The 56453-nt window shown below is 73.5% G+C and carries 52 protein-coding genes and 1 pseudogene (2 of these 53 only partly in view); 28 read left to right on the forward strand and 25 right to left on the reverse strand.

The window, feature by feature from the left end; translation table 11 throughout:
• Nucleotides 1-216 carry the 5' end (the start) of a beta-1,3-glucanase family protein gene (locus ACZ7D7_RS09375; protein ID WP_470823372.1) on the reverse strand. Its footprint begins 984 nt before the window's first position, so the window shows 216 of its 1200 coding nt (coding positions 1-216); the start codon lies at nucleotides 214-216; its stop codon lies beyond the left edge, outside the window.
• Nucleotides 217-696: 480 nt separating this feature from the next.
• Here ACZ7D7_RS09375 and ACZ7D7_RS09380 point away from each other — a divergent pair, with 480 nt between their 5' ends.
• The 3 genes from ACZ7D7_RS09380 (at nucleotide 697) to ACZ7D7_RS09390 (ending at nucleotide 2792) form a co-directional block, all read left to right on the forward strand.
• Nucleotides 697-1596, forward strand: a complete 900-nt coding sequence (locus ACZ7D7_RS09380) for a GNAT family N-acetyltransferase (protein WP_470823373.1) — start codon at nucleotides 697-699, stop codon at nucleotides 1594-1596.
• 127 nt (nucleotides 1597-1723) lie between these two features.
• Nucleotides 1724-2062: a hypothetical protein gene (locus ACZ7D7_RS09385; RefSeq protein WP_470823374.1), complete on the forward strand. Its 339-nt coding sequence runs from the start codon at nucleotides 1724-1726 to the stop codon at nucleotides 2060-2062.
• A 148-nt stretch (nucleotides 2063-2210) separates the two neighbouring features.
• Nucleotides 2211-2792: a phosphotransferase gene (locus tag ACZ7D7_RS09390; RefSeq protein WP_470823375.1), complete on the forward strand. Its 582-nt coding sequence runs from the start codon at nucleotides 2211-2213 to the stop codon at nucleotides 2790-2792.
• A gap of 78 nt (nucleotides 2793-2870) precedes the next feature.
• Here ACZ7D7_RS09390 and ACZ7D7_RS09395 read toward each other — a convergent pair whose 3' ends face one another.
• The 3 genes from ACZ7D7_RS09395 to ACZ7D7_RS09405 form a co-directional block, all read right to left on the reverse strand.
• Nucleotides 2871-3008, reverse strand: a complete 138-nt coding sequence (locus tag ACZ7D7_RS09395) for a hypothetical protein (RefSeq protein WP_470823376.1) — start codon at nucleotides 3006-3008, stop codon at nucleotides 2871-2873.
• A 6-nt stretch (nucleotides 3009-3014) separates the two neighbouring features.
• Complete coding sequence (locus ACZ7D7_RS09400; RefSeq protein ID WP_470823377.1) at nucleotides 3015-3398, reverse strand: DUF1330 domain-containing protein; 384 nt, start codon at nucleotides 3396-3398, stop codon at nucleotides 3015-3017.
• Nucleotides 3399-3681: 283 nt separating this feature from the next.
• Nucleotides 3682-4071 (reverse strand): signal peptidase I, encoded by a 390-nt coding sequence (locus ACZ7D7_RS09405; protein WP_470823378.1) that lies wholly within the window; start codon nucleotides 4069-4071, stop codon nucleotides 3682-3684.
• Nucleotides 4072-4435: 364 nt separating this feature from the next.
• On the opposite strand from ACZ7D7_RS09405, the gene ACZ7D7_RS09410 reads away from it, so the two are divergent.
• Complete coding sequence (locus tag ACZ7D7_RS09410; RefSeq protein WP_470823379.1) at nucleotides 4436-4639, forward strand: hypothetical protein; 204 nt, start codon at nucleotides 4436-4438, stop codon at nucleotides 4637-4639.
• The gene (locus ACZ7D7_RS09415; protein WP_470823380.1) at nucleotides 4632-5726 is read left to right on the forward strand and encodes a response regulator; all 1095 of its coding nucleotides are present in this window, start codon (nucleotides 4632-4634) and stop codon (nucleotides 5724-5726) included. The genes ACZ7D7_RS09410 and ACZ7D7_RS09415 overlap by 8 nt, the downstream gene beginning before the upstream one ends.
• 109 nt (nucleotides 5727-5835) lie before the next feature.
• Here ACZ7D7_RS09415 and ACZ7D7_RS09420 read toward each other — a convergent pair whose 3' ends face one another.
• Together ACZ7D7_RS09420 and ACZ7D7_RS09425 are read right to left on the reverse strand one after the other, a co-directional pair.
• Nucleotides 5836-6741, reverse strand: coding sequence for a Gfo/Idh/MocA family protein (locus ACZ7D7_RS09420; RefSeq protein ID WP_470823381.1), 906 nt, complete (start codon nucleotides 6739-6741; stop codon nucleotides 5836-5838).
• A 165-nt stretch (nucleotides 6742-6906) separates the two neighbouring features.
• Nucleotides 6907-7932 (reverse strand): LacI family DNA-binding transcriptional regulator, encoded by a 1026-nt coding sequence (locus ACZ7D7_RS09425; protein WP_470823382.1) that lies wholly within the window; start codon nucleotides 7930-7932, stop codon nucleotides 6907-6909.
• A 236-nt stretch (nucleotides 7933-8168) separates the two neighbouring features.
• On the opposite strand from ACZ7D7_RS09425, the gene arfA reads away from it, so the two are divergent.
• From arfA to ACZ7D7_RS09490, 13 genes and pseudogenes are all read left to right on the forward strand, one after another.
• Complete coding sequence (gene arfA, locus ACZ7D7_RS09430; protein ID WP_470823383.1) at nucleotides 8169-9674, forward strand: arabinosylfuranosidase ArfA; 1506 nt, start codon at nucleotides 8169-8171, stop codon at nucleotides 9672-9674.
• Nucleotides 9675-9730: 56 nt separating this feature from the next.
• Nucleotides 9731-11083, forward strand: coding sequence for an ABC transporter substrate-binding protein (locus ACZ7D7_RS09435; protein WP_470823384.1), 1353 nt, complete (start codon nucleotides 9731-9733; stop codon nucleotides 11081-11083).
• A 10-nt stretch (nucleotides 11084-11093) separates the two neighbouring features.
• Nucleotides 11094-12059: a carbohydrate ABC transporter permease gene (locus tag ACZ7D7_RS09440; RefSeq protein WP_470823385.1), complete on the forward strand. Its 966-nt coding sequence runs from the start codon at nucleotides 11094-11096 to the stop codon at nucleotides 12057-12059.
• Complete coding sequence (locus ACZ7D7_RS09445) at nucleotides 12056-12934, forward strand: carbohydrate ABC transporter permease (RefSeq protein ID WP_470823386.1); 879 nt, start codon at nucleotides 12056-12058, stop codon at nucleotides 12932-12934. Before ACZ7D7_RS09440 ends, ACZ7D7_RS09445 begins: the two co-directional genes overlap by 4 nt.
• A 185-nt stretch (nucleotides 12935-13119) precedes the next feature.
• Nucleotides 13120-14055, forward strand: a complete 936-nt coding sequence (bdeA, locus tag ACZ7D7_RS09450; protein ID WP_470823387.1) for a bis(hydroxyethyl) terephthalate hydrolase — start codon at nucleotides 13120-13122, stop codon at nucleotides 14053-14055.
• A 2789-nt stretch (nucleotides 14056-16844) separates the two neighbouring features.
• Nucleotides 16845-18224: pseudogene (locus ACZ7D7_RS09455) on the forward strand (helix-turn-helix transcriptional regulator); the annotation flags it as partial.
• A gap of 139 nt (nucleotides 18225-18363) precedes the next feature.
• Nucleotides 18364-19626 carry a PucR family transcriptional regulator gene (locus ACZ7D7_RS09460; RefSeq protein ID WP_470823388.1) on the forward strand — a complete coding sequence of 421 codons (1263 nt, stop codon included), beginning with the start codon at nucleotides 18364-18366 and terminating at the stop codon, nucleotides 19624-19626.
• A gap of 505 nt (nucleotides 19627-20131) precedes the next feature.
• On the forward strand, nucleotides 20132-20914 hold the full coding sequence (locus ACZ7D7_RS09465) for an ABC transporter ATP-binding protein (protein ID WP_470823389.1): 783 nt from the start codon (nucleotides 20132-20134) through the stop codon (nucleotides 20912-20914).
• Nucleotides 20911-21711: an ABC transporter ATP-binding protein gene (locus tag ACZ7D7_RS09470; protein WP_470823390.1), complete on the forward strand. Its 801-nt coding sequence runs from the start codon at nucleotides 20911-20913 to the stop codon at nucleotides 21709-21711. Before ACZ7D7_RS09465 ends, ACZ7D7_RS09470 begins: the two co-directional genes overlap by 4 nt.
• Nucleotides 21708-22604 (forward strand): branched-chain amino acid ABC transporter permease, encoded by an 897-nt coding sequence (locus ACZ7D7_RS09475; RefSeq protein ID WP_470823391.1) that lies wholly within the window; start codon nucleotides 21708-21710, stop codon nucleotides 22602-22604. The genes ACZ7D7_RS09470 and ACZ7D7_RS09475 overlap by 4 nt, the downstream gene beginning before the upstream one ends.
• The gene (locus ACZ7D7_RS09480) at nucleotides 22597-23721 is read left to right on the forward strand and encodes a branched-chain amino acid ABC transporter permease (RefSeq protein WP_470823392.1); all 1125 of its coding nucleotides are present in this window, start codon (nucleotides 22597-22599) and stop codon (nucleotides 23719-23721) included. Before ACZ7D7_RS09475 ends, ACZ7D7_RS09480 begins: the two co-directional genes overlap by 8 nt.
• Nucleotides 23718-24992 (forward strand): ABC transporter substrate-binding protein, encoded by a 1275-nt coding sequence (locus tag ACZ7D7_RS09485; RefSeq protein ID WP_470823393.1) that lies wholly within the window; start codon nucleotides 23718-23720, stop codon nucleotides 24990-24992. Before ACZ7D7_RS09480 ends, ACZ7D7_RS09485 begins: the two co-directional genes overlap by 4 nt.
• Nucleotides 24993-25138: 146 nt before the next feature.
• The gene (locus tag ACZ7D7_RS09490) at nucleotides 25139-25957 is read left to right on the forward strand and encodes an SAM-dependent methyltransferase (RefSeq protein ID WP_470823394.1); all 819 of its coding nucleotides are present in this window, start codon (nucleotides 25139-25141) and stop codon (nucleotides 25955-25957) included.
• 78 nt (nucleotides 25958-26035) lie between these two features.
• On the opposite strand, the gene ACZ7D7_RS09495 is transcribed toward ACZ7D7_RS09490, so the two are convergent.
• Nucleotides 26036-26953, reverse strand: a complete 918-nt coding sequence (locus ACZ7D7_RS09495) for a helix-turn-helix domain-containing protein (protein ID WP_470823395.1) — start codon at nucleotides 26951-26953, stop codon at nucleotides 26036-26038.
• 179 nt (nucleotides 26954-27132) lie between these two features.
• Nucleotides 27133-27360, reverse strand: coding sequence for a DUF397 domain-containing protein (locus ACZ7D7_RS09500; RefSeq protein WP_470823396.1), 228 nt, complete (start codon nucleotides 27358-27360; stop codon nucleotides 27133-27135).
• 233 nt (nucleotides 27361-27593) lie between these two features.
• On the opposite strand from ACZ7D7_RS09500, the gene ACZ7D7_RS09505 reads away from it, so the two are divergent.
• The 3 genes from ACZ7D7_RS09505 (at nucleotide 27594) to ACZ7D7_RS09515 (ending at nucleotide 30638) form a co-directional block, all read left to right on the forward strand.
• On the forward strand, nucleotides 27594-28142 hold the full coding sequence (locus ACZ7D7_RS09505; RefSeq protein ID WP_470823397.1) for an ATP-binding protein: 549 nt from the start codon (nucleotides 27594-27596) through the stop codon (nucleotides 28140-28142).
• A 28-nt stretch (nucleotides 28143-28170) separates the two neighbouring features.
• A complete protein-coding gene (locus tag ACZ7D7_RS09510) occupies nucleotides 28171-28722 on the forward strand; it encodes a hypothetical protein (protein ID WP_470823398.1) in 552 nt (183 codons plus the stop codon).
• 146 nt (nucleotides 28723-28868) lie between these two features.
• Nucleotides 28869-30638, forward strand: a complete 1770-nt coding sequence (locus tag ACZ7D7_RS09515; protein WP_470823399.1) for an ABC transporter ATP-binding protein — start codon at nucleotides 28869-28871, stop codon at nucleotides 30636-30638.
• Nucleotides 30639-30689: 51 nt separating this feature from the next.
• On the opposite strand, the gene ACZ7D7_RS09520 is transcribed toward ACZ7D7_RS09515, so the two are convergent.
• Nucleotides 30690-31037 (reverse strand): hypothetical protein, encoded by a 348-nt coding sequence (locus ACZ7D7_RS09520; RefSeq protein ID WP_470823400.1) that lies wholly within the window; start codon nucleotides 31035-31037, stop codon nucleotides 30690-30692.
• Nucleotides 31038-31282: 245 nt separating this feature from the next.
• Here ACZ7D7_RS09520 and ACZ7D7_RS09525 point away from each other — a divergent pair, with 245 nt between their 5' ends.
• Entirely contained in the window at nucleotides 31283-31540 is a 258-nt protein-coding gene (locus ACZ7D7_RS09525; protein WP_470823402.1) for a DUF5133 domain-containing protein, read from the forward strand.
• On the opposite strand, the gene ACZ7D7_RS09530 is transcribed toward ACZ7D7_RS09525, so the two are convergent.
• Nucleotides 31526-32515 (reverse strand): GlxA family transcriptional regulator, encoded by a 990-nt coding sequence (locus ACZ7D7_RS09530; protein ID WP_470823404.1) that lies wholly within the window; start codon nucleotides 32513-32515, stop codon nucleotides 31526-31528. The two genes, ACZ7D7_RS09525 and ACZ7D7_RS09530, sit on opposite strands and share 15 nt — an antisense overlap.
• 202 nt (nucleotides 32516-32717) lie before the next feature.
• On the opposite strand from ACZ7D7_RS09530, the gene ACZ7D7_RS09535 reads away from it, so the two are divergent.
• Nucleotides 32718-33185 carry a hypothetical protein gene (locus ACZ7D7_RS09535; protein WP_470823405.1) on the forward strand — a complete coding sequence of 156 codons (468 nt, stop codon included), beginning with the start codon at nucleotides 32718-32720 and terminating at the stop codon, nucleotides 33183-33185.
• A gap of 130 nt (nucleotides 33186-33315) precedes the next feature.
• On the forward strand, nucleotides 33316-33528 hold the full coding sequence (locus tag ACZ7D7_RS09540; RefSeq protein ID WP_470823406.1) for a hypothetical protein: 213 nt from the start codon (nucleotides 33316-33318) through the stop codon (nucleotides 33526-33528).
• 19 nt (nucleotides 33529-33547) lie between these two features.
• On the opposite strand, the gene tgmB is transcribed toward ACZ7D7_RS09540, so the two are convergent.
• The 10 genes from tgmB to ACZ7D7_RS09590 form a co-directional block, all read right to left on the reverse strand.
• The gene (gene tgmB, locus ACZ7D7_RS09545) at nucleotides 33548-34525 is read right to left on the reverse strand and encodes an ATP-grasp ribosomal peptide maturase (RefSeq protein ID WP_470823407.1); all 978 of its coding nucleotides are present in this window, start codon (nucleotides 34523-34525) and stop codon (nucleotides 33548-33550) included.
• A gap of 17 nt (nucleotides 34526-34542) precedes the next feature.
• Nucleotides 34543-34734: a putative ATP-grasp-modified RiPP gene (gene tgmA / locus ACZ7D7_RS09550; protein ID WP_470823408.1), complete on the reverse strand. Its 192-nt coding sequence runs from the start codon at nucleotides 34732-34734 to the stop codon at nucleotides 34543-34545.
• Nucleotides 34735-34893: 159 nt separating this feature from the next.
• Entirely contained in the window at nucleotides 34894-35157 is a 264-nt protein-coding gene (locus tag ACZ7D7_RS09555) for a DUF1232 domain-containing protein (protein ID WP_470823409.1), read from the reverse strand.
• Between the two features lie 138 nt (nucleotides 35158-35295).
• A complete protein-coding gene (locus ACZ7D7_RS09560; protein WP_470823410.1) occupies nucleotides 35296-37458 on the reverse strand; it encodes a xanthine dehydrogenase family protein molybdopterin-binding subunit in 2163 nt (720 codons plus the stop codon).
• A 28-nt stretch (nucleotides 37459-37486) separates the two neighbouring features.
• Complete coding sequence (locus tag ACZ7D7_RS09565; RefSeq protein ID WP_470823411.1) at nucleotides 37487-38479, reverse strand: FAD binding domain-containing protein; 993 nt, start codon at nucleotides 38477-38479, stop codon at nucleotides 37487-37489.
• The gene (locus ACZ7D7_RS09570; protein ID WP_470823412.1) at nucleotides 38476-39048 is read right to left on the reverse strand and encodes a (2Fe-2S)-binding protein; all 573 of its coding nucleotides are present in this window, start codon (nucleotides 39046-39048) and stop codon (nucleotides 38476-38478) included. Before ACZ7D7_RS09570 ends, ACZ7D7_RS09565 begins: the two co-directional genes overlap by 4 nt.
• Nucleotides 39049-39252: 204 nt before the next feature.
• Complete coding sequence (locus ACZ7D7_RS09575; protein WP_470823413.1) at nucleotides 39253-40413, reverse strand: hypothetical protein; 1161 nt, start codon at nucleotides 40411-40413, stop codon at nucleotides 39253-39255.
• A 391-nt stretch (nucleotides 40414-40804) separates the two neighbouring features.
• On the reverse strand, nucleotides 40805-41308 hold the full coding sequence (locus ACZ7D7_RS09580; RefSeq protein WP_470823414.1) for a lamin tail domain-containing protein: 504 nt from the start codon (nucleotides 41306-41308) through the stop codon (nucleotides 40805-40807).
• 178 nt (nucleotides 41309-41486) lie between these two features.
• Complete coding sequence (locus tag ACZ7D7_RS09585) at nucleotides 41487-42851, reverse strand: FAD-dependent oxidoreductase (RefSeq protein ID WP_470823415.1); 1365 nt, start codon at nucleotides 42849-42851, stop codon at nucleotides 41487-41489.
• A gap of 104 nt (nucleotides 42852-42955) precedes the next feature.
• On the reverse strand, nucleotides 42956-45760 hold the full coding sequence (locus ACZ7D7_RS09590) for a SpoIIE family protein phosphatase (protein WP_470823417.1): 2805 nt from the start codon (nucleotides 45758-45760) through the stop codon (nucleotides 42956-42958).
• A 144-nt stretch (nucleotides 45761-45904) separates the two neighbouring features.
• Between ACZ7D7_RS09590 and ACZ7D7_RS09595 the strand changes: the two genes are divergently transcribed.
• A complete protein-coding gene (locus tag ACZ7D7_RS09595) occupies nucleotides 45905-46750 on the forward strand; it encodes a DUF72 domain-containing protein (protein WP_470823418.1) in 846 nt (281 codons plus the stop codon).
• Between the two features lie 61 nt (nucleotides 46751-46811).
• Here the strand turns inward: ACZ7D7_RS09595 and ACZ7D7_RS09600 are convergent, their stop codons facing one another.
• Both ACZ7D7_RS09600 and ACZ7D7_RS09605 read right to left on the reverse strand, forming a co-directional pair.
• Nucleotides 46812-47528 (reverse strand): lipoprotein, encoded by a 717-nt coding sequence (locus tag ACZ7D7_RS09600; protein ID WP_470823419.1) that lies wholly within the window; start codon nucleotides 47526-47528, stop codon nucleotides 46812-46814.
• Between the two features lie 306 nt (nucleotides 47529-47834).
• A complete protein-coding gene (locus tag ACZ7D7_RS09605; RefSeq protein ID WP_470823697.1) occupies nucleotides 47835-48896 on the reverse strand; it encodes an ABC-2 transporter permease in 1062 nt (353 codons plus the stop codon).
• A gap of 171 nt (nucleotides 48897-49067) precedes the next feature.
• Here ACZ7D7_RS09605 and ACZ7D7_RS09610 point away from each other — a divergent pair, with 171 nt between their 5' ends.
• Together ACZ7D7_RS09610 and ACZ7D7_RS09615 are read left to right on the forward strand one after the other, a co-directional pair.
• The gene (locus ACZ7D7_RS09610) at nucleotides 49068-51212 is read left to right on the forward strand and encodes a DUF1996 domain-containing protein (protein WP_470823420.1); all 2145 of its coding nucleotides are present in this window, start codon (nucleotides 49068-49070) and stop codon (nucleotides 51210-51212) included.
• An 82-nt stretch (nucleotides 51213-51294) separates the two neighbouring features.
• A complete protein-coding gene (locus ACZ7D7_RS09615; protein WP_470823421.1) occupies nucleotides 51295-51468 on the forward strand; it encodes a CsbD family protein in 174 nt (57 codons plus the stop codon).
• 292 nt (nucleotides 51469-51760) lie between these two features.
• On the opposite strand, the gene ACZ7D7_RS09620 is transcribed toward ACZ7D7_RS09615, so the two are convergent.
• From ACZ7D7_RS09620 to ACZ7D7_RS09630, 3 genes are all read right to left on the reverse strand, one after another.
• Nucleotides 51761-52918: a hypothetical protein gene (locus tag ACZ7D7_RS09620; protein WP_470823422.1), complete on the reverse strand. Its 1158-nt coding sequence runs from the start codon at nucleotides 52916-52918 to the stop codon at nucleotides 51761-51763.
• Nucleotides 52919-53199: 281 nt separating this feature from the next.
• The gene (locus ACZ7D7_RS09625) at nucleotides 53200-54354 is read right to left on the reverse strand and encodes a S1 family peptidase (protein WP_470823424.1); all 1155 of its coding nucleotides are present in this window, start codon (nucleotides 54352-54354) and stop codon (nucleotides 53200-53202) included.
• A gap of 478 nt (nucleotides 54355-54832) precedes the next feature.
• Nucleotides 54833-55606, reverse strand: a complete 774-nt coding sequence (locus tag ACZ7D7_RS09630) for a thioesterase II family protein (protein ID WP_470823425.1) — start codon at nucleotides 55604-55606, stop codon at nucleotides 54833-54835.
• A 268-nt stretch (nucleotides 55607-55874) separates the two neighbouring features.
• Here ACZ7D7_RS09630 and htpG point away from each other — a divergent pair, with 268 nt between their 5' ends.
• Nucleotides 55875-56453: the 5' portion of a molecular chaperone HtpG gene (gene htpG, locus ACZ7D7_RS09635; protein ID WP_470823426.1), read on the forward strand. 1320 nt of this gene lie beyond the right edge of the window; only the first 579 of its 1899 coding nucleotides appear in the window; it begins with the start codon at nucleotides 55875-55877; its stop codon lies off the right edge, out of view.

Raw genomic sequence — 56453 nt, forward strand, 5'->3', positions numbered from 1 at the left:
CACGACGTAGACGTGGACGTTGGCGTTGTCGAAGGCGCCGCTGTTGTTCACGATCGTCACCGGGAGGCCGGCGGCGGCCTTCGTACGGGACTTCGGGGTGGGGTCCGCGAGGGCGTGGGGGGCGACCGCGGCGACGACGGGGGCGGCCACGGCCGCGCCGCCGAGAGCGAACAGGACTTTGCGACGGCCGAGGGTGCGCTGGTGACGGGGTGTCATGTGGGGGGACTCCTGTGGGCCTGTGGGGGGATCGGTGGTGCTCTCGAACTGCTCCGGGCGGCGCACGAGCGGAGGAGAGCGCTCTGCGCAGGAGAGCGCTCTCAGGGGGCGTGTGACGCCGCCGCGGGGCCCCGATGCTACGCGCCGGTCCCGTGCGGGCCAACCGTGCCGAGGGCCGACAAGTCCCTTTCGTTGACGGTCACTTGGTGCATACAAGGCAAACCGGGGAGCCCTTAACCGGCCGTTAAGGCTCCTTTAAGCGATGCCTGAGAGCGCTCCATGCCGTGGGCCGGTACGCGGCGCCGGAAAAGCGGTGGACCACCCGCCCGGGGCCCCGTACGGTGGGCCACCACGCCCCGAAACGACGAAAGGAGGCGACCGCCGTGCAGTTCACCCGACACCAGCGCTCCCTCCCCGTCGACCCGGCGTGCCGCATCTGAACCCCGGGAGCGCTTCACGCAGCAGCATCCCGGAGGATCCATGACCGACACGGTCACCCGCGCGCTCGACGCGAGCGACGCACACCTTTTCGACGCCATGCCCGACCCGCTCGGTGCCGCCGAGGGACACCGGCTCACCCGGCACCGCCCCGACTGGAAGCGCATCGCCCTGCGCGACGGCACGGTGGTGGCCCGCGGCGCCTGGTGGGGCGGCCCCGACGACACCGAACCGCTCGTCCTCAACTGGTTCGACGTGGCGGAGGGTGAGGAGGAGGCGGGCGCCGAGCTCCTGCGGACCGCCCCCTGGCGGACGGAGATCGAACTCAACCTGCCCGACGGCTGGCGCGCCGACCCGGCCCTGCACGCCGCGGCCGGGGCACGCGTCGGCGCCGCCCGGGCCGCCGGCTACGAACTGCTCGTCGAGCGCCACATGTACCGCTGGACACCCGAGTGCGGGCTGCCGGAGCGGCCCGGCCGACTGGTGTTCGGCCCGGAGCCGGACGACGCCGTGTTCTTCGACGCCCTGCGCCGCATCCACTCCGTCACCCTGGACGCCCACGCCCTGCGCGACATCGCCGAGGGCGGGCTCGACCGGGCGGCCCAGGCGGAACTCGACTTCTTCCGCTGGTGCCCGTCACCGCGCGCATGGTGGCAGGTCGCCCGGACCCCCGTCGGTGAACCGGTCGGCATCCACATCCCGGCCCACAACCCGTCCGGCCCGTGCGTCGGCTTCATCGGTGTCCTGCCGGACCACCGCGGCCACGGCTACGCCTACGAACTGCTCGCCGAGTGCACGCACTTCCTGGCGGAACGGGGCGCCGACTTCATCGCCGCGGCCACCGACCAGGGCAACCTCCCGATGTCCGCGGCCTTCGCCAAGGCGGGCTACCCGGTGGTGCGGGAACGGCTCAACTTCGCGCCGAAGCGAGGCGCCCGGTAACCCACGACACGCGAGCGGCGGCCCGGATCGGGATTCCGGGCCGTCTGTCAGTGCCGGGTGCGATGCTGGCCCGAGGAGCGGACACGGGTGCGGGCGCCGGGGCCCGGCCGGGACGACGGAGGTGCGGATGGGATTCCAGGGCGAGGTCTGGCAGGTGCGCTGCGGCACGGAAAAGGTCGGGGAAATCCTCATCGACGAGGCCGACTTCCCGTGGCTCGCGGGCAGCTTCACCCCCGGCCCGGCCTACGACGCCGTACGGGACCTCTTCGCCCGCGAACTCGCCCTGACGGAACGGGACGACGACGATCACTGGACCGAGTGGGAAGCGGCCTACGCCGAGATCACCCGCCGTGTCACCCTGTCCTCACCGGACGGCCCGGTCGCCGAGTTCCTGCTGCACATCGACGGGGGGCGGGCTTGGTTCCGGTGGAGCGACGTGGCGTTCGACGCGGGGACCGATGACTGAGTCGCCCCTGCCCGGAGGTTTCGTCAATGCGGTCGTTCGTGTCGGGGACACGGTGCGCCGTCCGGCCTCGGCGCGCACGGAATTCGTGGGTGACGTGCTGAGGCTGCTCGAAGCCCGTGGCTGACGTGGTGCTCCGCGTTGTCTCGGTGTGGACGACGAGGGCCGTGAGGTTCTCAGCTACCTCCAGGGCCACGTGGCATGGGAGCCCTGTCAACCGGCTGCTGTCTCGTCCGACGAGAGTCTGGCGGCGGTGGCCCGGCTCGTGCGCGAGTTCCACGACCTGACCGCCGGCACCCCGCCGGCCGGTGACCAAGAGGTCGTGTGCCACAACGACCTGTCGCCCAAGAACACGGTCTATCGGCTGACCGGTGGCGCGCTTCGGCCGGCGGCATTCATCGACTGGGACCTCGCGACGCCGGGTGCGCGGATCCACGACGTCGCTCATGTCTGCTGGCAGTTCCTCGATCTCGGCCCTTCGGTCACCGACGTCGAGGAGGCCGCCCGGCGGACAAGGCTGATCGCCGACAGCTACGAGTTGGCGGACCGGCGACCTCTCGTGTCCGCGATCCTTTGGTGGCAGGACCGGTGCCGGCGGGGCATCGAGTCCCAGGCCGAGGCCGGCGACGCCGCCATGGCCCGGCTGCGTGACGCGGGGGCGGCGAGGCACGTTCGGGCGGCCTGGCAGTGGGTTTCCGATCACCGGGGTGCGCTGGAGCGCTCACTGCGGTGAGCGGGTGAGTAACGGTCGCGGCGGCTTCGCCGGTTCCTCCGGACCCCTGCGCGCCGTCGACCTCGGTGCCCTGGTGGTCTAGACGCCCATCACGTACGACTGTCTTGGTGATGTGCCGCGCAGCCACCCCTGCCGGCCCACTCGCAGCCGCAGCCGCAGCCGCAGCCGCAGCCGCAGCCGCAGCCGTGGTTCGGGTGCCGTGAGAACGCGCCGCAAGTCGTGCTACGACGCGGCAGGGCCGCGTCGGGTCCAGGGGGCGGTGGGCTGGAGCACGGCTTCGCTCAACGCGCGGGTCCGCAGCGGTGTGATCTTCTGATACTCCGGGTCGGCCACCATGCGGGTGAACGCGTCCCGGCTGGGATAGCGGACCAGCAGCACGGCGTCCCACCCCTGCCCCTCCTCCGCGACGAGGGGCGTGTCGCCGTCGCCTGCGTACAGCAGTTCGCCGCCGTACCGGTGCAGGAACTCGGCAGCGCGACGCGAATACTCTTCGTACGACGTACGTCCGCCCGGGGCGAACCGGAGCAGGTTGAGCATGACGACAGGCTCCGCGGAGTTCTGCTCGCGCAGTTCGGCGAGGGCCTTGCCGGAGGGATCGACGGCCATGGGCGTCTCCTTGTCGTCGCGTGTTCGTGGGATGCCGCCCTGTCGCATCGGCGCGTCCGGGACCCACCGGCCGGCTCGCGCGGGCGGCAGGAGCAGGCTACAAGAACCTGGACGGACTGCATACCGTCCAGTCGGTACCGCACTGTCCCCGTGGCCCAAGCGCTGGGGACGCGCTCGCTCGCGGGCTCCGGTACGTGCTGTTCGCCATGCTCCGCGACGGCACCTCCGCGCCAGGTTGCCGAGACGGCGGTCAGCGTGTCGGTGTGACCGCCGTTCACTCCTGTCAGGCGCGCGGTTGAGTCCTGTCCTTCTCGGCCACCGCGTAGCCGGGCACGGACGGCCATCGAACGGTCAGGACCACCGAGTCCTCCTCCGCGAACCACGAGTGATCGACTCCGCGGCCCCACGCGACGTAGTCGCCCTGCTCGTGCAGGAGGACGCTGCGGCCGGGCAGTTCGACGCGGAAGCGGCCGCTGATGAGGACCAGGAGGGCCGTGCGTTCCTCGCCCCGCACCCACTGTGACCGCGCATCGGCGCGGGGGTGGACGCCCCATTTGATCTCCACGGCCTCGCTGTGGCGTGGGTCGCCGACCTCCTTGAAGTGCCCGAGGAGCCAGCCTCGGTCCAGTGCCGCGTCCTGGCCCGCGTTGCCCACATACACGCTGTCCTTCACGCGGCCGAACGCTAACAGCCGCTGCTGGCAGTCGCAGTCGGAGTGGGCGTGGCAGGTGCCGGTGCTGCCTCGATCCGCCGAGCCGTCAACACCGGGTGATTCGCCAGGGTGTTGGCGCAACGCCCGTCGCGGTGAAGCGGCTTCGGCCTGCGGGGTGTGAGTGTTGCGCAGTCTCGTTGGGGGTGGCAACAGGGCTGCGCCGTTGCCGATTTGTCGGTTGACCGGCGCAACGGATTCATCTGCCGTCATTGTGTGGTTCGTCGCAGAGCGGGCCCAGCGGGGGCGCGCTGTTCCGCCGGGACCGGCGGAGTGAGAAAGGGCAGATCCGATGGATCGATCACTTGTGTCGGTGCGGGCGGCGCTGGTGCTGTTATTGAGCGGGCTCTCCGGTGGGGGAGCCGGACTGCTGTCGCTCCTCGCAGGCAGCGGGGTGGCCGGAGCCGTGCTCGCCGGGCTCACCGTCACCGGCGGAGCCGTGCCGGTGTTCAACCAGGCGATCGCCCCGGACGCCGGCCCGTCCGGGCCGGCCGTGAGCGAGGCGGGACCGAAGGGCGTGACCCGTGGGTGAGCTGCGTCCGCTCGCTGAGGACCTGACACCGGCATCCCGAGCCCTCGCGATGGCCCTGCGGGAGCTGTTCGAAGGGCTGGAGGTCTCGGTCCGCCGCTATGCCGCCCGTCGCGTGCGGGACGCCGGGACCTTTTCGCGCTACCTCAACGGCAGCCGCATCCCGCCGTGGGAAGTGGTGATGGACCTGTTCACCGACGTCGCCGAACACCGCGGTCGAGCCGCCACCCCGGAGGCCATCGAGCTCGTGCGCCGCCTGCACCGGACAGCCGTCGAGACCAGCGCGACGCCCCGCCACGCGATGGAGGTGCTGGAACAGCAACTCGCCGAGGCCGACCGCGTGTCCCGCCGCTCCACCGCCCGCGGCGACGCGCTGGGCGACGCGCTGCTGGACCGCAAACACCGCATCGCCGACCTGGAAGTGCGCCTGAACCAGCTGGAGGCGGAATGGAGCGCGGAGCGCCGGCGAGCCGAACGCCTGGCCGCCTCCAACCCCGACGTCACCGACCTGCTCCACGAACGCGACCAGCTCCAGGACGAGGTCACCCGGCTGTCCGCCCAGCTCAACGAGGCGGAGAAGCAGCGCAACGAAGCCGAACAGCGCTGCACCCTGCTGGAACGCCAGCTGGAGGCCGTGGAACGGGTGCGCAGTGTCGCCGCCGTGACACCGGCGGCCCCGCAGGCCATGCCCAAGGTCCTCATCGTCGACGACCAGCCGGACAACCTGCTGGCCATGACCGCCGTACTGTCCACCCTCGACCAGGAACTCGTCGCTGTCCCCTCCGGGCGCGAGGCCCTCAAGGCACTCCTCGATCACGACGACTTCGCCGTGATCATCATGGACGTCCAGATGCCCGACATGGACGGCTACGAGACGGCCGCCCACATCAAGCGACGCCCTCGCACCCACGACGTTCCCATCATCTTCCTCACCGCGATGGGCACGGACCCGGTGCACTCCGCCCGCGGATACGCCGCAGGCGCGGTCGACTACATCAGCAAGCCCTTCGACCCCTGGGTGCTGCGCGCCAAGGTCGCGGTGTTCACCGGCATCTACCTGGAGCAGCGGCGTCTCGCCGGAGAGCAGTGAGCGCCCCCGGCGCGCACGAGGGGCGACGGGCCCACGGCCGACGGGCCCACGGCCGACGGGCCCACGGGCGACGGGCCGCGCGTGAGCGGTTCGCCGCCCACCGCGGGTCTCATCGTCCCGCGGCGGTCTCCTGCCCGGCGGCCCCGCCCAGCAAAGCCCCCGCATTCGCCAGCACTTCCGTGACCCGGAGGGCGAACTCCGCGTCGCACGAGTGTGGTGCGCCGGTACGGGCGGCCGTCAGGAGGGCATCCGCCGCTCGGACCAGGGCCGGAACCGGGCCGTCCGTGGGCTGCGGCATCAGCTGGACGCCGGTTCCGCCGCGCAGTTCCACCGTCGCTCCCGACGCGGCGGGCGGGGCCGTCAGGCTCAGGGTGAGCGTGCTCGACGCGCCGCCCACGTGTTCCAGCACGACGTGGACCGTGTCGCCGGGGCCGTGCGCGGCGGCGGCCACGCGGCGTACGTCGCCGAGCGTCGGCAGCAGCACCGACAGGGCGTGCGGGCCGACGTCCCACAGCGCGCCCATCTCCCGCCGCCACGGCGTCGCGAAGGGGCTGTCGCCCGTGAAGACCGCGCCGAGCCACTCCGCCCGCCCCGTGAACCAGTCCCGGCGCCCCGCCTGTTCGGCGATCCACGCCTCGGTCTCCGGCTGGAAGCGCGTCGTGAAGAACACGACCGAGGCGGCCGACGACTCCCGGACCGCGTCGAGCACGGCCCGCCCCTGCGGCACGGTCAGGGCGAGCGGCTTGTCGAGCAGCAGATGGCACCCGGCGCGCGCCGCCCGCACCGCCAGCTCCGCCTGGACGTCCGGCGGCAGCGCCACGGCGACGGCGTCCACGTCGGCCAGCAGCGCGTCGACGTCCTCGTACGCGCGCGTGCCGTGCGCGTCGGCGAGTTCCCTCGCCGCCTCGGGGCGCCGGCCCCACACACCGGCGAAGTCCAGCCCGTCGTGCTCGCTCAGCGCGGGCGCGTGAGCGATCCGGGCCCAGGGCCCCGTACCGAGCAGTCCGATGCGCATGCCGTCGCCTTTCCCGGCAGCCACTGCCGAGGTGTCGGGGTGTCACGTGCCCGCGGGGGTGCGGAGGCACCTGCGAGGGGGAGGGAGGTGCCGGCGGTCGGTGTGGAGGTGGTGCCGATCGTAATGGGTCCGCACGCCGGCCCCGTGCCTCACCCGCCCCGTGCCTCAGCCCAGCCCTGTGCTCTCCCGCACGATCAGTCGGTAGTCCGCCGCCACCTCCCGCGCGTCCGGCAGGCGGCGGCCCTGGCGGCGGGGGCCGTTGATCTGGGCGTCGAGCATGTCGACGGCCACGCGGGCGATCTGTGCCTTGTCGGGGGAGACCGTGGTGAGCGTCGGCGTGCTGTAGCGGCCGTCCTCGATGTCGTCGAAGCCCGCCACGGCCACGTCCTCCGGCACTCGCAGCCCGGATGACAGCGCGGTGCGCAGCGCGCCGAGCGCCAGCAGGTCGTTGCAGCAGAACACGGCCCGCGGCGGCTCGGGCAGGTCGAGCAGCTGCCGCATCAGCCGGGCCCCGTCGGCGCGGTGGTAGGAGGGGGTCGCCGGTGCCAGGGACTCGTCGTAGGCGATACCCGCCGCGCCCAGCGCCTCGCGGTAGCCGGCGAGCCGCAGGTGCGCGGTGTTCGCGCTGGGGTTCTCCTGGCGGCCGATGGCGGCGATCCGGGTGTGCCCGAGCGCGATCAGGTGCTCGGTCACCTCGCGGGCGGCGCGCTGGTTGTCGATGGCGACGTGATGCGTCGGGCCGTCCAGCACCCGCTCGCCCAGGAGCACCAGCGCGGTGGTGTCCGTGCGGGCCGACAGCTCCTCGCGGCCCACCGCGATCGGGCTGAAGATCAGCCCGTCGATGCGCTGCTCGCGCACCCCGTCCAGCACCTCGCGCTCGCGGTCCGGCAGCCCGTCGGTCTGCTCGATCAGCACGGTCCAGCCCCGCTCGGACGCCGCCTCGATCACGAACCGGGTCAGCTCGGCGAAGTAGGGGGCGTCCAGCTCGGGAAGGGCCAGGGCGATCACGCCCGTACGGCCCTGGCGCAGGTTACGGGCCGACAGGTTGGGCCGGTAGTCCAGCTCCGCCAGGGCGCGCTCCACCTTCTCGCGCGTCGTCGGCGAGACGTACGTGTAGCCGTTGACAACGTTGGACACCGTCTTCACGGACACCCCGGCCAGTGCCGCGACGTCCTTGAGACTCGCCCCCACCTGATCACCTCCACCGCACCCCGCGGGGTGCTCCCAGCCCGTGACACGACTCACCGTCGCACACGGGACGCCCATGACATGCGCCGCCCCTGGTCCGAGGGGGGCCGAAACTTTTTCGGCGGATCCTTGCCGCAGGTATTTACCACGCTGTTTCAACGATGTAATCGTACTCCTGCCGCGCCCGCCCCACGAGGCCGCGCGGCTGACCGCAGTACCGATTCAGGGAGTCACGCTTCATGACCACCGCCCGCCTCACCGTGGACCCGGCCTTCCTCGTAGGGTCCGTCGACCGACGACTGTTCGGCTCGTTCGTCGAGCACATGGGCAGGTGCGTCTACACCGGCATCTACGAGCCCGGCCACCCCGCCGCCGACGAGGACGGCTTCCGCACCGACGTGCTGGACCTGGTGCGCGAGCTCGGCGTCACCACCGTGCGCTACCCCGGCGGCAACTTCGTCTCCAACCACCGCTGGGAGGACGGCGTCGGCCCCCGCGAGGAGCGCCCGCGCCGCCTGGACCTCGCCTGGCGCAGCATCGAGTCCAACGCCTTCGGGCTCAACGAGTTCATGGCCTGGGCCGGCAAGGCGGGCGTCGAGCCGATGATGGCCCTCAACCTCGGCACGCGCGGCACCGCCGAGGCCCTCGACCTGCTCGAGTACGCCAACTACCCGTCCGGCACGACCCTTTCGGACCTGCGTCGTGCGCACGGCGTGGAAGAGCCGCACGACATCCGGATGTGGTGCCTGGGCAACGAGCTCGACGGGCCCTGGCAGATGGGCCACAAGACGGCCCACGAGTACGGCCGTGTCGCCGCCGAGACCGCCCGCGCCATGAAGCGGTTCGACCCGTCGCTGCAACTCGTCGCGTGCGGCAGCTCCAACGCGTACATCGACACCTTCGCCTCCTGGGAGGCGACCGTGCTGGAGCACACCTACGAGTTCGTCGACTACGTGTCCCTGCACGCCTACTACGAGCCGGTCGACGGCGACGTCGACTCCTTCCTCGCGAGCGGCGCCGAGATGGACCGGATGATCTCCGCGATCACGGCCACCGCCGACCACATCGGCGCCAAGGTGCGCAGCGACAAGAAGATCAAGCTGTCGTTCGACGAGTGGAACGTCTGGCGCCAGAGCCGCTTCGGCGGCGAGGCCTCCCTGGACTGGCGCCCGGCCCCCGAACTCATCGAGGACGTCTACGACGTCACCGACGCCGTCGTCGTCGGCAGCCTCCTCGTCACGCTGCTGCGGCACGCCGACCGGGTGGGCGCGGCCTGCCAGGCGCAGCTCGCCAACGTGATCGCGCCCATCCTGACCAGCCCGCAGGGCCCGGCCTGGCGGCAGACGATCTTCCACCCGTTCGCGCTGACCGCCCGCCACGCGCGCGGCACCGTGCTGCGCGTCGACCCCGAGTCCCCGGTGATCGACACCGCCCGCTACGGCGAGGTGCCCGCGTTGTGGGCGACCGCCACCCACGACGAGGAGACCGGCGACGTCGTACTCTTCGCCGTCAACCGGGACCGCACCGGGCCGCTGCGGCTCACCGCCGACGTACGGGCCTTCCCCGGCGCCCGTGTCGCGGAGCACCTGATCCTGCACGACGAGGACACCGCCGCCGTCAACACCGCCGAGCAGCCCGACCGGGTCCGGCCCCGCCAGGTGGACGGCACCAAGCCCGACGACGGCGCGCTCACCGTCGAACTGCCGCCCGTGTCCTGGACCATGATCCGCCTCACCACCCGCTGACCCCCGACCCCAACGCACCGGGGCCCGCCCGCGGGCCCACTCCCGAGGAGCACACCATGCGCACCACCGCGAACCCCACCTCCCCGCTCTCCCGCAGAACTCTGCTGGGTGCCTCGGCCGCAGCCGCGGCGGGACTCCTCACGGCGTGCAGCGGCGGCACCAAGATCGGCTCGGACGAGGGCGGCGCCGACTCGGCGCCCACCTTCAGCGGCGGCGAGTACAAGGGTCCCAAGGTGACCCTGGAGTACTGGAACGGCTTCACGGGCGGCGACGGCCCGCACATGCAGGCCATGCTCCGCGACTTCAACAAGCGCTACAAGGGCCGCATCGAGGTCAAGAACACCACCCGCCAGTGGGCCGACCTGTACCCGGCGCTGCCCACCGCGATCGCCGCGGGCAAGGGCCCGGACGTCGCGGTCGTGCACAACGACCAGATCGCCACCTTCGCCGCCCGGGGCACCCTCATCCCCCTCGACGACGTCGTGGAGGCCCTGAAGCTGACCGAGTCGGACTTCATCCCCGCCGTCTGGCAGGCCGGTGTCTACGACGACAAGCGTTACAGCGTCCCGCTCGACGTGCACTGCCTCGCCGACTACTGGAACGCGGGCCACCTCAAGAAGGCGGGCCTGAAGGAGGCCCCGGCGGACCGCGACGGCTTCGAGGGCGCCCTCGGCGAGCTGAAGGACGCCGGGGTCGCGCACCCGTTCTGGATGCCCAACAAGTGGCCCGCGCACCTGATGTTCATGACGCTGCTGTGGCAGTTCGGCGGCGAGCTCTACAACACCGAGGGCACCAAGGCGCTGTGGGGCTCCGGCGAGGGCGAGGAGGCCCTGGCCTGGATGGTGGAGCAGATCCGCAAGGGCTACAGCCCGGGCCAGGTCGCCCAGGACGCCCAGTACAACGCCTTCAAGAACAACAAGGTGACCTTCACCTGGGACGGCATCTGGCAGATCAACGACCTGAAGGCCACCGCGAAGAGCGTGCCGTGGCAGATGTCGAAGGTCCCCGTCATCGGCGGCACCGACGCGGTGTGGACGGCGAGCCACAACTTCGTGCTGACCTCCCAGGCGGGCCGCGACAAGAACAAGGTGCAGGCCGCGAAGTTCTTCATCGACGAGATGAGCGCGCAGTCCACCGAGTGGGCCAAGGCCGGCATGATCCCCGCCCGCAACAGCGTCCGCGCCGAGGCCGAGGTCAAGAAGCTGCCGCAGACCGCGCTCGCCGCCGACGTCGACGTCTTCCGGTTCCTGCCCGCCCTGCCCGGCCTCGGCGACGTCCAGACCAAGGCGCTCGAACTGGCCGTGCAGCAGGCCGTGCTGGGCAAGGCGTCCCCGGCCAAGGCCCTGGCCGACGGCGTACGGACCGCGAACAAGGTCCTCGCCGAGAACAAGCAGAAGTACGCGAAGTGAGGCCCTCCCCATGGTGCAGCCGCTGACAACGCGGCCGTCCGCCGCCCGGGCCGACAAGGCCCGCGGCGGCGAATCGCCCCGGGCCACCGCCCGTTACCGGTGGTGGACCCCCTACGTGTTCATGGCGCCGTATCTGGTGCTGTTCCTCACCTTCGTGGTGGCGCCCATCGGCTACGGGCTGTGGATCAGCCTGCACGCCTGGGACATCAACGTGGCCGCGAAGCCGTTCGTCGGACTGGACAACTACCGCGAGCTGTTCACCCCCGACTCCGTGGACGCGCCCCGTTTCTGGATGTCGATGCGCGCCACCGGCATCTTCACGGCGCTGTCCCTGCCGTTCCTGCTCGTCGTGCCGCTGCTCGTCGCCCTGCTGATGAACGGCAAGTTCCGCGGCCGGAACCTCTACCGGGCCGTCTACTTCGCCCCGTACGTCCTCGGCGTGGCCGTCGTCGGCCTGCTCTGGCGGTTCCTGCTCGACGGCAACATCGGCATGGTCAACCACTACCTGGGCGTGCTGGGACTGCCCGACGACATCCAGTGGACGACCGACACCCCGGCCGCCTGGTGGGCGCTCGTCCTCGTCACCGTGTGGTGGACCCTCGGCTTCAACGCCGTCATCTACCTCGCCGGACTCCAGGACATCCCCGCCGAGTTGTACGAGTCGGCCCGCGTCGACGGCGCGAACGCCTGGCAGCGCTTCGTGCACGTCACCCTGCCGGGCCTGAGGCCCGTGGCGCTGTTCGTGGTCAACTCGACGCTGCTCGCCTCGGCCAACATGTTCGGCCAGTCGTACCTCATCACCGCGGGCGCCCCGGCCGACGAGACCAAGACGGCGATCTACCTGATCGCCGAGACCGGACTGCGCCGCTTCGAGATGGGGTCCGCGTCGGCGATGAGCTTCGTGCTCGCGCTGGCGCTCATGGCCGCCAGCGCGCTCGTGTTCCGCATCTTCCGCGAGCGGCAGGAGGACCGATGACCACCACCGACACCCTGCCGGACACGGAGAAGACGGCCGCCGTCACCGCGCGGCGGCGGCTGCGCCGCTCCCTGCTCCACCTGATCCTCGCCGTGGTGGCGGCCCTGTACCTCAGCCCGCTGCTGTACATGCTCGTCACCTCCTTCAAGAACAGCCCCGACGCGGGCGCCACGGACCCCCAGTGGATCCCGTCGCCCGCGACGCTGGAGGCGTACCGCACGGTGCTCGGCGCGAGCGACAGCCCCGTGCTGCGCTGGCTGCTCAACAGCGTCCTGGCCGCCGTCGCCCACACCCTGCTCGTGCTGGTGACGGCGACCCCGGCCGCGTACGCCCTGGCGCGCATGCGGTTCCGGGGCCGTACCGCCATCTTCACGGCGGTGGTGGCGACGCTGTTCGTGCCGCCGATGGTGCTGCTGATCCCCAACTTCCTCATCGTGAACGAACTGGCGTGGGTCGACAGCCTGCCCGCCGTGATCGTGCCGGGAGCGGCGAGCGCGTTCGGCGTGTTCTTCCTGCGGCAGTTCTTCCTGACGCTGCCCGGCGAACTGGAGGAGGCCGCCGAGATCGACGGCTGCAACCGCTGGCAGATCTTCGTGAAGGTGGTGCTCCCGCTCACCAGACCGGCCCTGGCCACCCTCGGCCTGCTGGCGTTCCTCGCCAACTGGAACGACTTCCTGTGGCCGTTGTACGTGCTGCTCAGCCCCGAGTCGCTGACCCTGCCGGCGGGCCTGGCCAACTTCCAGAACGCCAACAACATCCACTACGACCTGCTGATGGCCGGCGCGGTCATCGCCAGCGTCCCGGTGCTCCTGCTGTACGTCGTCGCGCAGCGCTGGGTGATCGAGGGGGTGTCGCGGTCCGGACTCAAGGGCTGAGAGCCGAGCGGCCACGTGTCCGCGGAGACCGGTGATATTGCCGGTCCCCGCGGCACGGGTGCGCCCCGACAGTGTCAGGGCAAGCCAAACGGCAGCTCCCGCCGGCGCCGCCGACGCGTCCCCGCGTCGTCCCCATGTGCTCACGCCGGCCGGGCGGCTCGCCACGACAGAGAGGACGACTCGTCGTGCAGCAGCACTCGCAGTCCAGCGCCGCACCCCTCCCCACCCCGCACCGCGCCGTCCGCGGCCGGACGGGCCGGCTCGCCGGTGCGGCGGCGGCGCTCGCCGCGGTGATCGGGCTCAGCAGCCTGACGAGCCCCGGCGCCCACGCCGCGGACAACCCCTACGAGCGCGGTCCCGCGCCCACCGTCTCCAGCATCGAGGCGCTGCGCGGCCCGTACGCCGTGTCGGACACCAGCGTGTCCTCGCTGCTGGTCAGCGGCTTCGGCGGCGGCACCATCTACTACCCGACCAGCACCGCCGACGGAACCTTCGGCGCCGTCGTCGTCGCGCCCGGCTTCACGGCCGACCAGTCCTCGATGGCCTGGCTCGGCCCGCGCCTGGCCTCCCAGGGCTTCGTCGTCTTCACCATCGACACGCTGACCAGGTACGACCAGCCGGACTCGCGCGGCCGCCAGATCCTCGCCGCGCTGGACTACCTGACGGAGCGCAGCTCGGTCCGCGGCCGCATCGACAGCACCCGCCTCGGCGTCATGGGCCACTCGATGGGCGGCGGCGGAAGCCTCGAGGCCGCCAAGTCCCGGCCCTCCCTCCAGGCGGCGATCCCGCTCACCCCCTGGAACACCGACAAGACCTGGCCCGAGGTCAGGACGCCCACCCTGATCATCGGCGCCGACGGTGACTCGGTCGCTCCCGTCTCGTCGCACGCCGAGCCGTTCTACACCACCCTGCCGTCGACCCTGGACCGGGCCTACCTGGAGCTGAACAACGCCACCCACTTCGCCCCGAACACCAACAACACGACGATCGCGAAGTACAGCATTTCCTGGCTGAAGCGGTTCATCGACAACGACACCCGCTACGAGCAGTTCCTCTGCCCGATCCCGCGGCCGAGCCTGACCATCGAGGAGTACCGGGGCAACTGCCCGCACACCTCCTGACGCTCCACCCGCACACCCGACGGCGGTCGCGCTCGGCGCGGCCGCCGTCGGCGTTGTGCGGGCGCAGCGCGCGAGGGCCCGGACGCTGGGCGGCGGCACAGTCCGCGTCCGCCTCCCTCGTGCCAAAGCGCAGGTGGCGGCGGCGATGCCGGGTCCGGTTGCCGCGGACGTACGGCTTCCGCCTTGCGTTACGCGCAAGTAACGTCACGGGAATGACCGCAGAGACGACCGTGAGGACGGCACCGCGGATCCACGGCCGGAGTACCCAACGGCGCGCGGTGACCGCACTGTTGGACCGGACGGCCACCGGTGGTGGCGTCCTCGTCATGACCGGGGAGCCCGGCCTCGGCCGCACCGCCCTCGCCGCCCTCGCCGCCGCGACGTTCACGGCCGGGCCGGTGCTCCAGGTGCGAGCGGGTTCCGGCGGGCCCGGTGAACCCTTCGCGAACCTGAGGGAGTTGATCCGCGAGTCCGCCGCGCTCGCCGGAGCCGGAGCGGGGGCCGGTACGGGTTCGGGGGCGAGGCCCGGGGTGAGCCTCGACCTCGGTGCGGCGGACGTCGGCGCGGACACCGAGGCGGCGACGGACGCGGCGACCGGGGCGTTGCTGGGCGCGCTGCGGGCCGCCGCCGGGGGACGCCGGTTGCTGGTCTGCGTCGACGACGCGCACCGGTGGGACGGCCCCTCCCGGGCCGCGCTCGCCCGGGCCGGCGCCCGCCTCCCCGGCGTCACCGGGGTGGGCCTGCTGGTGACCCTCGCCGCCCACCGCTCGGCCGGCCGGGACTTCGCCGGTCTGCCGACCGTCGGCCTGGACCCGCTGACGCCGCCCCAGGCATCCGCGCTGCTCGACGACGTCACCGGCGGCGACGTCGACCCCTCCGTACGCGCGGAACTGCTGGAGGAGGCCGACGGCAACCCCGCCCTGCTGCTCGCCCTCGTCCGCCGCCTGTCCCCGGCGGAACTCCGCGGCAGCCGCCCCCTGCCCCGTCCGACGGCCGACGCCGCGACACTGACCGCGCTGGCCGGGCCACACCTGGCGGACATACCGTGCGACGCCCACGACTTACTGCTGACGGCGGCAGCGGCGCTGCGCGAGTCGGACGACCCGACGGTGAACGCGCGACTGCTCCGCAGGGCGACACGCGGATTGCGCGAGGGGGCCGGGGCGGCGGCGCCTGGCCCGGCCGCGCACACCGGACCGGCCGCCGACGGGACAGCGGGAGAGCCGCACCGCCCGGTGGCCGAAGCCACCGGGCCAACGCGCCTCGGTGCGCGGTGGTTGGAGGAGTACGGCGGCCCCGGTGAGCGGGAGGGCCTGCCGGGGCACACGGCACACGCGCCCGGCGTACCGGCACCGGCCGGGGCTGATCCGGCCCGGGTTGACTGGGTCGGGGCTGATCCGTTCGGTGCGGAGAGGTGGGATTCGGGTGGGCCCTCGGGGGGCGGGGGTCCGGTCGGGCTGTTGGGCGGCCGGGGGTCGGGCGGGTCGTTGGGTGATGAGGGTTCTGGCGGGTCGTTGGGCGGCCGGGGGCCGGGCGGGCCGTTGAGCGATGGAGGTTCGGGCGGGCTGCCGGGCGATGGGGGTTCGGGCGCGTCATTGGACGGCCGGGGTGCGGTCGGGCTGTTGGGGCACGCCGGGCTCGTGGACCAGGGGATGGGGTCGGCCGACGACGACGGCTGGGCCGGTGTGGGAGCGGTCCCGGAAGGGGCCGGGGACTCGCGCCGCTGCGACGTCCCCGACGTGCTCGTCGCCGTCGACGGCGGGTTCCGGTTCGCGGGGGACCTGATCGGCAGGGCCGTGTACGCCGCCGCGTCGGCCGAGCGGCGGCGGGCCGCGCACCGGGCGCTCGCCGCCCAACTGGCCGCCGACGGGCGCACCCTGCCGGCCCTGCTGCACCGGGCCTGGGCCGCGCCGAGCCCCGCGCCCCGCACGGCGGCCGAACTGTCGGCCGCGGCCGAGGAGTTCACTGACGCGCCGCACCTGCTGCGCGCCGTGGCCCACGCCCGCGCCGCCGAGCTGACGCCCGAGGGACCGGGCCGTGCCGCGCGCTACACGACCGCGGCGGAACACGCGCTGCTCGCCGGTCGCCCGCACCGCGCGCTCCGCCTCCTGGACGCGGCCCAGTGCTGGTCGGCGCCCGCCGTGACCCGGGGCCGCGCCGAACTCGTCCGGGGCTCGGCCGCGTTGCGGGACGGCGCCGTCGCCGACGCCCACGAGTCGCTCCTGCTCGCCGCCGCCCTGCTGGCCACCGACGCCCCGGACACCGCGGCCCGCGCCACGCTCGCGGCGGCCGACGCGGCGTGGGCGGCGGGGGACATGCACGGCTGCCTGGTGGCGCTGCGGGGGGAGGGCTGCCGTATGGAGGAGGCTGGGAGACCCCGGCCCGCGCCGACGGAAGCCGACCACCTCCGGCGCTACCCGCCCCGGCAGGACCCGTGCGGGGCCGACGGCTCCAGGCGCGGCCCGTCCGGGGACGAGGTCTCCCTGCGTGGCCGGACCCAGGGTGACGTCTCCGGTCATGGCCCGTCCGGGCCCGACGTCTCCGGTCATGGCCCGTCCGGGTCCGGCGTCTCCGGTCATGGCCCGTCCGGGTCCGGTGTCTCCGGTCATGGCCCGTCCGGGTCCGGTGTCTCCGGGCATGGCCCGCTCGGGTCCGGCGTCTCCGGGCATGGCCCGCTCGGGTCCGGCGTCTCCGGGCATGGCCCGCTCGGGTCCGGCGTCTCCGGGTCCGACGTCTCCCGGCATGGCCCGCTCGGGCCCGACGCCTCCCGGCCCGACGTCTCCCGGCCCAGCCCGTCCCGAGCCGGCGCCTTCCCGGCTGGCGCCTTCCCGGCTGGCGCCTTCCCGGCTGGCGCCTCCCCGGCCGACGTCTCCATGCGTGGCCCGTCCGGGCCCGACGCATCCCGGACGACCCACAGCGAGCGTGCCCTCCTTGCCGACTACCGGCTCGGCATGCGGGCCGTTCTCGAGGCGCGGCTCGACCAGGCCCTCGAACCGCTGCGCCGCGTCGTCGCGCAGGCCGGGGCCGACGTCCGGCCGCAGGCCCTGCTGAAGTCCGCCGCCGCCGGGCTGCTGCTCGGGGACGTGGCCGCCGCCCGCCGGGCCGGCGCCCGCGCCCTCGCCGCCACACGGAACCTCGGGCCCGCCGCGCTCGTGCCGCAGGCCCTGGAGTACCTCGCCTACGCCGAACTGCGCTCCGGCCGGCACGCGCAGGCGCGGGCCCACGCCGAGGAGGGCCTGCGGGCAGCGCACCGCACCGGTCAGCGCAACACCGCCGCCCAGCACCACGCCGTCCTCGCCCTCGCCGCGTCCATCGAGGGGGACACGGCCGCCGTAGCCGACCACGCGTCGGCCGCGCTGGCGACGGCACGCCGGCACGGCCTCGCGCAGGCCGCGACCCTCGCCGAGTGGGCCGCCGCCCGCGCCGACCTGGGCCGCGGCCGGCCCCTCGACGCCGCCGACCGGCTCGGCCCCCTCGTGCGGCCCGGCCCCCGGCGCGGCCACTTCGCCGTCTGGATGCTCGCCGTGCCCTGCTACGTCGAGGCCGCGGTGCTCGCCGGACGGCCCGACGACGCCCGTACGGTCGTGGCGGAGTTCGCCCTGTGGGCCGACTTCGGCGCCGACCCGCCCGCCCCCGCCCAGCTGGCCCGCTGCCACGCCCTGCTCGCGGGCCCCGACGAGACGGAGGCCCTCTACCTGCGGGCCCTCGCCCTGCACGACGAGGCGGACGGCGACTTCGAACGGGCCCGCACCGAGCTGCTCTACGGCAAGTGGCTGCGGCGCCGGCGCCGGCTGCGCGAGGCCCGTGACCGGCTCGGCGCCGCACTCGTCGGCTTCGAGCGCTCCGGCGCCCGCGTGTGGGCGGAGCAGACCCGCGGCGAACTCAGGGCGAACGGCGCCGCCCCGCACGGCACCGGCCCCGGCACCGCACCGTCCGCCCCGCACGGCACCGGCGCCGGCCCGCTCGCGCGGCTCACCCCGCAGCAACTGCGCATCGCCCGCTACGTGGCCGAGGGCGCCACCAACCGCGAGGTGGCGCAGCGGCTGGCCGTGAGCACCCGCACCGTCGACTACCACCTTCGTAACGTCTTCGCCGCAGTTGGGGTTCGATCCCGCGTCGAACTGGCCCGACTGGTCGAGCAGGCTCAAAAGACCGGTGCACAACCCTAGGGACCGACCGGACGGTATGCCATCCTTCGGTGCAGGACGAGTCAGGCGGCAGCCACCGCGTACGCGTCCGTGCCCCGGGACCGACGGGACGACCGGGGCCGGACGCATCGCGGCCAGCCGAACGTGGGGGAGGACCGCGATGCACAACGCCGTACGGTCACGCACAGCGATTCGCCGGGCGCCCGCGCCCGCACCGGGAGCCCGGCCGCGCCGTGTCCGGTCCCTGATCGACGCCGACGCCCTGCGGGTCCTGCACCGGGCCGCCCGGACCCTGATGGAGGAACTGCCCGACCTCACGGACCGGCTGATCGCCGCGCTGCGTGAACAGGAACCGGCCTACCGGGCCACGATCGAGAGCGACCCGGTCGGCACCTGGCAGGAGGTGCACCGCTCACTGCGGCACAGCGTCGCCTCGCTGATCGACCCGCGCGACGCCCGCGAGGCCGCTCGCCGCTGCTCCTGGAAGATCGGCGCCTCCCGCGCCGAGCAGGGCCTCCCGCTGGACGCCCTGCTGCACGCCTTCCGGCTGGGCGGCTCCCTGGTGTGGCAGGGCCTCGTCGAGGAGACCTCCCGCACGGCCCCCGAGGACGTACGCCTCCTCGTGCACGTGGCGTCCGACGTGTGGAACTTCGTGGACGAGCACTGCAGCCTCGTCGCGGACGCCTACCGGCAGGTCGAGCGGCAGCTGACCTGGCGGCGCGAGAACCGGGTGCGGCTGCTGGCGGGCGCCCTCCTGGACGGCACCAGCCGCATCTCCGACCTGCCCGAGGCCGCCCAGGCCCTCGACCTGCCGGAACACGCCCGGTACGTCGTCGTCGCCGTGGCCGCCGGCCACCCTTCGGCGTGCGCCGCCGCCCGCGCCGCCGCCGTGCCCGAGGGCATGCGCGTGCACTGGCACACCGGCGTGGAGGTGGACTACGGCATCGTCCTCGCCGGCGACGGCGAACTGCCCGCCCCGGCGGCCGAGGCCCCGCCCGGCTCCCGCATCGGCGTCGGCAGCGCCGTCGAGGGCCTGGCAGCGGTCAAGGACGCCCGCAGATCGGCCGACACCGCGCTCGGCATCTGCCCCGAGGAGGGCGGCACGGTCCGGCTGCCGGAACACCTGGCCGCCGCCCTCGTCGTCTCCTCGCCGGGGCTCGGCAAGGCCCTCGTGTCCCGCGTCCTCGGCCCGCTGCTGCGGCTGGAGCCCGCCGACCGGGACGTCCTGCTGGACACCCTCGCCGCCTGGCTCGCCTGCGACGGCTCCGCCCAGCGCGCGGGCGAGCGCCTGTACTGCCACCGCAACACCGTCCTGAACCGGCTCCGCCGCTGCGAACAGCTCACCGGCCGCTCCCTGGCCCGCCCCGCCGACGTCGTCGACATCAGCCTCGCCCTGACCGGCCACCGCCTCCTGCGCGACTGACCACCCACGGGCGCCCCCGCCCGGGCGCCCGCACACCCTCCCTCCCGCCCGCACCCCTGCGCGCGAGCCCTTGAGCCTGTTCGCGATCCCCATGCATGCCCGCGATCCCGCATGCCTGCCCCTCCCGACCCGCCCACCGCCCCGCCCGGGCGCCCGTCCACCTCACACACGCCCGCGCGCTCCCACCCGCCGCAGGTGTCCTCACCCGTGCGCCCGCACACCCCCGCACCCGCCCGCTCTCTCGCATGCCTCCGGCACGCCCGCCGCCGGCGCACCCGCCCTCCACCGACCGGCACACATCCGGTCCCTTCCCACCCCGGCACCCGGCCACCCACGTCTCCGGCACTCCTGGGCACCCGCACAACCTCCCCCCGCCCCGGTTGTAACGGGGCAGCGTACGGGCCTGAAGGCCTGTACCCGCGACCCGCGCCCGTGCTGTCGTGAGCTCCACTTCACCTTCACAAGAAGACCCGTGCCGCCACCGGCACGGACCCGAGGAGCCGCGATGTCCCACGCACCACCGGACGGGGAACAGGCCCTGCACGTCGAGGGCCTCGACGTGACCTACGGCCGCGCCCTGTCCGCCCTCCGCTCCGTGTCGCTGACCGTCCCGCACGGCGGCGTCGTCGCACTGCTCGGCGCCAACGGCGCGGGCAAGACGACGCTGCTGCGGGCCGTGTCCGGCACGCTGCGCCTGCATCGCGGAGCCGTCACGGCCGGCACCATCCGCTACGGCGACACCGTGCTCGACGGCCGCGACCCCGTCGCCGCCGTGCGCGCCGGAGTCGTCCAGGTCCCCGAGGGCCGGCGCGTGTTCGCGGGTCTCACCGTGGACGAGAACCTCCGCTCCGGCGGCCTCGGCCTCGGCCGCCGCAGGCCCGAGCAGGTCCGCGAGGCCCGCGAGCGGGTGTTCACGCTCTTCCCGAGGCTCGCCGAGCGCACCCACCAGGCCGCGGGCCTGCTGTCCGGCGGCGAGCAGCAGATGCTCGCCATCGGCCGCGCCCTGATGGCCGCCCCGCGCCTGCTGCTCCTCGACGAGCCGTCCCTCGGCCTCGCCCCGCAGATGGTGCAGCGGATCGCCGAGGTGGTCCGCGAGATCAACGCCCAGGGCACCGCCGTCCTGCTGGTGGAGCAGAACGCCGGCATGGCGCTGTCGCTCGCGCAGCACGCCTACGTCCTGGATGTCGGCGATATCGGCCTGTCCGGCCCCGCCGGCGAACTCGCCTCGACCGACGCCGTGCGCCGCCTGTACCTGGGCGAGGCCGCCGACGACCAGGGGGCCGCGTGACCAGCCGTACCACCGCGCCGCCCGAGCTCCAAGTCCGTGACGTGACCGTCCGGTTCGCCGGTCTGACCGCGCTCGACGAGGTGTCGTTCACCGTCGCCCCCGGCTCCGTGCACGCCGTCATCGGACCCAACGGCGCCGGCAAGTCGACCTGCTTCAACGTGCTGTCCGGCCTGTACCGCCCGGCCGCCGGCACCGTCCGGCTCGGCGACACCGACCTGACCCGGCTCGCCCCGCACCGCATCGCCGCCCTCGGCGTCGCCCGCACCTTCCAGAACATCGTCACCACCGAGGGCACCGTCGCCGACAACCTGATGCTCGGCCGGCACGCCCTGACCCGCGCGGGCTTCGCCGCCAGTGCCCTGCGTCTGCCGCGTGCCGTGCGCGAGCAGCGCGAACACCTCGCCCGCGCCCGCGAGATCGCCGAACTCGTCGGCCTGGAACGGCACTTCGACTCGCCCGTGGCGCTGCTGTCGTACGGCGACCGCAAGCGCGTCGAGTTCGCCCGCGCCCTCTGCCTGGAGCCCAGCGTGCTGCTGCTCGACGAACCCGTGGCCGGCATGAACGGCGCCGAACGCGCCCGCACCGCCGAGGTCGTCCGCACCGTCCGCGACACCCTCGGCCTGTCCGTGGTGCTCGTCGAGCACGACATGGGCCTCGTGATGCGCCTCGCCGACGACGTCACCGTCCTCGACTTCGGCCGCGTCATCGCCCACGGCACCCCCGACCAGGTCCGCCGGGACCCCGAGGTGCTGCGCGCCTACCTCGGCACCGAAACCCCGCAGGAGGACGTGGCATGACCGGCTTCCTCGACAACGTCCTCAACGGCATCGCCCTCGGCTCCGTCTACGCCCTGGTCGCCCTCGGATTCGTCGTCATCTTCAAGGCGTCCGGCGTGATGAACTTCGCGCACGGCTCGCTGCTGCTGCTCGGCGGCTACCTCACCGCCGTCCTGCACGACGACCTCGGCTTCGCCGGCGCCCTCGCGGTGGGCGTCCTCGTCACGGCGGCCGTCGCCGGCGCCATGGACCGCTTCCTGCTGCAACGCGGCGACCCGGACCCCCGGCACGCGCACGTGCAGACCATCGTGACCATCGGCATCGACATCGTCCTGCTCACCGACCTGGCCCGCCGCATCGGCGGCGACCTGCTCTCCACGGGCGACCCCTGGGGCGACTCGGTGAGCGGACTCGGACCGATCACCGTCGCCGACAGCCGGCTCGCCGCGATCGCGGTGTCCGCCGTCGTCATCGGCGCCGTCTTCGCCCTGTTCCGGTTCACCTCCTGGGGCCTGTCGCTGCGCGCGGCGGCCGAGGACGTGGAGGCGGCGTCCCTCATGGGCGTCCGCCTGGTCCGGGTCCGCACCCTCGCCTGGTGCCTGGCCGGGGCGCTCGCCGCACTGGCCGCCGTGTTCCTCGCCGCGTTCCCGGCGCCCGGCCTGGAACGCACCACCGGCCAGATCGCCCTCAAGGCGTTCCCGGCCGCGATCCTCGGCGGCATGGCCTCACCGACCGGCGCCCTCGCCGGCAGCATGATCATCGGCCTCACCGAGGCCCTGGTCGCCGGATACCAGTCCGACCTGCACGTCCTCGGCGAAGGCTTCGGCGACGTCGCCCCGTACGCCGTGATGATCGTGGTGCTCCTGATCCGGCCCACCGGACTGTTCGGCGCGAAGGGAGCGGCTCGTGTCTGAGCTCACCAACCGCCTGCTGCGACTGGCCCTGCCGCTCGTCCTGCTGTGCGCCCTGCCGTTCTACCTCGACGCCTTCTGGCTGCGCATCGGCCTGTTCTCCATGGCCGCGGCCATCGGCGCCGTCGGCCTCGGCCTGCTCAGCGGCACCGCGGGCCAACTCTCCCTCGGCCACGCCTTCTTCCTCGCCGTCGGCGCCTACGGCTACGTCTGGCTCGCGGGCGAGCCCGGCCCCGGCCTGCCACCGGCGCTCGCGATGGTCCTCGCGGTGCTGCTGGCCGGCGCCGCGGGCGGACTGTTCAGCCCCGTCGCGGGCCGGGTGCGCGGCATCTACCTCGGCGTCGCCACCCTCGCGCTGGTCTTCATAGGCCACCACGTCCTGCTCACCGCCGACTCCGTCACCGGCGGCTTCAACGGACGCTCCGTGCCACCCCTGGAGATCGGGGGGTTCGTCTTCGCCGCCGCCGACCCCGAACTGATCCTGCTCGGCGTCCCGTTCGGCGCCGAGGAACGCCTGTGGTACCTGGGCCTCGTCCTGCTCGCCCTCACCTGGTTCACCGCGCGCGGACTGCTGCGCGGCCGCCCCGGACGCGCCCTCGTGGCGCTGCGCGACAGCGAGACCGCGGCGTCCGTGATGGGCGTCAACGTCGCCCGCTACCGCTCCGCCGCCTTCGTCGTCTCCTCGATGTACGCGGGCCTCGCCGGCGTCCTCCTCGCCCTCGCGTTCCGCCGCGTGGTCCCCGACTACTTCGGACTCGTCCTGTCCGTCGACTACCTCGCCATGATCGTCATCGGCGGCCTCGGATCCGTCGCCGGAGCCACCGCGGGAGCCGTGTTCGTGACCGCGCTGCCGCTGCTGATGACCCGTTACGCCGACCAGCTCCCGCTGGTGACCGCGCCCGGCTCCGCCGAGGGCTCGGTCGGCCCCACCGAGGCGGCCCGCTACCTGTACGGCGCCGCCATCGTCCTGATCCTCCTCTACGCCCCGGACGGCCTGCACGGACTGGCCCGGCGCACCCGCGCCCGGCTGAGCCGCCGACGGCCCGGCCCACCACCCGCCGAGACCACCACGTCGTCACCCCAACCCTCGCCCGCACGAACCAAGGAGCACACCCCGTGAACACGCACCACAGACACCGCACCACCGGAGTCATCGCTGCCTCGGCCCTCTCGGCCGTGCTCCTCGCGGTCACCGGCTGCAGCTCCAAGGCGGGCGACACCAGCACCGAGAAGGCCGGCGACGGCGTCAAGGGCGGTCCCGGCGTCACCGCCAAGACCATCAAGCTCGGCGCCCTCACCGACCTGACCGGCCCCTACGCCACCCTCGGCAAGAGCATCGTGCAGGCCCAGCAGATGTGGGCCGACGAGACCAACGCCAAGGGCGGCATCTGCGACCGCAAGATCGAGATCGTCGTCAAGGACCACGGCTACGACGTGCAGAAGGCGGTCACGGCCTACGCCGACATCGCCCCGGACGTCGTCGCCATGCCGCAGGTCATCGGCTCGCCGGTGGTCGCGGCCCTGCTCGACGACATCGAGCGCGACAAGGTCCTCACCTTCCCGCAGGCCTGGGCGGCCTCCCTGCTCGGCAAGGACCCCGTGCAGGTCGTCGGCACCACGTACGACGTCGACATGATCGGCGCCGTCGACTACCTCACCCGCACCAAGGGCCTGAAGAAGGGCGACACGATCGGCCACGTCTACTTCGAGGGCGACTACGGCACCAACGCGCTGGAGGGCTCCACCTGGGCCGCGAAGCAGGCCGGGCTGAAGATCGCCGGCCAGAAGATCAAGGCGACGGACACGGACCTGTCCGCGCAGGTCTCCGCGCTCCGCAAGGCGGGCGTCAAGGCGGTCCTGATCAGCGCCGGGCCGGCCCAGACCGCCTCCCTGGTCGGCGTCGCCGCCTCCAAGGGGCTGAAGGTCCCCGTCGTCAGCAACGCCCCCGGTTTCGCACCGCAGTTGATGAAGACGCCCGCGGCGCCCGCCCTGGAGGCCATGCTGAGCGTGGTGAGCGCGGCCCCGGCCGTCAGCTCGGACCTGCCCGGCGTGAAGAACATGGTCGCCGCGTACCAGAAGAAGTACCCGGGCTCGCCGGTCGACTCCGGCGTGCTGTCCGGGTACAACGCCGCCCAACTCCTCGGCCAGGACCTGAAGAAGGCCTGCGAGGACGGCAGCCTCGCCCGTGAGGACGTGGTCAAGGCGCACCGCGCGCAGAAGTCCGTCGACAACGGCCTCGGCACCCCGCAGGACTTCTCCGACGTCAACCGCCCCGCGACCCTGTCCAGTTACATCCTCAAGCCCGACCCCAAGGCGGTCGGCGGGATCGTGCAGGCGGAGGAGGCCCACGAGGCCCCCGGCGTCGACGAGTACCTGAAGTCGCGCGGCTGAGCCGCCCCGGGACCACCCCGGCCCGCCGGAACTCCCTTCCGGCGGGCCGGTTCGCGTTCCCGGACTGGTTTCACCGAACGGTGAGTCCCTAGGATGTACTCTCAGTCAGGCTGGCGCAGTTGGCGCGTAGCGATGCTGGGGGAACGATGCAACCGGGTAAGCAGCTGTCCACGGAGATCAACGCCAACGTGCCGACGGCCGCTCGCATGTACGACTTCTACCTGGGCGGCAAGGACAACTACGCCGCCGACCGGGCCGCCGTGGCGGAACTCGACAAGGTCGTGCCGAGCACCCGCCAACTCGCCCTGAACAACCGGCGCTTCCTCCAGCGGGTGGTGAAGGTCATCGCCGCCGAGCACGGCATCCGGCAGTTCCTGGACCACGGGTCCGGTCTGCCCACGCAGGACAACGTCCACCAGGTCGCCCAGCGCATCGCCCCCGAGTCGCGCGTCGTCTACGTCGACAACGACCCGATGGTCCTGGTGCACGGCCGTGCCCTGCTCGACCAGAACGACCGCACCGCCGTCATCCACGCGGACATGCGCGAGACCGACGCGATCTTCTCCCACCCGGACACCCAGCGGCTGATCGACTTCTCCGAGCCGGTCGCCGTGCTGTTCAACTCCGTCTTCCACTGCATTCCGGACAGCGACACCGACGGTCCGGCCGCGGTGGCCCGCCGGGTCCGTGAGCGTCTGGCTCCCGGCAGCATCATGGTGATGTGCCAGCTGGTCAGCGAGGACCCGAAGGTCCGCGAATTCGTCACCGACTTCATGGACAAGGCGACGCAGGGACACTGGGGCCGGGTGCGCCAGGAGAAGGACGTCGCCGCGCTGTTCGAGGGCCTGGAGATCCTGGAGCCGGGCCTGGTCGAGGTGTCCACCTGGCGCCCCGACACGGAGGTGGCGCCCCGTCAGGCCACCCAGGAGTGGATCGAGTTCGGCGGCGTCGGCCGCGTCGTCTGACACGCGACACACCAAGGGCCGCCGGCGTCGGTACACCCGACACCGGCGGCCCTTCACGCACGCTCAGGTCACGCACGCTCAGGCCGGATAACGCCGCTCCAACGTCTCCTGCAGCAACTCCAGTGTCTCCCGCGGCTGGAGGGCCTCGTCGGCCAGCCGGTCCAGGGCGAGCCGGTACTCCTCCGTCTCGTCCAGGTCCTCGAGGAAGTTCGCGCTGCGGATGTGCTCCAGGTACACCACGTCCGGCAGGTCGAGCCCGCCGAAGCGCAGGTAGGTGATGGGGATCGCGGGCGCCGACGCGTTCGTCACCGCGAGCGGCACGACCTGAAGGGTCACATTGGGCCGCTTCGTCATCTCCACGAGGTGTCCGAGCTGCTCCCGCATCACCTCGGGGCTGCCCAGCACCCGCAGAAGGACCGATTCGTCGATCACCGCCCACAGCTGCGGGGCGTCCTCGCGCAGCAGCAACTGGGCCCGCCGCATGCGCAGTTCGACCCGGCGCTGCACTTCGCCCGCCGGCGCGTTCGGCAGCCCGCGCTCCACGACCGCGCGGGTGTACGCGGCCGTCTGGAGCAGCCCGGGGACGTACTGGATCTCGAATGTACGGATGGTGGCGGCGGCCTCCTGGAGCCCGACCAGGCGGTCGAACCACTCCGGCATCAGCCGCTTGTCGTAACGCTGCCACCAGCCCGGCTCACCGGCCCGCTGGAGGATCCTCAGCAGCACCGTCACCTCGTAGGGGTCGGTGCCGTACAGCTCCAGGAGGGCGCGGACGTCCCGCTCCGTCGGGGGCCTGCGGCCCTTGCCCGCCTCGATGCGCGACAGCTTGGCCGGGCTGAACCCGAGCTCGCGCGCCGCCTGGTCCTGGGAGAGGCCCGCGTCCTCGCGGAAGCCGGCCAGCTGCACGCCGACGAGCATCTTCAGGAGAGTCGGCGCGGGCTCGGCCCGGTCCAGGTAGGGTTCGAGGCGGGAGATGCGCTGCGACTCGGCGGACATCCTGGGCTCCCCAACAGACCGGCAGAATTGAGACTTACACTATCTCACTCGGTCCGGAGCCGCCGTATTCAGGCGCACACGTCACGGAAAGTCACGTACTCACGTTCCGTTTCCGCGTGGTGTGCGCCCGGGCCGCGCGGCAGGGGTCGGCTTCCGCCGCGCGGTGACCCGGACCGGCCTCAGAGCAGGTGGTCGAACTCGCCCGCCTTCGCCCCGGCGACGAACGCGGCCACCTCGGCGGGCGTGTAGACGAGCGCGGGGCCGTCGGGATCGCGGGAGTTGCGCATCGCGACGCCGCCGTCCACCCGCGCCACCTCGACGCAGTTGCCCTCGGCGTTGCTGAACCGGCTCTTGAGCCAGCGGGCCTCCAACGAACTGGCCCGCACTCCGTTCTGCACTGCTGGCACCGCTCTCTCCTTGCTGTTCGCGTTCCGCGCCGCCCGCCGTGCCGGCCGCCGCGGAGGGGAGCGGACCGCACACGCGTCGGTCCTGACTGCTCCCGATCGACTTTCGCGCAATTTCTCGTGCAATTGCACGCGAGCGCCATCGGCGTGGATAATAGCCGTGGCGTCAACCCCTCGGGCGACGCCCCGTCCTGACGTCGCATCAGGGAGATTCCGTGTCGTTACCTGCGCATCGAGTGCTCCGCACACCGGGCCCGCCCCTGCCGTGGGGGGCCGGAGCGGCGGGCCCGACGAGCGGGTCGGCGACCGGCGTCGTCCCGGCCGGTGAGCGGCGGACGCGCGGGCCCGCGGCCCGGCCGCACCGGCCGGCGGCGGTCGAGATGCGCATCGGCTGCACCGGGGAAGGGTTCGCCCTGGCCCGCCGCTTCACCCGCGAGACCCTGCGCCGGTGGCAGCTGGACCACCGCACCGACGACGCGGTCCTCGTCCTGACCGAACTCGCCTCCAACGCCGTGGCCCACGCGGTGCCGCGGGCCGTCGGCGGCGAGGGCGACGTCCGGCTCGGGCTCGCCCTCGGCCCCACGCACCTGATGCTCGCCGTCTCCGACCCGGCCGACGCCCCACCCGTGTGCCGGCCGCTCGAAGGCCGCGCCCTGGAGGAACACGGCCGCGGCCTGTGCCTCGTCGACGCCCTGTCCGAGGAGTGGGGCTGGTCCCCGCGGCCTCCTGCGGGCAAGACCGTCTGGGCCAAGCTGTCGACCGGGTCGAACCGTCCCCCCACCTGACATGACTGCCGCGGAAAGGCCTCATGCCATGCGCACCGCTCCGACGCACCAGACGAGCACACCGCGCACAGCTCGCGAGACGCTCCCCACCGAGGCGGCCGGGACCGGTCCCCTCGCCGCACTGCACCAGGTGCCCTGGCAGCAGATCCAGGACTCCACCGGCTCGGCGGCGGCCATTCCCGGGCTGCTCGCCGACATCGCCTCGGGCGACGCCGACACCGCCCGGGTCGCTCTGGAGGATCTGCGGAAACGCATCTGCCAGTACGGCTTCGTCGTCGAGCAGGCGACCGCGGCCACCGTTCCCTTCCTCTGGGACCTCGCCCAGCTGCCGCGGGTGACCTGCCGCCCGCAGATCATCCAGCTGCTCAAGAACATCGCGGACGCGCGGCAGTGGGAGAACACCGCCAGCGCCTACCCCAAGCTCCTCAACCACCGCGAGAACCCCGTCGTGTGGGAGCGCAAGGCCCGGCAGGCCGTCCGCGCCCGGCGCGGCGCCCTCGACCGCCTGCTGGACGAGAACGACACCGAGATCGCCCGGGCCACCTCGGAGCTGGCCCGCACGCTCGCCCTCGCGGACTGAGGCCGCCCCTCCCAGCGTGACGGGAGAGGGAAGGGCCGGCCCCACCTCATAGTGGTCCCCGGTGCGGGCGGCGTGATGTACTCCTCCCCGACTGGCGCAGAAAGCGCTTGCCATCGATTCCGGCAACCCGGGGAGGACCACCGCCGATGGCGTCGTCGCTGGAGAGACCACTCGACCACCGCTACCGCGGCGAGCACCCGATACGCACGCTCGCCTATCTGTTCCGCGCCGACCGCACGCGCCTGGCCGCGGCCGTCGTCGTCTTCACCGTCAAGCACAGCCCCGTCTGGCTGCTGCCGCTCATCACCGCGTCCATCATCGACACCGTCGTCCAGCACCAGCCCATCAGCAGGCTCTGGACCAGCACCGCGATCATCATGTTCATCCTGGTGGTCAACTACCCGCTGCACCTGCTGTACGTCCGCCTCCTGTACGGCAGCGTCCGCCGCATGGGCACCGGGCTGCGCTCCGCGTTGTGCACCCGCATGCAGCAGCTCTCCATCGGCTACCACTCGCGCGTCAGCGCCGGCGTGCTCCAGGCCAAGGTGGTCCGCGACGTGGAGACGGTCGAGCAGATGGTCCAGCAGACCGCCGAGACCGGCCTCGGCGCGACCACCGTGCTCGTCGGCGGCCTCGTCATCATCGGCGTACGCACACCGGAGTTCCTGCCCGTCTTCCTCGTCGTCGTGCCCGCCGCCGCGCTGCTCGTGGCCCGGCTCAGGGCGCGGCTGCGCAGCCACAACGAGGACTTCCGGCACGAGGTCGAGACCCTGTCCTCCCGCGTGACGGAGATGACCCGGCTCATCCCGGTCACCCGCGCGCACGGCCTGGAGGGCAAGGCGCTGCGCCGCATGGACGGCACCCTGCACCGCCTGCTCGCCTCGGGCATGCGCCTGGACCTGCTCAACGGCCGCTTCGGATCGCTGGCCTGGGTCGTCCTCAACGTGGTCGGCGTCTGCGTGCTGGCGGGCGCCGCGCTGATCTCGTACTACGACGTGTGGGGCGTCACCGCCGGTGACGTCGTCATGCTCAGCGCCTTCCTGACGACGCTCACCAACTCCACGACGACGCTGGCGGGTCTCGCGCCCGTCATCACCAAGGGGCTGGAGTCCGTCCGCTCGGTCGGCGAGGTCCTCCAGGCACCCGAACTGGAGGACAACGAGGGCAAGGCCGAACTCACCGCGCTGCGCGGCGCCGTGACCTTCGAGGGTGTCGGCCACGCCTACGAGTCCGACGGGCGGCCCGCGGTGCGCGACTTCACGCTCGACGTCGCGCCCGGCGAGACCGTCGCCCTGGTGGGCGCCTCCGGGGCGGGCAAGTCCACCGTGCTCAACCTCGTCATCGGCTTCATCCGGCCGACGTCCGGCCGGCTCCTGCTCGACGGCACCGACATGAACACCCTCGATCTGCGCACGTACCGGCGTTTCCTGTCGGTGGTGCCGCAGGAGTCCATCCTCTTCGACGGCACCGTCCGCGAGAATGTCGCCTACGGCATGGACGACGTGGACGAGGAGACGGTGCGGTCGGCGCTGCGCGACGCCAACGCGCTGGAGTTCGTGGACCGGCTCCCGCAAGGGCTCGACACCCTCGTCGGCGAGCGCGGCGCTCGGCTCTCCGGCGGGCAGCGGCAGCGCCTCGCCATCGCCCGCGCGCTGATCAGGGACCCCAAGGTGCTCGTCCTGGACGAGGCGACCTCGGCGCTGGACACCCGGTCGGAGGCGCTCGTCCAGCAGGCGCTGGCGCGGCTGCTGCACGGCCGCACCACGTTCGTCGTGGCCCACCGGCTCTCCACGGTGCGCGGCGCCGACCGGATCGTGGTGATGGCGGACGGCCGGATCCAGGAGATCGGCACCCACGAGGAACTCCTGCGCCGCGGCGGCGCCTACGCCGGTCTGCACAGCGGCCAGGTCGCCTGACGGCGCACGGTTCCCGGCCCCGCGCGCCACAACTGCGCGCGCGGGGCCCGTTCAGGCCGCGCTGCTGCGCGGGGCGCCGTGGGCGCAGGCCGCGTCGTGGTCGGTGCCCAGGCTGGTCCACCACCGCTCGCAGCAGGCGGCGTCCAGTTCCCCGCGCACGATCGCGTCGGCGAGCCGCTCGCCCTGCCCGCGCGGCCCGGCGGCCCACTCGGCCAGTGCCCGCTGCTGGTCGGCGATCACGCACTCCCGCACGACGGCGATGGTGGGCACCAGGCTCGCCGCCGTGAAGAGGAACCCCGCCCACAGCGGGCCGTACCGGTACTGGAGGACCGCGGTCCAGGCGAGCAGTCCGCTGGTGAGGACGTACAGGGTGGACAGGAAGCGGCTGTAGGGGTTCATCGGGTCGTACACCGTCCGGGGTGAGGAGTCGTGCCCCCTGCTCAACTGCTGAGGGCCGCCCGGGAAGCGGGTTGGAGGGGGCGATTTCTCGACACCCACCCGGCACGGACCGGATCCGATCGCTCTCCGGCGTTGTTCGTACAGACAGCGACAGGTTTTCGTCATTCCTGAGCAGTTGTGCGTGTGTGGTGAATGCTTCCCGCCCGTTCGGGCATACGCAGCGAAAATCGAGAGAGGGGCGCTTCGTGCTCGTACCGGACCCGAAGGTCGTGAGGACGTTGCTGACGCGGTACGCGTCGCTGCAGATCGCTCAGGCGGAGCGGGAGAGGCCGGCGGCGGCGCGTGAACTCGCGGACGTCAGCTACACGCTGTGCGTGATGATGGGAACCACCGAAGTCCGCGAGGCGATCGAGAGGGCGGACGCCCTGCTGATGGGCAGGGAGCCGGCGGCCGGGACCGCGGCCGACGCCGACGGCGAGAGCGGCCTGTCACTGGCCGTGTGAGGTGGGAAGAGCGGGGCCCGCCGAGCGCGCGGGTCCCGCCCGGAACGCCGCGCGGTAGGCGTACGGCGTCGTCCCCACCACCCGGCGGAACCGCTCGCGGAACGCCGTGGGCGAACCGAAACCGGCCTGCTGCACGATCCGTTCGACCGGGTGGTCGGTGTTCTCCAGCAGGTACTGGGCACGCCGCACCCGCGCCCGCAGCAGCCACTGCAGGGGCGTGGTGCCCGTCTGCTCCCGGAACCGGCGGCTGAAGGTGCGCTCGCTCATACCGGCGCGCGCCGCCATCGTCCCGAGGGTGATCTCCTCGGCGAGGTTGTCCTCGGCCCACTCCAGCAGCGCCTCGAACGCCGAGCCGCGCGGCACGGGCGGATGCCGGTGCACGATGAACTGGGCCTGGCCGCCCTCCCGTTCAAGCGGCATCACACACATCCGCGCGGCGTGCGCGGCGACGGCCGAACCCAGGTCCCGGCGGATCATGTGCAGGCACATGTCCAGACCCGCGGCGGCTCCGGCGGACGTGAGGATCTGGCCGTTGTCGACGTAGAGGACGTCCGGCTCCACCTCGATCTCCGGGAAGCGGCGCGCCAGTTCGGCCGCCGCCACCCAGTGCGTCGTGGCGCGCAGTCCGTCCAGCAGCCCGGCCTCGGCCAGCACGAAGGCGCCCACGCACACGGACGCGATCCGGGTGCCCGCGGCGGCGGCCCTCCGCAGGGCCGCCGGCACCTCCTCCGGGAGCGGCCCCGCGTCGGGGGACCGGCCCGGCACCACGATCGTGTCGGCGTCCTCCAGCGCCTCGAGGCCGCGGTCGACGCGCAGCGTCATGCCGTCGGCGCGCACCTCCTCGGTCGCGGCGCACAACCGGATCCGGTACGGGCGCCGGCCGTCCGGCAGCCGCGTCCAGTCGAAGGTCTGCATGGGCGCCGCCATGTCGAAGGGCACGACGCCGTCGAGGACCAGGATCGCCACGGTGTGCATGACCGCCACGATAGCCCGCTTCCCGCCACCTACGGGAACCGCAGGTCACCACCATGATCAGCAGGGACCGGCCGCTCGGGGGTGTTGGCGGGAACCCGTTGGAAGCTGTCGTTTCAGCCTCTGTGTCGCTGTCCGGCGACTGCTTAGCGTGAGCCCGGCACCACCGCCCGACCACCCGACCCGCCCTCCGGAGCCCCGCACGATGACGAAGTTCCTGCTGTCCCTGCACGTCCTGGCCGCGATCCTGGCCGTCGGTCCCGTCACCGTGGCGGCCAGCATGTTCCCGCCGGCGGCACGCCGCGCGGCCGGCGCCGGGGACGAGGGGCCGACGGCCGTGGGCACCGTGCGGCTGCTGCACCGCATCTGCCGCGTCTACGCCCGCCTCGGCATCGCGGTACCCGTCCTCGGCTTCGCCACGGCCGTCGCGATGGGAGTCCTCGGCGACGGCTGGCTCGTCACGTCCATCACCCTGACCACCGTGGCCGCGGGCATCCTGATCGCGTTCGTCCTGCCGGGACAGGACGACCTCCTCGGCCAACTCGCCGCTCAGCGGGCCGTCGAACGCGCCGACACGGTCCGACTGGCCATGTTCACAGGCGTGTTCAACATCCTGTGGGCCACCGTGACCGTCCTCATGATCGTGCGGCCCGGGTCCAGCACCGGGGCCTGACCAGGAGTTGGGACGTGATCCCGGTCGCGTCAAGACCTCGCGCGATTTCCCGCCCCGGCGTGCTCGGACGCATACACTCGGCTGTTGTTGCCCATCACACGGGCAGACGACACGAAAGGCGCGTTGACGGGTGTTCCAGGATTCCCCCATTTATGACCGACTCGTCGCGGAGTGCGGCGACGTACCCGCGCAGGTGCGCCGGGAGGCCGAGCGCGTGAACAGGGAACTGGAGCTGGTCATGCGCCCGCTTCTCGCTTCCGGTCACGCACCGGGCGCCCCGCACCCCCCGGCCAACCCCGGAGCGGGCTGGCAGCGCACGGCCCTGCTGCCCGGACCGCGCTGAACCGGACGCCGACGCCCACTCAGCACACCGTGGAGTCCCCGCTGTTGACCTGGGCGTGGTCCTCGGGGACCGGGTGGGACAGCCATTCGGCGATGGAACGGGCGATCGGCTGCTCCGTCTCCACCTCCACGAAGCCGAACTGGCCGGACTGGTTGCACTCCAGGAACCACCACGTGCCGTCGGCGTCCTCGACGAAGTCGAAGGCGCCGTAGGACAGTTCGGCCTCCCTCATGTACGCGTGGACCGCCTCGGCGAGCCGCGGCGGCGCCTGCGCCGGCCGCCACGACGAGGTCGGCGGAGCGAACCGGACGTCGATCTCCTCGGCGTCGGGATCGGCGGTCCTTCGGGCCGCGAGCAGCCGCTCGCCCACCACCGTCAGACGGATGTCGGCCCGCTTGGCGACCCGGCGTTGCAGCAGCGTCGGGCCGTACGCGACGGCGGAGAAGTCCGCGTCCGGCGCGACGCGACTGGTCGGCACGGCGCGCGGCGGATCCTTCGGGTGCGCCCCCGACACGGGCTTGACGACCAGGTCCGGAAAACGCTCCGCGAATTCCTCGGCGGCGCGCGGGAACGTCGTGATCAGCGTGGCCGGCACGGGCAGCCCGCAGCGCTGCGCCACCCGCAGCTGCCACGGCTTGTACCGGGCACGCCGGGCCGCGTCCGGATCGTTCATCCAGCGCGCCCCGCAGCCGCGGAGCATCCCGTACAGCGCCTGGGAGGTCTCCTCGGTCAGCCACGCGGACGGCTCCCCGGCACGGCCGGCCGGGGTGCCGGGCCTGCGCACCCAGACCGACCGCAGCCCGTCGATGCCCACCAGCCGCCCCCCGGACGACAGATGACCCTGGAAGGAGCCGTGCACGTACTCGCCGGACAGTGCGACGCCGCCGGGCAGGTCGGCGGGGTCGAGGCGGACCACCGGAACCCCCGAGGCGTTCAGGTGGACGACCACCATGTCGGCGGTCACGTCCTCTTCACAGGTCAGGATCAAGACGGTCATGGGCGTCCGGTTCGCGTTCAGTCGTCGAAGTGGGTCTTCGAGCCCGCGGTGGACGTGGTGGTCGCCAACTCCTTCAGCAGGGCGTGGTCACAGGCGGCGGGCCGCCCGTCCAGAAGCACGTTCAACTGTCGCCCCGAGTCGTAGACGTACGGCACGGCGGCGTCCAACTGGGCCGCCGGACGTGCGTAGTTGAGCGCGAACGGTTGCATCGCCTCTCCCTGGGTCGGTGCTTCCCCGGTCAGGCGCCCTCACCCCTGAGACGCGCCTGGTCCGCTTCTTCCTTGGACTTCCAGTCACTTATACGAGTCGAACGGGTGATTGGTTTCCTTACGCTCCGTAGTGGCCGGAGAGTTCGCCCCGCCGCCGCGTCAGGTATGAGACCCGCGCAGGCCGCGCAGAGCGAGGAGGAGCACGCCGATGTCGTCCAGGTACACGGGATCGGGCAACAAGTCGGTCGGCAGTACGAAATAGAGCAGGGCACCCCAGAAGACCCAGCGGGGTCCCGTCGGCAGCCCGGCGCTTCGCAGTTCACGACGGGTGCGCACCAGTCGCACGAACACCGCGACCGCCACGGCCAGCACGGCCGCGGCGAGCGTCGCGGCGGCGGCGATCAGTGCCGTCGTCGAGTCCACGCTCCCCCCTCCCCTGTCCCGGTGTGCCACGACCCTGTGTGTCCTCGTAGAGGATTCCCTGCTTGGCCTGGTGTATGGCGCCTGGCACGCTGTGTCCGAAAGGGGTCGCCCGAAGGGCGTACGCCGGGCGCGGAAGGCTCACCGCGCGCCGTCGCCGCCCAGCAGTCCGGTCAGCACCCGGTCGGGCGTCAGAGGCAGTTCACGGAACTGCACCCCCGTGGCGTGGTGCACGGCGTTGCCGATCGCGGCGGCCGTGCCGACGATGCCGATCTCCCCGATGCCCTTGCTGCCCATCGGGTTGAGATGCGGATCGTCCTCCTCCACCCAGTGCGCCTCGATGTCGGGGACGTCGGCGTGCACCGGCACGTGGTAGGCGGCGAGGTCCTTCTCGGCGAAGTCGCCGAACGCCGGGTCCGCGGTGCTGCTCTCGGTGAGCGCCATGCCCAGCCCCATCGTCATGCCGCCGACGAACTGCGAGCGCGCGGTACGGGCGTTGAGGACGCGCCCGGCGGCGTACACACCGAGCAGCCGGCCCACCCGGACCTCGCCGGTCACCGTGTCGACCGAGACCTCGGCGAAGTGCGCCCCGAAGGCGTGCCGGGACCACGGGCTGTCGGCCCCGGCCCGGCCGCCGGTGTCGGCACGCTCGGTCAGGCCCTCCTCGGGCAGCGGGCCCTGATGCCGGGCCAGGCGGTCGGCCAGCCGGGCCGAGGCCTCGTGCACGGCCCAGCCCCAGGACGCGGTCCCTGACGAGCCGCCCGCGAGCGGCGCCGACGGCAGGTCGCTGCTGCCCACCTCGGTCCTGACCCGCTCCAGGGGCACGCCGAGCGCGCCGGCCGCGATCTGCGCGAGCACGGTCCGGGCTCCGGTGCCGATGTCGGTGGCGTTGGTCCGCACGACGAAACCGCCGTCCGGCAGGGCCTGGGCGGTCGCGGTGGACGGCCCGACGAGCACCGGGTAGGTCGCGGCGGCCACGCCCGAGCCGATCAGCAGCGGGCCGGCGGCGCGCGAGCGGGGCCGGGGATCGCGCGCGGCCCAGCCGAAGCGCCGGGCGCCCTCGCGCAGGCACTCGACGAGGTGCCGGCTGCTGAACGGCTTGCCGCTGTCGGGTTCGGCGGAGGGCTCGTTGACGACGCGCAGCTCGACGGGGTCCATGCCCAGCGCCTCGGCGAGTTCGTCCATCGCCGACTCCAGCGCGTACATGCCGGGTGCCTCGCCGGGCGCGCGCATCCACGACGGCGTCGGCACGTCGAGCGCCGCCACCCGGTGCAGCGTGCGGCAGTCGGGGGCGGCGTACATGATGCGGGCCGGGACCGCGGCCTGCTCCACGAACTCCTTGACGCGGGAGGTGTGCGTGGTGACCTCGTGCACGAGGGAGGTGAGGCGGCTGTCGCGTCCGGCGCCCAGGCGCAGCCGGTGCAGGGTGGGCGCCCGGTGTCCGACGACGGCGGGCAGGTACCGCCGGGGCAGGGCGAGACAGACGGGCCGGCCGGTGTGCCGTGCGGCCATCGCGGCGAGCACCACGTCGGGTCGGGGCGTGCCCTTCGATCCGAAGCCGCCGCCGACGTGCTCGGCGACGACGGTGATCCGCTCCTCGGGCAGCCCGAACATCCCGGCGAGCACGGCCCGTACGGTGGTCGAGCCCTGGCTGGAGGTGTGCACCGTGAGCCGGTCGCCGTCCCAGCGGGCGGTGCTGGCGTGCGGCTCCATCGGGTGGTTGTGCAGCGGCGGGACCCGGTAGCCGACGTCCACCCGCACAGGGCTCGCGGCCAGGGCGTCCTCGGGGACGCCGTGCTCGCGGACGGCCGGGTGACCGCCGTTGGCCTCCTCGGGCACGTACGCCGCGGGGTGCGACGGCGTCAGCGTGACGTCCGGCTCCTCGGCGGCGTAGGCGACGCGCACCGCAGCGGCGCCGGCGCGGGCGGCCTCCAGGCTCTCGGCGACGACCAGCGCGACGAACCAGCCCCGGTGCGGAACCCGCGCGTCGCGCAGCACCGCGAGGGTCGGGTCGTCGGGGTCGGCGAGGCGGGGCGCGTTGTCGTGGGTGAGTACGGCGACGACGCCGGGCAGCGCGAGCGCGGCGGACGTGTCGATTCCGGTCACCCGGCCGCGGGCTATCGCCGCCGGGACGGGCCAGGCGTGCGCGAGGCCGGGGGAGACGTACTCGGCGGCGTACCGCGCGGTGCCGGTGACCTTCTCCCTTCCCTCGCGGCGCTCGGCGGGCGCGCCCAGGGCGGGCCGGGATCCGGCCGGGCCGGCGGTCGTGGCCGCGTCGGCGGCCGTGGTCCGGGCGTCGGTCATGGCGGGCAGCCTCCTCGGGAGCGCCGGTTCAGGTCCTGGCGGGCGCGGCGAGCCGCATCAGGACGTCCAGGGCGATGCCGCGCACCAGCGGCACCTTGTAGGCGTTGTCCCGCAGCGGCCGCGCGGCGGACAGCTCCAGGTCGACGGCGTGCGCGAACGCCGCCTCGGTGGGCGCGGCGCCCAGCAGGGCCTCCTCTGCGCGGCGCGCCCGCCAGGGCCGGTGGGCCAGCGCCCCGAACGCGATCCCGGCGTGGGCGACGACACCGTCCTCCACGCGCAGCACGGCGGCGACCGACGCCAGCGCGAAGGCGTACGACGCCCGGTCGCGCACCTTGCGGTACGCGGACGGCGCTCCGGCGGTCGCGGCGGGCAGCAGCACGCCGGTGACGAGTTCCCCGGGCCGCAGTTCGGTGTCCCGCTCGGGGTGGTCGCCGGGCAGCCGGTGGAAGTCGGCGGCGGGCAGGCCGCGGGCGCCGTCGGGGCCGTACAGCTCGATCCGTGCGTCCAGCGCGGCGAGGGCCACGGCCATGTCCGAGGGGTGGGTGGCGACGCACTGCTCGGAGTGCCCGAGCACCGCGTGGTCCCGGTGCACGCCGTCCAGGGCGCCGCAGTCGCTGCCGGGCTCGCGCTTGTTGCAGGGCTTGGAGGTGTCCTGGAAGTAGGGGCACCGGGTGCGCTGGAGGAGGTTGCCGCCCGTGGTGGCGGCGTTCCGCACCTGCCCGGAGGCGCCCGCGAGCACCGCCTGCGACAGGGCCGGGTAGCGGTCCCGGACGGCGGGGTGGGCCGCGAGGTCGCTGTTGCGGACGGTGGCCCCGACGCGCAGACCGCCGTCGGGCAGCTCCTCCACCGCGTCCAGCGGGAGCCGGGTGACGTCGACGAGGGCGGCGGGTTCCTCCACCCCGAGCTTCATCAGGTCCACCAGGTTGGTGCCGCCGCCGAGGTAGCGGGCGCCGGGCCGGGCGGCGTACGCGGCGGCGGCCTCGGCGACGCTGTCGGCGCGTACGTAGGCGAAGGGTTTCACCGGATCACGTCCTCCACGGCGTCGGCGATGCGGGGATAGGCGCCGCACCGGCACAGGTTGCCGCTCAGCCGCTCCCGGATCTCCTCCCGGCCCAGCGGCACGGGCCCGCCGGTCGGCGTGCCGGGGTCGGTGACCCGCGAGGGGTGGCCCGCCGCGGCCTCGGCGATCGCGCCGAGCGCGGAGCAGATCTGGCCCGGCGTGCAGTACCCGCACTGGAAGGCGTCGCGGTCCAGGAAGGCCCGCTGCAAGGGGTGCGGCTCCTCCCCGTCACCGGCGAGGCCCTCGACGGTCGTGATCTCGCGGCCGTCCAGCGCGACCGCGAACAACAGGCAGCTGTTGAGGCGCCGGCCGTCGACCAGGACCGTGCAGGCGCCGCACTGGCCGTGGTCGCAGCCCTTCTTCGTGCCGGTCAGGCCGAGGTCCTCGCGCAGGACGTCGAGCAGGGCGCGGCGGTTGTCGACCGTGAGGGTGTGCGGCTCGCCGTTGACGCGGAGCGTGGGGTCCGAGTGGTGCCGGGGCGGCTTGGCGGTACCGCCGGGCCCACTGTCGTCGTGGTGTCGGCTCCCCATGGGCGGATGACCTTCCGGGACGGACGGGCGTGCTGCTGTCCGCACCGCGTATCCAGCCCGGGGCGGCCGACACATCGACTCGTCGACACACCGACCCCGCACATACCCGTCCGACGGCCGACGCGACGCCCGCCCACGACGGGCGCCCCGGCCGCCCCGGACCAACCCCGCGGACCCCCAGCCCCGCAGGCCCTCCGGGGCCTCCTACCCGCCGTCGCCCTCGCGCGTGGTCTCGGCGGCCGGCGCGGCTCGCGGGCCCCGGACCCCGAACCGCTCCAGGGTCCGCGTCAGCTGCCGCAACGGCGACGCGGGCGCGGGCACGCCGGGCGGTGCGGGCAGCGCCTTCGGCCCGCTCTCCCCGTGCGCCTCGCGCAGCGCGGCGAGTGCCTCGTTGGCGGCCTCGGCGGCCTCCCGGTACAGGTCGCGGGACTTCGTCATCGCGTCGAGGGCCTCGGCGTACATCGCGACGAGCCGCCGCTCGCGGGCCAGCTCCTCCTCCAGGGTCAGCAGGTGCCACTGCTCGCGCAGCGCCGTGAGCGCCCGGTCGGCGTCCTCGGGCAGCGGCCGGTCCAGGGCGGCGTACGCGGTCACGGCCGCGACGAGCCCGGCCGGTTCGGAGCCGTCCAGGAAGACCGCGCGCACGGAGAAGTCCCCGGCGTCGTACCCGGCGGGCGCCGGGCTGCCGGGCAGGACGACCGCGCCGCCGCGCGGGACCTCCACGTCGAGCGAGCGCAGGGCCCAGTTGACGACCCGCAGCTGCTGCGGGGCCGCCCGGTGCTCCACCACGCGGTGCCGCAGCCCCGGCGGGAGGTGCCGGACCAGCGGGATCCGCCCGCGTTCGTCGGTCGTATGCGCCTCGTGCACGACCACGTGGACCCCCCAGGCGCCGCGCCCCGCGTCGCGCAGCAGCCGGCGTACGGCCTTGTCGTCGTCGGGGAGCGGGTTGATGTCCCGCAGGCGCAGGCCGGTGGTGGTGTCGTGGTCCCAGGCGGCGTCCGGCGCGTCGGGCCAGAACATGGTGGCGGGCGACGGCCAGGCGTGGTCCCAGTGCCGCTCGGCCTCGGCGACCAGCAGCCACTCCTGCCCGTCGTCCGCCGCGGGCGCCAGCTCCAGCCGGGCGCGGACCGGAACCGTGCCGTCCACCCGCCAGCGGGCCTCGAACACGCGGACGCCGCCGGTGCCCTCCCCGCCGCCCTCCCCGGCGGCTTCGGTGCCGGGCAGTTCGAGGAAGTCGTCGAGGACCTGGCTGTCCTTGAGGCGCTTCAGGGTGCCGAGGACGACGTCTGCCGCGTCGGTCCCGGCGTGGCGGCCGCGGGCCGGCCACACGGTGGGGGGAGTCGGGCGGGCGGTTCGGGAAGTCGGCATGGGTCCATCTGGAGGCGGGGGCAGGGGCGACTGCCAGTATCACCGCCGCCGGGCACGGAAGATCGGCCGGGGGTGTCCGGCCCCGCCCGGCCGCCGGCGGCCCGCTTCCGGCGGCGCCCGTGGTCGGAGCGGGTGTACGGCGCGCGCGGCGCGGTCCGTCACACCGGCCGCGCCGCGCGTGGCGTCACCCGGACGAGGGGCCCGTTCGGACACCGGGGGCGCCGGCGCCGGGCCGGGCCGCGCCCGGACCACGCGGCGCGCGCTCGGGGTGTGCGGGGTTCGCACGTGCCGGGCGTCGTTCACACGTGGCCCGGGGCGGGCGCGGTCACGACAATGGGCGCGCGGTCGGGGCCCGTTCACCATCCGCATCGGGACGGGCCCCGGCCGTGTGTCACCGGTGGAAGGTGATGTAGCCGTTGCCGTCGGCGTCGGAGCCGCTCTTGGTGTACGCGTGCACGTCCGCCCGGCTGCCGGTCGGCTTGTACAGGTAGATCGTGTCCCTGTCGTTGTTCCACAGGAAGTTGCAGTTGTCGCGGTAGACGACGTTGCCGGAGTCGGAGTCCGAGCCGTGGCCGCCGCGCAGCTTCACGTAGTCGCCGGGCTGGAGGTAGTGGTTCGCCGTGAAGGCGAAGCGGTTGCCGGCGGCGTCCTTGACGACGTAGCCCCTGAGGTTGACCGTCTTCGACGACGAGTAGTTCTTGACCGTCAGGTACTCCTCGTCGGTGTTGCCCGTCGAGCAGCTGTTGGAGTCGCGGCCCGGCGCGTCGTACTGGACGCCGCGGACCTTCAGCGCCGAGTCGTACTCGGCGGCGTGCGCCGGGACGACGGCCAGCGCGGTCAGCGAGCCCGCGGCGACGGCGGTGGCGAGCGTGGCGGTGAACATGCGTATGCGCATGAGGACAGAACCCCCCTTGTGTGGATCCAGTGAAGATCTGGAGCGTATACAACGCGTGGCCGAACGTGAACACCGGGGTACCGAAAGGGTTTTGGGGAGCCGGCCGGGCAGGCGCGCGAAGGGCCCGGAGGCTGTGCCTCCGGGCCCTTCGCGGAATCGGTGTTCGTCTGTGTGCGGGTTACGCGCCGCTCGCCCGCAGCATGTCCTCGCGCTCGACGATCTTCACACGCTCGCGGCCCTGCGGCTCGCCCAGCGCCTTCTCGGCGGCGTCCAGCCGGTACCAGCCGTCCCACGTCGTGAACCGGACCTCGCGCTCGGCGAGGAACGCGTCCACGGCCTGGGGCTCGGGCGAGGCGGGCGTGTGCAGCCGCCCGTTCGCGTAGTCGTCCAGCAGGTTCGCCACCGTCTCGTTCGCGTCGCCCTTGGTGTGTCCGATGAGACCCACCGGACCGCGCCGGATCCAGCCCGTGACGTACGTCGACGGCAGGTGCTCGCCGCTCTCCGAGACGACCCGGCCGCCCTGGTCCGGGACCGTGCCCGAGTCCATGTCCCAGGGCAGCTTGGGCAGCCTGTCGGAGAGGTAGCCGACCGCCCGGTACACCGCGGTGACGTCCCAGTCCGTGAACTTGCCCGTGCCCTTGACGTTGCCCGTGCCGTCCAGCTCGGTGCGCTCGGTGCGCAGGCCGACGACCCTGCCGTCCTCGCCGAGGATCTCGGTGGGCGACTCGAAGAAGTGCAGGAACAGCTTGTGCGGCCGGTCGCCGGTGTCACGGATCGCCCAGTTCTCCAGGGTCTTGGCGACCATGTCGGCCTGCTTGTTGCCGCGCCGGGTGGCGATCGAGCCGTCGTCGTAGTCGATGTCCTCGGGGTCCACGACGACCTCGATGTTCGGCGAGTGGTCCAGCTCCCGCAGCTCCATCGGGCTGAACTTGGCCTGCGCCGGGCCGCGCCGGCCGAACACGTGGATCTCCAGCGCCTTGTTGGCCTTCAGGCCCTCGTGGACGTTCGGCGGGATCTCGGTGGGCAGCAGCTCGTCCGCCGTCTTGGCGAGGATGCGCGCCACGTCCAGGGCGACGTTGCCGACGCCGAGCACCGCGACCTTCTCCGCCTCCAGCGGCCAGGTGCGCGGCACGTCCGGGTGGCCGTCGTACCAGGAGACGAAGTCGGCGGCGCCGTAGGAGCCGTCCAGGTCGATGCCGGGAATCGGCAGCGCGCGGTCGGCGGTGGCGCCGGTCGCGAAGATGACGCCGTCGTAGAAGGCGCGCAGGTCGTCGAGGCTGATGTCGGTGGGGTAGTCCACGTTGCCGAAGAGGCGGATCTGCGGTTTGTCGAGCACCTGGTGCAGGGCCGTGATGATGCCCTTGATCCGGGGGTGGTCCGGGGCCACGCCGTACCGGATCAGCCCGAACGGGGCGGGCATGCGCTCGAAGATGTCGATGGACACGCCGGGTTCGGAAGCGACGTCGGACTTGAGCAGCGCGTCGGCGGCGTAGATCCCGGCCGGGCCGGATCCGACGATGGCTACCCGCAACGGGCGGGACATGAGCGGTTCCCTTCGAGCGATGAACGAGCGACTCGACGGGAAGCCTAAGCTAAGGCAAGCCTAACCTGGTACGCGGGTCGGGCCTATGAGCTCATAAGGCGCACTTATGGCAGGTCGAAGTCGAACAGGGGCAGCGACGGCTCCGCCCCAGTTCGCGGGAGGGACTGCTCCGCCCAGATGACCTTGCCGCCCGGCGTGTACCGCGTGCCCCACCGCTCCGCGAGCTGCGCCACCAGGAACAGACCCCGCCCGCCCTCGTCGGTCATCGCCGCGTAGCGCAGGTGCGGCGAGGTGCTGGAGCCGTCGAACACCTCGCAGATCAGGTTCCGGTCGCGCAGCACCCGCACGTGGATGGGGGCGCCGCCGTACCGGATCGCGTTGGTGACCAGCTCACTGAGGATCAGCTCCGTGGTGAAGGCCAGCTCGTCGAGCCCCCACTCCGACAGCCGGCGGCTCACCGCCGAGCGCACCTCGCCCACCGCCGCCGGGTCCGGCGGCACCGGCCACGCGGCGATCCGGTCGGGACCCAGCGCCCGGGTGCGCGCCACCAGCAGCGCGATGTCGTCGCTCGACCGGGACGGCACCCGCGCGTCCAGCACGGCCTGGCAGGTCTCCTCGGGCGACGGCCCCGCCCCGGCCAGCGCCGTGCGCAGCAGTTCGAGGCCGACGTCGATGTCCCGGGTGCGGTCCTCGACCAGCCCGTCCGTGTACAGCACCAGCCTGCTGCCCTCGGCGAGGTCCAGCTCCGCCGTCTCGAACGGCAGCCCGCCGAGGCCCAGCGGCGGACCGGCCGGCACCTCCGCGAACTCCACCACGCCGTCCGGACGCACCACGGCGGGCGGCGGATGCCCGGCCCGGGCCACCGTGCACCGCCGCGACACCGGGTCGTAGACCGCGTACAGGCAGGTCGCGCCCGTGACCGGCGCCGTGTCCCCCTCGGCCGTCTCGTCCTGGTCGATGCGCCCGACCAGCTCGTCGAGGAGCGTGAGCAGCTCGTCGGGCGGCAGGTCCAGCGCCGAGAAGTTGTGCACGGCCGTACGCAGCCGGCCCATCGTCGCCGCCGCGTGCAGCCCGTGCCCGACCACGTCGCCCACCACGAGCGCCACCCGGGCACCGGACAGCGGCAGTACGTCGAACCAGTCGCCGCCCACCCCGGCCTGCGCCGGCAGATAGCGGTAGGCGACGTCGAGGGCGCCCTGCTCGGGCAGCCGCCGCGGCAGCAGGCTCTGCTGGAGCGTCACCGCCATGCTGTGCTCGCGCGTGTAGCGGCGCGCGTTGTCGATGGACACCGCCGCCCGCGCGACCAGCTCCTCCGCGAGCGCCACCTCGTCCGCGTCGAACGGCTCGGGCTTCTCGGACCGCCAGAAACTCACCACGCCCAGCACCAGCGCACCGGCCCGCAGCGGCACCGTGATCAGCGAGTGGATGCCGTACCGCACGATCTGCCCGGAGCGTTCGACGTCCTGCGCGCGCCAGCCCGGCGCCCGGCCGAGGTCCGGCTCCAGCAGCGTCTGACCGGTGCTCAGGCTGCGGCCCTGCGGGGACGACGGCACGAACCGGATGCGGTCGCCGACCGCGTACAGCGGGGCGTCCTTGCGGATCCCGCCGAGGGCCGTGCGGCGCAGCGCGGCCGCCGCGTCGGGCTGGCCGCCGCCGAGCACCGTGTCGAACAGGTCCACCGTGAGGAAGTCCGCGAACCGCGGCACGGCCAGCTCCGCCAGTTCCTCGGCGGTGCGCGTCACGTCCAGACTGGTGCCGATGCCCACGCCCGCCTCGTACAGCATGTCGAGGCGCTCGCGGGCCTCCTCGGCCCGGCCCGACAGGGCCCGCAGCTCGGTGGAGTCGCGCAGGGTGGCGACGCTGCCGGGCGGGCCGCCGCCGCGGTCCGTGGGCCGCTGGTTGATCGCCAGCAGCCGGTCCTTGACCAGATGCACCTCGTCCGTCGCGTCCCGCCCGGAGGCCAGCAGGTCGGCGGTGCCCGGGTCGAGGGACAGAGCGAGCACGTGCCGGCCCTCGGCGTCGTCGGGCAGGCCCAGCAGCCGGTGCGCCTCGTCGTTGGCGAGCAGCAGCGTGCCGTCGCCGTCGACGATGATCACGCCCTCCTTCACGGCGTGCAGCACCGCGTCGTGGTGCTCGTACATCCGGGTCATCTCGTGCGGACCGAGGCCCCGCGTCTGGCGCAGCAGCCGCCGGCTCACCAGCGCGGCGCCCCCCGTCGCCAGGACCAGCCCCGCGCCCGCGGTCGCCAGCACGAGCGGCAGCTGGCGCGCGGTGGCGCCGCCGACGTGCGCGGTGGTGATGCCGGCGGAGACGAGCCCGACGACGCGACCGTCGGGGCCCCTGATCGGCACCACGGCCTGCACCAGCGGGCCGATGGTGCCGTCGACCTCCTCCGTCATGCTCCGCCCGGCGAGCGCCGGGCCGAGGGTGCCGACGAACTTCTTGCCGATGCGGTCCGGCTTGGGGTGGGTGTAGCGGATGCCGTTGGTGTTCATGACGACGACGAAGTCGACCTTCGCCTGCCGGCGGGCCGCCTCGGCGCGCGGCTGGAGCACGGCCGTGGGGTCGGCGTCGTCGAGCGCCTCCCGGGTGCCGGGCGCGTTGGCGAACGTCTCGGCGACGGCGAGCGAACGGCTGCGGGCCTCCACGTCGCTGTCGTGCCGCACCTGGAGCACCAGCGCCGCGACGGCGGACAGCACCAGCAGCAGCACGATGACGACGACGAGCAGGAACACCTGTCCGGCGACGCTGCGTCCGCCCAGCACCGACCGCAGCCCCGCGGCACGAATCCACCGGGGCCGCTCCCCGCTCTGCCGCCGCCCGTCGGGCACCCGGTCCGGCGCGCCCCGCACGGGACCGCTGGGGCGCCGGGTCGACCGGGTCCCGGAGCGACCCATCAGTCGGACCATGTGCTCATGTCTACACTGCACGGCCCCGGGAGGCGAGACGCGTCACACACCGTGACGGGCCGCGCTGCCCACCGAGTGGTGCGCCCCGCACCCGCGTGATACCTCGCGACGGCTCACCGCCGTCCGAGCGGGTAACCGCGCGGGATGGGCGAGATCCTTGTCGGTACGTGTTCCTGGACGGACCGCATGCTGGTCGGCAGCGGCTGGTATCCCACCGGGTGGCGGGACGCCGAGAAGCGGCTGCGGTACTACGCGGGGCGGTTCCGGATCGTCGAGGTCGACGCGACCTACTACGCGCTGCCGGGCGAGCGCAACAGCCGGCTGTGGGCCGAACGCACCCCGGGCGGCTTCGTGTTCGACGTGAAGGCCTTCTCCCTCCTGACAGGGCATCGGACCCGCCCTGCCCTGCTGCCCGAGGGCGTCCCGCCCGACGCGGACGACCCGCGCGTGCTGGACGAGGTGTGGGCGCGGTTCGCCGCGGGCGTCCAGCCGCTGCGCGGGGCCGGCCGGCTCGGCGCCGTGCTGTTCCAGTTCCCGCCGTGGTTCCGCCCCGGGCCGCGCTCGCGCGCGTTCCTGGAACAGTGCGCGGCCCGCACCGCCGGATGGCCCGTCAGCGTCGAGTTCCGCCACCCCGACTGGTGGCGGGACGACCGGCGGGAGGCGACGGCCGCACTGCTGCGGAGCCTCGGATTCGCCGCCGTCGCGGTCGACATGGCGCCCTCGCTCCCGGCGTCCGTCCCACCCGTCACGGCCGTGACCTGCCCCCGGCTGTCCGTCGTCCGCTTCCACGGCCGCAGCGCGGCGTGGGGGACCGGCAGCAAGGAGGACCGCTTCCGCCACCGGTACACCGACGCCGAACTGCGGGAATGGGTGCCACGCGTGCGGGGCCTCGCGGAGCGGACCGAGCAGGTGCACGTCCTGTTCAACAACTGCTGCGGCGACGCGTCCGTGACGGCCGCCGAGCGGATGCGCGACGCGCTGGAGCGCTGACGTGCTGGAGCGATGACGCCGTTGCCGGAGGGGTGAGGCCGTTGCTGGAGGGCTGACGCCGTCAGGACAGGCGCAGCGTGCGCTTGGCGAGTTCGTACGCGGGGAGCATCGCCTCGTGCTCCTCGCTGTCCATGCCGCCGAGGTGCAGGACGACCGGGCCGTCCGGCGTCTCGACCGCGAGCGCGCGCTCGTTCTTCGTCTCGCCGAGCAGCTCGCTCGTGTAGCGGTACGTCACCTCCGCGCCGTCGAGCCCGCCGCTGCCGAACGTCCCGTACCGCGCCCCGCTCGCCCCGCTCGCGCCGGTCTCGGCGGCCACGAAGTCCTCCAGTACGGCGCGGGCGTCACCCGTGCCCGGCTCGCCGGTCCACACGCGCAGGAACCCGATGTGCCCGGCCGGCTTCGCGTCGATCTCGCAGGCGGCCGTGACCGGCCCCTGGCGCAGCAGCGCGTCGGCGACCTCCTGGGCGAGTTCGCCGTCCGAGTCACCGGAGTCACCGGAGTCACCGGAGCCGCTGGAGCCGCCCGGGTCGACCGGCCCGGCGTCCACGGCCTCGGCCTCCCAGTCCGCCGCCACCTCGAAGGTCACCGGCAGCGCGCACGCCGAGTCCGCCGCGCCGACCCGGCCGCCGCTCTTCGCGACCTCGCCGTTGGCGTCGGCGTCCGCGGCCGGGGACGCGCTCACGGACGGTTTCGCGTCCGCGCCGCCGCCGTCCGAACACCCCGTCAGAACCCCCACCAGCAGCGCCGCACAGACCGCCGCACGCCCCGCGTTCCCCACCCCTGCAACCCCTCTCACCTGGAGCGGCACACTGTAGCGGAGCACGCCCGGCCGCCCCGACCTCGCCGGCCCGTGCCCGGCCCGCCCGCGCCTGGCCCGACCTGGCTCGGCCCCGTCCGGCCCGGTCTCGCCTGGCCCGACCTGGCTCGGCCCCGTCCGGCCCGGTCTCGCCTGGCCCGACCTGGCTCGGCCCCGTCCGGCCCGCCCTCACCCGGCCCGCCCTCACCCGGCCCGCCCGCGCCCGGCCCGCCCTGGCACGGCTCGCCCTCGCCCACCCCGACCACCTCCGGCCCCGCCCGCGCCCGCTCACTCGGCGGCGTGCGCGGGGCCGGTGTCGCGGCTGCCGGGGTGCCGGTGCCGCCAGGTCCAGAAGACCGCGCAGGACACCACCGCCCACCCGGCCAGCACGAGGAACGGGAAGGCGTGTTCGTGCCCCGGGAAGTACACCGCCGTGTGCTGGGCGTTGACCGAGGCGCCGGGCGGCAGCCACTGGCCGATCGCGCCGAGCGGCGACGGCAGCAGCGGCCACGACACCGCGCCGCCCGACGAGGGGTTGCCGAGCAGCACCATCAGGCCCCAGGTCGGCAGCATCGCCCATCGCCCGACGAGGGTGTTGAACATGGTGAACACCATGCCGCCGGCGAACATCGTCAGCGCGAGGATCGCCCACGACTCGGCGAACGGCAGGTCGAGCGCGCCGAGCACCCAGTCCACGGCCGCCGCGATGGCGAACGCGCCCAGCATCGCGTACGCGGCCGTGAACGCGACCCGTTCCGGCGGAGTGAGCTCCCGCGCGTGCACGCTCAGCTGGATCGCGCCGACGAAGCCGATGATGACGGCGGCCAACGAGACGTAGAAGAGGGCCAGTCCGCGCGGATCGCCCTCCTGGAGGGGCTTGATGTCCCTGACGGCGACCGTCACGCCGGTGCGCGGACCGACGGCCGTCGCCGCGTCGCCGAGCACCTCGGCCACCGTCGCCCCGGAGGCGCCCGCCAGCTCCAGGACGACGTGGCGGCCGTCGTCCCGTACGTCGAAGACCGCGAAGACCTCCTGCTCCTCGACCGCCGCCCGCGCCGGTCCGACCCCGGCGTAGGGGTGCACCCTCACCGAGGCGTTGAGCGCTTTCTCCATGCCGTCGAGGAACGCCCGGCCGCGGTCCTGTTCGTAGGAGCCGACGACCGCGACGGGAATGGAGCGCGGGGTGGGGTCCGCCATGGAGTACGTGTAGGAGCCGGCGAACAGCCCCGCGGCCGCCGCCAGGATCAGCACCAGGACGGTGGCCGGCCACAGCGGCGACTCCCGGAACCGCGCCCACCGCTGCTCGCGCGTCGGGGGTTTGCCGTGGACACCGTGAGCACCGTGCGACATTCGGGACATGCGCGACACGTTAGCCGCGGCCGCCGCGTGTGCCGCTCACCTCCCGTGGTGCAAGGGGTTCGAGTCAATTCACGGGACATTTGAACACGGCGGCTCCGGCGTCCGTATGGGGCGAGGGCATTTCCCTGCCCGAAGCCCCCCACCGATGTGTAGGAGCACGCCTTGGGACGCAACACGCGCAGACGCCCGACCGGCGCACGACGCGCGACCTCCGCGGCCGTCGCCCTGATCCTGGGCGGCACCGGCCTGGTGGCGGTCAACGTGTACGCCTCCGCCACCGAGGCCGGTCCGGACGGCACCGGCGTGTCGTCCGCCTGGCCGGCCGGCGCCGCCACGATCGACTGCCCCGACGTCGGCAGCCGCCTGACGGAGGTTCCGGAGCGGGCGAAGGCCGACGTCGACGGCGAACTCGCCACGCTGGACGAACAGATCGCCGCCGCCTACAAGCGGCTCCAGGACGCCGCCGGGGCCGCGCGACAGGACGGCGGCGACACCGCCGACCCGGACGGCACGATCGTCCAGCCCTTGGAGAAGCAGCGCGCCGGGACCATCGGGCGCATCGCCGCGGCCATCGACCGGGCGGGCGACCCGCCGCAGGGACTGGACGCGCTCGCCGACTGCGCCCTGCGCGGCGCCGAACCCGCGGCCGGGACCGGTGAGGACGGCGGGGACGACCAGGCGGACGACCAGGCCGGAGACCAGGGGAACCAGGACGGCGGCGATGGAGCGGGACAGCCGCCGGACAACGGCGGCCAGGCCGGCAACGGGCCCGTCGCGGCCGACTACGCCGACATCACCACGGTCCAGCCGAACACGGCGGCGCGGGGCGGCCAGGCGGAGGACGCCTCCCGCGGCACCTTCAGCACCGACTGCGGCGTGAACGAGGGCGGCCTGTTCAACTCCGACAACGTCATCGCCGCCCCGGGCGTCAGCAACGGCGCCCACCACTTCCACGACTACATCGGCAACCAGGCCAACAACGCCTTCGCCGACGACGAGGAACTCGCCGGCGCCGACACCAGCTGCGTGGACGAACGCGACAAGTCCTCGTACTACTGGCCCGTGTTGCGGCTGCAGAACGGCAAGCAGGAGCGGGACGCCGCCGCACCCGGCGGGGGCATCGAGGGCAACGCGGGCGAGATCGTCACACCCAAGGACGTGACGCTCACCTTCGTCGGCAACCCGCGCGGCGAGGTCACGGCCATGCCGCGGCTGCTGCGCATCATCACCGGCGACGCCAAGGCCTTCGTCAACGGCACCGCCAACGCCAACGCGTCCTGGAGCTGCACCGGGTTCGAGGACCGGCAGCTGAAGGACAAGTACCCGCTGTGCCCGGACGGCAGCGACGTGGTGCGCTCCTTCCGGTTCCAGAGCTGCTGGGACGGCCGGAACATCGACAGCGCCAACCACCGCACCCACGTGGCCTTCGCCGCCCCCGACGGCACCTGCCCCGAGGGCTTCCGGGCGATCCCGCAGCTCGTGCAGCGCATCGTGTACGACGTGGACCGGCCCAGCGTCGAGGACGGCGGGCGCACCACCCCGCTGTTCGCGGTGGACTCCTTCCCGGAACAGCTGCACAAGCCGGTGACCGACCACGGCGACTTCATCAACGTCTTCGACGAGGACCTGATGCGGGAGATGGTCGACTGCATCAACGAGGGCCGCGAGTGCGGCCCGGACGCCGCCCCGCAGGAGCCGGGCGACGGAGCGGGTGACGAGACTCCTCGGGAACCGGGCGACGGAGCGGGCGAGGAGACCCCGCGACAGCCGACCAAGGAGCCGGGCACGCCCACCGACACGCCGACGACCGCCCCCGGGAGTCCGACGGCCACGGCCGACGCACCGCAGGACGGCGGGGAGGACACCGGCGAGAACGGCGGCAAGGACCAGGGAGACGGCAAGGACGGCCGGCAGGACAGCGGTGACCGGCCGGGCGGCGACGCGGACGGGCAGAGCACCGCTCCCGCCGAGCGGCCCGACGCCACCCGCGCCCCCGGGGACGCCCCCGACGCCTCCGCCGAGCCGAACGGCGACGCCGTGCCCCGCGCGGCGAAGACCCCGCCGGCCACCGCGAGGCCGGAGACCGCCACCGCCGCCGACGCGGGAGACGGTGAGGCGACGGCGTCCGCACCGGCCGGCGGCGCGGGCGACGTGGCCTCCTCCCCGCCCGCGCGGACCGAGCCGCAGGCGCGGGGCGGACTCGCCGAGACCGGTGCGGGACTCGGCCTGTGGCCGGCCGCGGCCGGCGGCGTCCTGCTCGCCGCGGGCTGTGCCCTGCTGCTGCGGACCAGGCGCCGGGCGATGTGACGCCGGCCCGTGTTTGGACCGCGCCGCCGGGTGCACCCGGACCGTGGCACCGAATGCCCAACGCAGGTCGAGGTGAGTGACGGTGGCACGGGACAAGAAGAGCAAGGCGAAGATGGATCAGCTCAAGGGCAAGGGCAAGGAGGCCGTTGGCCGCGCGACGGGCAACGAGAGGCTGGAGGCCGAGGGCCGCGCCGATCAGGTGAAGGGTGACGCCCGCCAGGCCAAGGAGAAGGCGAAGGACACGTTCCGGCACTGACGCCGAGACGCGACGAGCGTCTGACACATCTCCGACAGACATCCGACGAGCGCCCGACAAGTGTCCGCCGAAGGGGCCCGTCCACGTGACGGGCCCCTTCGGCGTTCCGTTACGAATCGCCGTGCTGTCACGAATCGCCGTTGTCACGAACGCGCCTGGACGGCGCGCGGTCCCGTCCCGGTCCCGGACCGGGGTCGGCGCCCCGCCGGACGAACCGCGTCCGGCGGGGCGCCGGTCACGACGGGCGCCGTGGGGCGCGAAGGGCGCCGTGGGACGGGGGTCCGCCGGCGCGTCAGTCGGCCGTGGTGCCCCGGTCCGCCGTGGGCCGGGGTGCCGGGTTCTTGGTGGCCGCCCGCACCATCAGCAGCAGGAGCAGTGCGGCCAGCGTCGCCAGCGACGCGCACACGGCGGTGAGTCCGGCGCTCCAGGGCGGGGCGAGCATGAGGTCCACGGCCCGGGAAAGCGTGGTCGAGTGGACGCGGTCCTCCAGCAGGACCACGCCGGCCAGGACCGCCGGTACGGCGGCACCCGCCGTGAGCAGGGCGGTGCCGGGCCGGAAGGCGACCAGCACGGCCAGGACGACGCACGCGGCGGACGCGCCGAGGGGGAGGGCGTGGGCGAGGAGGGACGCGCCGTCGCGGTGCGGCGGGAAGCAGGCCGCGGCGCACACCAGGAGGGCCGCGGCGGCGAGCCAACTCGGCCAGAAGAAGGGCCGGTCGGGACGGTCGTGCCCGTCTCGTATTCGGGCCGACAGTTTCCGGGCGCGCACCCGGGCGGCCTTGTCCTCGCCGTCGCGCAGGGTGGGGGCGGAGCCGGGCGACACGCCGCTGCCGGTGATCGTCTCCTGGTCCGGTGCGGCCGGTACGGCCGGGGCGCCGGGCTCCCGGGGCGTCCCGTTCGGGTGCCGGTTCCGCTCCTCGCTGAGGCGCCCGATGAGTTCGACGAGTTCCTCGACCGGCCGGCCGGTCGCGGCGGCCCGGACGGCCTCCTCGCCGCAGTGCGGCTGGACGGGCTCGCGGTGCAGCAGCGCCATCAGGCGGGTGACGTCCTCGACGTCGCGGCCCTCGATCGCCGCGCGGATCGTCGCGTCGGCGCAGTCCGCGTCGCGCGGCGGCCGGGTCAGCTCGGCCACCAGCCGGGCGACGTCCTCCACGGGACGGTCCACGGCGGCGGCCCGGAGCACCTCCACGACGGTCTGCGCGTACTCCGGCGACTCCTCCAGCAGCGTGACGAGGCGCACGACCTCGTCCAGGGGGCGGTCGCTGACGGCGGTGTGCACCAGGTCGCGGACGGGGTCGCGGCCCTCGTCCCCGGTCGGTGGCCGGTCCGGAGGGGCCACGGGGCCGTGAGGGGCGGCCGTGGTGAAGGTGAGCGGTTCGACGGACGGCGGCGGCTCGGTGACGGCCGTCGCGGTCCGGTGCGAAGGAGAATGGTTGGGGCCGGTGGTCATTCTGTGCTCCATGGGGAGTGGTGCGGCCGCCCGCTCCTGCGCCCCCGTCGTGCGGCACGCGTGTTGCCTAGACCATTCCTAGGCGGGGCCACCACCCCCCGCCACCCGGGTGACGCATGGGGGTGACGCGCAGCCGGGCCCGGCCCTCCGCTCTCCCGGCCCTCCGCTCTCCCGGCCGGCCGCTCCCGCGGCCGAGGCGGGGACGGACGGCCCCTGCCACCCGTGCGGGGGCGGGCCCCGGAACGTACCGTCCGCGGGCCCGCCGTCGTGCGCCTGTCGTGTCAGGCGGTGTGGAGCCTCAGTCCGTACCGGGCCAGGATCTCGTTGATCGGCTGGTGCCACGTCTCGCCGCCGGTGCTGCAGTTGCCCCAGCCGCCGGAGGTCACGCCCTGAGCCTGGTCGCCGCTGATGAACGAGCCGCCGGAGTCACCGGGTTCGGCGCAGACGCTGGTCTTCGTCATCTGGTGCACGGCGCCCTGGCTGTAGTTGACCGTCTCGTTCTTGGCCAGGACCCTGCCGCAGTGCCAGCGCGTCGTCGAGCCCGAACGGCAGATGGAGGCCCCGATCGGCGCCTCGGCCGAGCCGCGCACGAGCTGGTCGGGCACGGTGCCCCAGCCCAGCACGACCGGAACGGTCCACCAGCCGCTGCCGACGTTCACCCAGGCGTAGTCGTTGTCGGGGAAGGAGGAGCCCTGGAAGTTGCCGATGTACGACCGGTCCCAGCCGCTCACGCCCTGGCCGACGCCGCCGCAGTGGCCGGCGGTGACGAAGCCGCCGTGCACCGAGAAGCCGATGGAGCAGCGCACGTTCCCCGTGTAGTAGGGGTCGCCGCCGACGGTCCCGGCGGCGAACGTCCGGGGCGCGGCGGCCGTCTCCTCGACGGTGACCGGACCGGCCTCGCGGGCGCGCTCCAGGAACCGCCGCACGTCCGCGTCCCGGCGCTCACCGCGGACCACGCCGACGACGACCGTGCCGGCCTTCGGGTCGACGTGCCAGCTGCTCACGCCCTTCGGCGCGGACAGCTTGTCGATACGGGCCTTCGCCGCGTCGAGCTCCTTGGCGGAGCGCTCGGCGGTGCGCACGGTGACGCCGGAGGCGCGCAGTTCGCGGACGGTCGCGGCGGAGGCGTCCTCGGTGACGGCGACCGTGAGCTTGTTGGTGGCCGCGTCGAACCAGGAACCGCCGTAGGCAGCGCCCGCGGTCCGCTTGGCCTTCGGTTCGAGGGTCGCCGCCTTCTCCTCGGCGTCGAGCCGTGCCTCGGCCTGCGCGGGGGTCAGGCCCAGGTCCCGTTCCATGGCGGCGAGCAGGCCGGCCGAGGCGCGCTGCTCGGTGACGGGGGCGGGGGAGGAGGCGCCGGCGGCGGTGGGGAGGGCCTGCGCGGCGGCCGTGCTGCCGAGCACGAACAGCGCGGTGAGGGCCAGGACGGTACGTGGCATGCGTCTCAAGGGAGTTGCCCTTCGTCGTTCCAGCAGAGGTGGGGGTGGAACAGAAGTCTGAGAGCGCTCTCATCGCGGAGTGTAGCTGTTGATCATGAACAGGTCCATGCCAATTCACGGCATGGACGAGAGGGGTCCGGTTCCGGCCGCGGAGAGGCGTTCGGATACGTATCGACGGCCGGCGTGCCCGCCGGGCCACCCCCACGCATACCGATCTTCCTCGGAAACGGATGCGGAACCGCCGCCCGTCCGAGACGCTCGGACTGCCGCCCCGCGCCGGGAACGGACAGGCACCCCCGGCCTGTGGCGAGCCCACCCGGGCCGCCCACCGGCGTGTGAGGCGATGCCGCGCCGCGACCCCCTCGGGCGGCGCGGAACGGCGCGCGGCTGCCTTCGCCGACGGGGGCAGCCGCGCGCCGCGCCGTCGCACGACGGTCGAGCACCGGCCGCGGAGGGGGCGCCGGGGCTCGCGGGCGGCTCAGGTCGCCGACGTGCGCGCCGCGTCGAGCTCCTTCTGGATCTCGGCGTTCACGGCGTTCTGGTGGTCGGCGAGGAAGAAGTGCCCGCCGGGGAAGACCTGCATCCGGAAGTCGCCCTCGGTGTGCTCGCGCCACGCCGAGGCCTCCTCCAGGGTCGTCCTCGGGTCGGCGTCACCCGTCAGCACCGTCAGCGCGGCCCGCACCCGCCGCCCGGGGGCGCAGGTGTACGTCTCGATGGCGCGGTAGTCGCCGCGGATCGCCGGCATGGCCATGCGCAGCAGCTCGTCGTTCCCGAACACGGCGGAGTCCGTGCCGTTGAGCAGCCGCAGCTCGGCAACCACGCCGTCGTCGTCCCGCAGATGCACCCGCTCGTCACGGCGCGTCGAGGGTGCGCGACGCCCCGAGGCGACGACCGTGCGCGGGGCGTTGCCGCCGGATGCCTCGAGGCGCAGCGCCGTCTCGAAGGCGAGGACCGCGCCCATGCTGTGCCCGAAGAACACCGTCGGCTTCTCGCTCAGCCCGCCGAGCTGCTCCGCCACCAGGTCCGCGAGCGTGCCGATGTCCTCGACGCAGGGCTCCTTGCGGCGGTCCTGACGCCCCGGGTACTGCAGGGCCACCACGTCGACCTCCGGCGCGAAGCGCACCGAGACCGGGTGGAAGAAGGTGGCCGAACCGCCCGCGTGGGGAAAGCAGACGAGCCGCACGGCGCTGTCGGCGGACGGATGGTAACGGCGTATCCAAGCCGTGGTGGCGTCGTCGGCCACAGGCGACATGGCATCCCTTTCCGGAGGCTCGGCAGGCCGACGGCCCGCGGCCCCTGGCCTGCCGTCGCCCGGTTGTCGAAGAGGGCCGGCGGCCCGGAAAAACCCTACACGCGCGGCGAGTTGGACGGGCGGACCACAGGTTCCGGCCACCTGGCCGGAACCCCCGGCCGAAAGACCGGCATTCCGCCCCGACTCGCTGTTCTAAAGTGACACCACCCGTTCCGACGTGACACCACCAGTTCAGGCGAACAGTGGACCTGTGAGGTACTCGCGAACCATGCCGACCGAAACGTTTGAGTTCCAGGTAGAGGCCCGTCAGCTCCTGCAGTTGATGATCCACTCGGTCTACTCGAACAAGGATGTCTTCCTGCGGGAGCTCGTCTCCAACGCCTCCGACGCGCTGGACAAGCTGCGCCTCGCCTCCCTCAAGGACGACGCCCCCGACGCCGACGTCTCCGATCTGCACATCGAGATCGACATCGACAAGGACGCCCGCACCCTCACCGTGCGGGACAACGGCATCGGTATGTCGTACGACGAGGTCACGCGGCTGATCGGCACCATCGCCAACTCCGGGACGGCGGCGTTCCTGAAGGAGCTGCGCGAGGCGAAGGACGGGGCCGGGGCCGACGGGCTCATCGGACAGTTCGGCGTCGGCTTCTACTCCGCCTTCATGGTCGCCGACGAGGTCACCCTCGTGACCCGCCGGGCCGGCGAGCAGCAGGGCACCCGCTGGACCTCGCGCGGCGAGGGCACGTACACGCTCGACACCGTCGACGAGGCGCCGCAGGGCACCGCGGTCACCCTCCGCCTCAAGCCGGCCGACTCCGAGAACCAGCTGCACGACTACACGTCG

Source organism: Streptomyces sp. NPDC037054, assembly GCF_055606745.1.

What these genes read in the sequence shown, in the direction of transcription:
- ACZ7D7_RS09380 (WP_470823373.1), top strand. Translation starts at nt 697, where the DNA reads ATGACCGACACGGTCACCCGCGCGCTCGACGCGAGCGACGCACACCTT.
- ACZ7D7_RS09385 (WP_470823374.1), top strand. Translation starts at nt 1,724, where the DNA reads ATGGGATTCCAGGGCGAGGTCTGGCAGGTGCGCTGCGGCACGGAAAAG.
- ACZ7D7_RS09400 (WP_470823377.1), bottom strand. Translation starts at nt 3,398, where the DNA reads ATGGCCGTCGATCCCTCCGGCAAGGCCCTCGCCGAACTGCGCGAGCAG.
- ACZ7D7_RS09420 (WP_470823381.1), bottom strand. Translation starts at nt 6,741, where the DNA reads ATGCGCATCGGACTGCTCGGTACGGGGCCCTGGGCCCGGATCGCTCAC.
- arfA (WP_470823383.1), top strand. Translation starts at nt 8,169, where the DNA reads ATGACCACCGCCCGCCTCACCGTGGACCCGGCCTTCCTCGTAGGGTCC.
- ACZ7D7_RS09435 (WP_470823384.1), top strand. Translation starts at nt 9,731, where the DNA reads ATGCGCACCACCGCGAACCCCACCTCCCCGCTCTCCCGCAGAACTCTG.
- ACZ7D7_RS09440 (WP_470823385.1), top strand. Translation starts at nt 11,094, where the DNA reads ATGGTGCAGCCGCTGACAACGCGGCCGTCCGCCGCCCGGGCCGACAAG.
- ACZ7D7_RS09445 (WP_470823386.1), top strand. Translation starts at nt 12,056, where the DNA reads ATGACCACCACCGACACCCTGCCGGACACGGAGAAGACGGCCGCCGTC.
- ACZ7D7_RS09460 (WP_470823388.1), top strand. Translation starts at nt 18,364, where the DNA reads ATGCACAACGCCGTACGGTCACGCACAGCGATTCGCCGGGCGCCCGCG.
- ACZ7D7_RS09465 (WP_470823389.1), top strand. Translation starts at nt 20,132, where the DNA reads ATGTCCCACGCACCACCGGACGGGGAACAGGCCCTGCACGTCGAGGGC.
- ACZ7D7_RS09475 (WP_470823391.1), top strand. Translation starts at nt 21,708, where the DNA reads ATGACCGGCTTCCTCGACAACGTCCTCAACGGCATCGCCCTCGGCTCC.
- ACZ7D7_RS09490 (WP_470823394.1), top strand. Translation starts at nt 25,139, where the DNA reads ATGCAACCGGGTAAGCAGCTGTCCACGGAGATCAACGCCAACGTGCCG.
- ACZ7D7_RS09495 (WP_470823395.1), bottom strand. Translation starts at nt 26,953, where the DNA reads ATGTCCGCCGAGTCGCAGCGCATCTCCCGCCTCGAACCCTACCTGGAC.
- ACZ7D7_RS09510 (WP_470823398.1), top strand. Translation starts at nt 28,171, where the DNA reads ATGCGCACCGCTCCGACGCACCAGACGAGCACACCGCGCACAGCTCGC.
- ACZ7D7_RS09515 (WP_470823399.1), top strand. Translation starts at nt 28,869, where the DNA reads ATGGCGTCGTCGCTGGAGAGACCACTCGACCACCGCTACCGCGGCGAG.
- ACZ7D7_RS09520 (WP_470823400.1), bottom strand. Translation starts at nt 31,037, where the DNA reads ATGAACCCCTACAGCCGCTTCCTGTCCACCCTGTACGTCCTCACCAGC.
- ACZ7D7_RS09530 (WP_470823404.1), bottom strand. Translation starts at nt 32,515, where the DNA reads ATGCACACCGTGGCGATCCTGGTCCTCGACGGCGTCGTGCCCTTCGAC.
- ACZ7D7_RS09535 (WP_470823405.1), top strand. Translation starts at nt 32,718, where the DNA reads ATGACGAAGTTCCTGCTGTCCCTGCACGTCCTGGCCGCGATCCTGGCC.
- tgmB (WP_470823407.1), bottom strand. Translation starts at nt 34,525, where the DNA reads ATGACCGTCTTGATCCTGACCTGTGAAGAGGACGTGACCGCCGACATG.
- tgmA (WP_470823408.1), bottom strand. Translation starts at nt 34,734, where the DNA reads ATGCAACCGTTCGCGCTCAACTACGCACGTCCGGCGGCCCAGTTGGAC.
- ACZ7D7_RS09560 (WP_470823410.1), bottom strand. Translation starts at nt 37,458, where the DNA reads ATGACCGACGCCCGGACCACGGCCGCCGACGCGGCCACGACCGCCGGC.
- ACZ7D7_RS09570 (WP_470823412.1), bottom strand. Translation starts at nt 39,048, where the DNA reads ATGGGGAGCCGACACCACGACGACAGTGGGCCCGGCGGTACCGCCAAG.
- ACZ7D7_RS09575 (WP_470823413.1), bottom strand. Translation starts at nt 40,413, where the DNA reads ATGCCGACTTCCCGAACCGCCCGCCCGACTCCCCCCACCGTGTGGCCG.
- ACZ7D7_RS09580 (WP_470823414.1), bottom strand. Translation starts at nt 41,308, where the DNA reads ATGCGCATACGCATGTTCACCGCCACGCTCGCCACCGCCGTCGCCGCG.
- ACZ7D7_RS09585 (WP_470823415.1), bottom strand. Translation starts at nt 42,851, where the DNA reads ATGTCCCGCCCGTTGCGGGTAGCCATCGTCGGATCCGGCCCGGCCGGG.
- ACZ7D7_RS09590 (WP_470823417.1), bottom strand. Translation starts at nt 45,760, where the DNA reads ATGGTCCGACTGATGGGTCGCTCCGGGACCCGGTCGACCCGGCGCCCC.
- ACZ7D7_RS09595 (WP_470823418.1), top strand. Translation starts at nt 45,905, where the DNA reads ATGGGCGAGATCCTTGTCGGTACGTGTTCCTGGACGGACCGCATGCTG.
- ACZ7D7_RS09605 (WP_470823697.1), bottom strand. Translation starts at nt 48,896, where the DNA reads ATGTCGCACGGTGCTCACGGTGTCCACGGCAAACCCCCGACGCGCGAG.
- ACZ7D7_RS09620 (WP_470823422.1), bottom strand. Translation starts at nt 52,918, where the DNA reads ATGACCACCGGCCCCAACCATTCTCCTTCGCACCGGACCGCGACGGCC.
- ACZ7D7_RS09625 (WP_470823424.1), bottom strand. Translation starts at nt 54,354, where the DNA reads ATGCCACGTACCGTCCTGGCCCTCACCGCGCTGTTCGTGCTCGGCAGC.
- ACZ7D7_RS09630 (WP_470823425.1), bottom strand. Translation starts at nt 55,606, where the DNA reads ATGTCGCCTGTGGCCGACGACGCCACCACGGCTTGGATACGCCGTTAC.